Source organism: Planctomycetia bacterium, assembly GCA_034440135.1.
GTDB lineage: Bacteria > Planctomycetota > Planctomycetia > Pirellulales > JALHLM01 > JALHLM01.
In genome coordinates, this window is the sequence record JAWXBP010000223.1 from 1 (window position 1) to 57,030 (window position 57,030).

Consider the following 57,030-nt stretch of genomic DNA (forward strand, 5'->3'; position numbering starts at 1 on the left):
CTCCGCCAGCAATACCACGATCAACCCCTCAAACGCTCCTTCTTCCAAGCCGCCGAGCTAAAGTTGTGACGGCGGACATTGGCAGCGCAGGGGTCAATAATGCGGGCGTGGCAGCGCCAGAAACTTGCACAGTACGCAGCGAAGAGTTCGCACCCTGCGGAGACGCCGTCGCCGAGATCATATATGATGCGCGCACTTGGGGGCAATGTCACGACTTCGTGAATCTCGCCCGTGCCGGACGGTGAGGCGGTTGCGCCGCCTGTCGTCACGCTGGTCCACGTTAAACCGATGAGGTCGTTCGCAGCGACAAGTTCGACAATAGCGTTGTCGGTCGAGTTCTGTGAACGGTTCTCCACGACGAGGGTATAGGTCAATGACGCGCTGCGATACCCCAGGACTTTCGGAAAGCGGCGAACGAGGCACGGCTTTGTCGGCGAGCCATCCTGGTCGGCGACGAAATCCCCTGTAAAGGTGCGATCGACGTCCAATGAACATCCTGCCGCCCATCGAATCCTCCGAGTCAACTAGCGCTATTCCGACATTGAAACCGACGCGGTTGACAATTCTGGACGTGCTCGTGCTCACCGGTTGTTGTGCGTTGGGGATGGGAATTGCGCGATGGTTAGCATCCAGTGAAAGTGACGCGAATCCGTTCGGATCCAGCGTCGAAGCGTTTGTCTTCGGAGTGGCGTTGCCTTGCCTGTTCGGCGGCGTAGTGTTTGGGCATCCAGCGCTGTTGGCGACGCTCACAATCACCGACCGCAGGCCCCATGATCTCACCTTTGGAGAAATCCTGGGACTGATGCCGGCGATCTCCTGCCTCGCGTCCTTGGCTTTCGTCGCGATGTTCCGCTCGTCGTCGAATCCCTTGAGTCCGGAAGAACTCATGGCCAACTTATTCTTTTTCTTCTTCCTGCTGAATTTGTTCGGCGGTTTCGCCGCGGCGGCGCTCATGTGTTATCGTATCACGACGCGAGCAGGCATGCCATGGACGGACTACTTCGGCATTCTGGTGGCGATGATGCCGACCGCGTTGGTGGTGTTGCTGTTATTTGCGTCGGTGCTCGTCGGTTAGTCTTGAAACAAGGCAAGAGCGATGGACGACCTCCCCAACATCCACTGGCGGACCGAGCGCAACGTCGGGCTTAAGCCGATGAGCCCGCGGATGGCGATTGTGGATGTGTTCGTGTTGACGGCGTGCTGCGCCGTGGGGATGGCGTTTTCGCGCTGGAATTTCGGCGAAAATAATCTGAACAACGATTACGAAAGCGATCTCGGCTGGACGTTCTTTGGAATGACGCTGATGTGCCTGTTCAGCGGCCTCCTCCTGGGGTGTCCCATGATCATGGCGCTGCATTTCGTGACCGGTCGACGCAGCGGGCCGCTCACGTTCGGAGAAGTCGCCGGACTCGTTCCGGGCCTCTCGATACTCACACTGGTCGCGTGCGCGTTCGTCGGTGAGGCCGTCGGCGATACGATTTCGCTCGACGCCTTTTTCGTCCTCATTTTCGGCAGCTGCATGTTGCTGAACCTTGGCGCCAGCATTCTGGCCATGCTGTATATCGCGATGCTGATTACCAATCGCGATCTAGTGACGTGGACATCGTGCCTGGGCACAGCAAGTGCTCTCGTACCGGGCGCAATCGTGCTACTGTTTTGCATCGTGCTAATCTTAAATGCATGAGACTTGGCATCCATTTTCGTAGGTCAGGCACCCCGGTCGAAGCCAAGGCGCGTTGCGCCTTGTTGAGGTCAACCAACATCCCCAATTCAGGCTCGCTATTTGCCTGACAGATCGACGCTTGGTCCCGTCAGGCAATTGGCCAGCATCGATTCCGGATGCCGCCGTGGTTGATTTCGATGCCGCCCTTTTTTCTTCAACTGGGGTGCCTGACCTACGGGATCTCATGGAACAAGAAAACGGCACGGAAGCCAGATTGCTTCCGTGCCGTTTTGAGCTTATTCGATTCCTGTCTTCCGCGTCAGTTATAAAACGCGGCCATCTCCGAGCAGCTTTTTGACTTGATCTTCGAGGCGTTCCCGGCCTGCCCGAAGGCCACCATGCGGTCGACGCAGACTTGTTTCATGGCGTCACGGGCGGGCTTCAGGTAATCGCGCGGGTCGAATTTTTCCGGGGATTCGGCGAGGACCTTGCGAATCGCGCCGGTGATCGCCAGGCGGTTGTCGGTGTCGACGTTGATTTTGCGGACGCCCGACTTGATGCCGCGTTGGATTTCTTCGACCGGCACGCCCCAGGTTTGCTTGAGGCTTCCGCCGAACTTGTTGATGATGTCCTGCAACTCTTGCGGGACGCTTGACGAGCCGTGCATCACCAAGTGGCAGTTCGGCAGCCGGCGGTGAATTTCTTCGATGCGGCTCATTGCCAGCACTTCGCCGTCCGGCTTGCGGGTGAACTTATACGCGCCGTGGCTGGTGCCGATTGCAACGGCCAATGCGTCGACGCCGGTTTCCTTGACGAAGCGTTCGGCTTCATCCGGATCGGTGAGCAACTGATCGTGCGAGAGCGTGCCGGTGGCGCCGTGGCCGTCCTCTTGTTCGCCGGAGCCGTGTTCCAGCGAACCGAGGCAACCCAGTTCCCCTTCCACGCTGACGCCGACCTTATGGGCGAGCTTCACCACTTCGCGCGTGACTTGCACGTTGTAGTCGTAATCGGCTGGCGAGGCGCCGTCTTCCTTGAGCGAGCCGTCCATCATCACGCTCGTGAAGTTCATGTCGATCGCGCTCTTGCACGTGGCCGGGCTGTTGCCGTGGTCCTGGTGCATGGCGATGGGGATCTGCGGATAGAGTTCCGCCGCGGCCGTCATCAGGTTGCGCAGGTAGACGTCTTCGGCGTACTTTCGCGCGCCGCGCGAGGCCTGCACGATGACCGGGGAGTTGGTCTCCTTCGCGGCCATCATGATCGACTGGATCTGTTCCATGTTGTTGACGTTGAACGCGGCCAGGCCGTACCCGTTTTCGGCGGCGTGGTCGAGCAACAGACGCAAGGGAACGAGCGGCATGGCGGAAACTCCTCGGCGAAATGTGCTGTTTATGTGACGGGGCGCAATTCTGCCCCGGCGGGAAAGCGCGGATTTCTAGCGGGAAGAAATTCTACCGCGCGCGAATCTGAGGCGTCAGGGGCGGAGTGGCCCGCGAAACACGCAAAAAACGCAAAAACGGGAGGGAGGTTGGTCCACGGAAAACGCGGAAGGACACGGAAAGTGGAGGAGAGCTAGCAGTCACAAACAATGTTTGCGTATGAACCAACCTGTCCTCTGACTTCATCCGTGTCTTCCGTGGACGACCTCCAACTTCCCTTTTCGCGTCATTTCGCGTGTTTCGCGGGCTCTCTCAGCTACCGTCGTTACAGCAGTTTGCCGACGCGGGCGATCAGGTCGACGGTGCGGCAACTGTAGCCCCACTCGTTGTCATACCAGCTGATGACCTTGAGCAGGTTGCCGTCGAGCACTTGGGTCCAATCGGCGGCGAAAATCGAGCTGTGCGGGTTGCCGATGATGTCGCTGGAAACGATCGGATCTTCCGTGTATTCCAGAATTCCCTTCATCGGGCCGTCGGCGGCCTTCTTCATCGCCGCGTTCACTTCTTCCTTGGTGACATTCTTCTTCATGAGCGCCGTCAAGTCCGTGACGCTGCCATCGGGCGTGGGAACTCGGAGGGAGATGCCCGTGAGCTTGCCCTTCAGTTCCGGAATCGCCAGGCCGACCGCGCTCGCGGCGCCGGTCGTGGTGGGGACGATGTTCACGCCAGCGGCCCGAGCGCGATAGAGATTATCGTGCGGCAGGTCCAGCAAACGCTGATCGTTTGTGTAGGAGTGAATGGTCGTCATCAAGCCTTTTTCGATGCCGAAGGTGTCGTGCAACACCTTCGCCAGCGGGGCGAGGCAGTTCGTCGTGCAACTGGCGTTCGAGATGCACTTCATCTCGCGGGTGAGCTTGTCGTCGTTCACGCCCAGCACGCAGGTCAGATCGGCGCCGTCCTTCGCGGGAGCGCTCAGAATCACCTTCTTCGCGCCGGCGGCGAGGTGGGTGTCGTAGCCGGCCTTGCCCTTGGCGGCGTCCGCCCGGGCGGTGAAGAAGCCGGTGCTTTCGACGACGACGTCGACGTTCATCTCGCCCCAGGGGAGCTTGGCCGGGTCGCGCTCGGCGAGGGCCTTGATCTTCTTGCCGTTGACGGTGAGGAAGTTTTCGTCGTGCTCGATTGTGCCCTGGAAGCGGCGATGGGTGCTGTCGTACTTAAGCAGGGTGGCGAGCGTTTTGTTGTCGGTCAGATCGTTGATGGCGACGACCTCGAACTCGGAGGTGCGAGCCGCCAAATTGCGAAACACCAGGCGGCCGATGCGGCCGAAACCATTGATACCAACACGGATAGGCACTTCAAATGCTCCTGAAATTGGGCAAATCCGGACTGGCGAAAGCCGTCCGCTGGGGGTGTATTGGAGGCGCGTGGGTGCCGCGGCGAATCGCAAATTATAGTGGCGGACTTTTCCGCCAACAACCGGGGCGCGACGCCGAGAGGAACCCGGAGTTTAGCCCGCGAAACACGCAAAACACGCGAAATGGGGCGGAGGAACATAGTCCACGGAATACACGGAAGCACACGGAAGAATTGTGTGAGAGGTTTGTTAGAACGCGATGCTTGGTTCCGCTCGCCGCTTTCCGTCCTCCCCTTTCCGTGTGCTTCAGTGTATTCCGTGGACAATGTTCCACTGTTCCCTTTCGCGTCCTTTCGCGTGTTTCGCGGGCAGCCCAACTGCAAAAAAACGATAAGCCGGGACGTCCTTGCGGAGCGGCCCGGCTTTCGTGTGCTTCTCGGTTCCTAACTCTCTCTCGCTCTCTACTCTGCTTCCACTTCTCTGTTCTGCACGCACTACTTGCGGCGACGCGCCACGAGACCCGCCGCGGCAATGCCCAGACCGAGCAGCGCGATCGACGAAGGCTCGGGGACCACCGGTCCAAAGCTGGCCGCTTGCGCGACGCTGCCGTCAATGATCGACGCCACAACCTGCTGATAACCGCGGGCGTTCGTATGTACGATCAACTCGGAGCTCATGTCGCCCGGATTCAGGAAGCCCGTGTGCGGGTCGCCCTGAAAGGTGAAGAAGCTGAAACCCACGATCGCGCCGTTGACGCCACGATCGGCGTAGACCGGCGCGACGGCGTCGTCGTCCACCAGGTAGCTGACGTCCGTCTGCTCGATGCCGATGAAACTATCGATGGCCAACCGGCCGATCGAGTTCGAGCCTTCCTGGCCGTCGTTCAAGATTTGGTAGATGAACGTCAGACCGCCATACGGATTCCGGGAATCGTTCTCGATGACCAGCGTGGTCAGTTCGCCACTGAAGGCGTTGTTCGCGCCGAAGCCGGCGACAATGGAATTGACCGTGTTGCCATCCGAGGGGTTCAACTCTTGCGGGACGGGAAGCAACAGCCCGCTCGCGCTCAGGGGGTCGGCATGGACCGGCGCGGCCAGGACCAAGCCCAGCAGACCGACCATCGCCGCGCCACAAATTCGACGCAGTGACAAACTCATGAAGCAAAATCTCCGGTGAAAATGGCCGTCGCGACCGCCAATAAGTGCGTGCGGTTCTCGCCGCAGAGGCAAACCGCTACAAGATTCCAGCGTAGTTGCGGAGCGCGCTGGTCCAAGTTAGAAGTGCGGCGAGGGTTGCAGAAATGCCGCGCGACTGGCGAGATGTAGCGGCGGTAGGGATTACGCGGCTAGAATCGCACGTGTCTTTCGTCCAAATACCGAAGGATCAAATGCCGCTCGTACCTACGTCACAAAGTCAGCCCCTCTCCAAATCGGAATTCCATACGCGACTTCGCGAATGGATTGAAACCACCAACGAATCGCGGGTCGGAGATCCCGACGACGACAATCGCAAGCCATGCGCGTATATTTCCGACGGCGGCAAAGTGTTTCGCCTGCACTCTGATACGAAGCGCAAGGGCGTCGAGGAGTACCTCACGATCGTTGACGCCCGCGGCGACGACTTGCCTTGGTATATCGTAGAGTCTCGAACAGGCAAAAAAGTTGCAGTCGCTTTCGACTCCGATTCATCACCACTGCACCACTTCTATCTCTACCTTGATAGTTAGCGCCAATCCGTCGCACGACGCTGATCGCTTCGCGAATTCGTCCAACGCGATGCGCTCCGGGCGCTGACGCTTCCGGCTCAAGACTATGCACATGTGCGCGCCGCGGGTGCCTGGGGCTGAGGCAAGCGAACAAAGTGTGCAAGGCCGACAGAGCTGGGGAATCGAGGCGTTCTGTTGACGCACTCAGCGAAGCCCCAGATGTTTGACCATGGTGAGCTCGAACTTTTTTCCCCTGCCCCAGGCACCCGCGCTACAGCACACGCAAGCTACGCTTACCCGCCGAGCTTTTTATCGAGTGCTTTTGCCACTTTCCGGCAGCGGTCCATCGTGGCGGTGAATTGCGGGAAGCTCAGCGATTGATAGCCGTCGCTGAGTGCGTTTTCCGGGTCCGGGTGGACTTCCAGGATCAAGCCATCTGCGCCGGCCGCGACGCTGGCGGCGGCCATGTCCGGCACGAGATACGTGTGTCCGGTGCCGTGGCTGGGATCGACGACAATCGGCAAGTGCGTCTTGGCGCGCAGGTACGGGACGGACGCCAGCGGCAACGTGAATCGCGTGTGCGTCTCGAACGTGCGAATGCCGCGCTCGCAGAGCATCACGTTGGGGTTGCCGGCGTCGAGGATGTATTCCGCGGCGAGCAGCAATTCCTCCATCGTCGCCGACGGCCCGCGCTTGAGCAGCACCGGCACGCCGGACTTGCCGGCGGCTTCGAGCAAGCGGTAGTTCTGCATATTGCGCGCGCCGATTTGCAACACGTCGCTGTATTTGGCGACGAGGTCCACGTCCTCGGTGGCGACGACTTCGGTGACGATCGCCAGGCCCGTGGCATCGCGCGCCGCGGCCAGCAATTTAAGCCCCTGTTCCTTCAGCCCTTGGAAGCTATACGGACTGGTGCGTGGCTTGAACGCGCCGCCGCGAAGCGCCGTTGCGCCGGCCGCTTTGACCGCTTGCGCCGACTTCAGAATCTGCTCCTCGGTCTCCACGGAGCAAGGCCCGGCGATGACGCCGATCTGTCCATTGCCAACGACGAGGCTGCCGGCAGTCACGACGGTCGGCTCTTTCTTCACTTCACGGCTGGCGACCTTATAGGGCGCGAGAATCGGCACCACCTCGGCGACGCCGGGCGAACTCTCCAGCGACAGCTTGTGTTCGGCGCGCTTCTCGCCGATCGCGGCGATCACCGTGCGCTCCGTCCCTTGAATGATGTGCGCCTTGAGACCAAGCGACTCCACGCGCTCAGCCGTATGACGAATCTCCTGCTCCGACGCGCCGGGCTTCATGACAACAATCACGGGACGATCTCCTGGCTTTGGGTGTGGCGATAGTTATTTCGTTGATTCACCACGGAGAGCACGGAGGACACGGAGCAGAGAGTGATTTCGTTTTTCACCGCGGAGGCGCTGAGACGCAGAGGAGAGAGGGAGGGAGGGAATGTCGAAGTTCGAAATCCGAATGTCGAATCAAATCCGAATGACGAATGCTTAAATGTCCCGCTACCGACCAGCGCACTCGAATCGTGATGGCACTTGGCCTTCAGTCCTTCGTCATTCAGACATTCGACATTCATTCGTCATTCGGATTTCGAACTTCGACATTCCCCCCACTCCTTTCTCTCTCCGCGTCTCAGCGCCTCTGCGGTGAAAAATGCCACTCCCCTCTCTCCTCCGTGTCCTCCGTGTTCTCCGTGGTGAACTTCTGCATTGGTCCAACAAAAAAACCCCGCGAGCTGGTTGGCTCGCGGGGTCTGGTGGTTGTTCGGTCAGGCTGCGATTAGCTACAGACCGGCTCCAGACCCGCGCGAGACGCGGTAAAGTGGAACCAAAATCGATAGCCACGGGCAGCGTTCATATCGGTATTCTGCCTCGCGATCGGCGGTCTGGCAAGGGAAAAGTTCTTGTCCCGGCCCACCCTACCGCGAATACACAGGAACGTTCACGTCGGTACCGAAGTCCAGCAAAGGTTCTTCTTCCTGGATGATCATCTGCGGACTGACGCCCCCGAAGGTGACCGTACCGGAGCCGGGCACATACCCCCGACCGGATTCCCGGCCGCCGTAGGCGCTGCTGGCCGTGGCGTTGATTGGCCAGTGCGTTTTGCCGTCCGCGTCGACCAGGCCGATCGCGTCGATTTCATTCCACCCGGGCGCGGCCGGCGAGTCGAGGTAGATCTTCACTTTTCGGGTTTTCCAGATCGTGCTGACCGGGAGTTTCGACAACCCGCCGGCGGCGGGCGGCTGCGTGGGGTCGGCCCCTTCCCAGACGACGACTTCGCGGCCGAAGCTGTCGAAGATGCTGGCCTTCACCAACGCGCCGGGATTGTAGGTTTCGTAGACCTCGATCGACTTCGGTGAAACTTCCTCGGCGTAGTCGACGACGATCCACTCTGCCTGGCCGTCGGTGGTGCCGGGCGCCCAGGCCGTGACTTGGTCGCCGTAGCTTTCCGTATCCGGCTCGCCCAACAATTGTTCGACGCCCCAGCGGGCGTTGGCGCGGTCCCGACGCATCTGCTCGCCGCGTAGCTGGGCGATCTCGGAATGGAGTTCCAGGTGATCGCGCCGCCACGAGAGCAGCACCGCGGCCAGCGCGACGAGCAGCAACAACGTCGCGAAACTAAAGCGGCGCGGCAACGACGGGAGCCGTAGTCGGAAGGTCAGAAATGGCGTCGAGAATCCGAATCGCATGGTCGAGTCGCCTCGCAATGATTCCAGCTCGATTATAGACGATTGAGCTGGCGGAAAGGATTGCTCGGCAAATGGTTTGTCGAATCACGCGCCGTCTCCGACAAGCCCAGGGAAGGCCACCAAAGTCTTAACCAATGGAGAAGACTCCGAGGGCCTTCCCTGGGCTTAACGCGCTCGACGCGGTTTAATTCGAACGGAGTTCCGTTGCGCTTGACAAACGGAATTGCCCCAGTTAGCGTGATGGGCGATGTGTGCTGGTGGTCGGTCGTGAAATCGCTTTCCGATCGACGAACAGGGAACTCCGGTGAGATTCCGGGACGGCCCCGCCGCTGTAAGTGAGCACACGGTCGCCACTCTTAGAAACCATTGCCACCTTGATGACTTGGTCGTCGCGGCGGCGAGAAGGTCTGGCGAACCGGCTCACGAGTCAGAAGACCTACCAGTGCGTTAACGGCGGATTGTTTCGCGAGGGCGAAACCCGCAACGACCGTTCGCTCTAACCCCAGTCGACGGTAGGTCATGCCATTTTCGGATTTGCGCTGCGCGCATCGGCGCGCGCGTGGGATTCGCGCTGCGCGCCGGTCACGGGGCTTCACGCTCGTGGAGTTGCTCGTCGTCATCGCGATCACGAGCGTGGTTGCAGCGCTCGTGTTGCCGGCGCTGACACAGTCGCGCGAAAGCGCTCGCCGCATTGACTGCCAAAGTCGCTTACGGCAACTCGGACTGGCGGTGACGACGCACGAACACGCGCGCCGCGCCTATCCCACGGGGTGCGTCGGTTGTCGATTCGGCGGACCGAACCAGTTGCGATTTCTTTCTTGGAACGTGCAACTACTGCCCTACCTGGAACAGGACGCGCTCTTCCGGCGCTTTGATCTGGAGACCAAATCGTACTCCAGTCCCAATCGTGAAGCGGGCGCGATGACGCTGCCCGTCTTTCTCTGTCCGAGCACCGCTGGCGATACGCTGGTGAATCGGATCGGACTGTGGCGCGGCATGGCGTTCACCGATTTCGCCGGCATCTATGGCGTGGAGGGCGTCGGGCGCACGGATAATCGTGAAAACGCTCCCCACTGGCTCCAGCCGGAGTTCTTGGGCGTGATGCTTTACGAGACGCCGGTGCGGATGCGTGAAATCAAGGATGGCGCATCGAACACGGCCTTGATCGGCGAAGCCCGCGATCGCCGCGCTACGGAAATGGAATGGGCGAACGGTCACAACGTCTTTGCGCAAGAAGGCGCCACGCCGATCAACACCGCATCGGGGCTCGGCAATGAGTTAGGCGGGCCGCACCGCGGCGGCGCTTCGGTCGTGTTTTGCGACGGCCATGTCGCGTTTCTCTCGGACGCCACGGAGCAGGGCGTGCTGAACTCGCTGCTCACCAAGGCGGGTCAAGAGAACGTGCGTTAGCCAAAGTCATACGCGTGGTAACGTTTCGCTGGTTATTTCAACGAGAGTCTGCATCGTGCGTTGTTATCTAAGTTTGTTGTTGCTCGCTTTAACCTCGACGGCCGTCGGTGGGCCGGTCGATAACTTTGACGACATTCAATTCTGGACAGGCGATGGCGCCCATCGCGCGGCGTTGGTTGTCGACTGGGTTGAAGGCTCCGCCGAGGACGAAAGTCGTGTCTGGGGTTATCGCTGGGACGGCGAGGCCAAAGGTTCCGACATGTTCCTGGCGATCCTGGAAGCCGATCCTCGATTCTTTGCCAAAGTGCCAGGAAACAGCGGTACCATCAGCGTTGTCTTCGGCATCGGTTATGACGACGGCGACCTGGATTTCGCGCTCGACGACGGCACGGCGTTCGATGACAAGGGCCTCGCCGACGTCTCGGGATCAGCGGACGGCGCTGTTCCTTTGGATCCTGAAGACGTCTATGAGGAAGGTTGGTTCCTCGGCTTCTGGCATTACGGCGTGGCAGACAGCAGCCCGTTCGGCGGCGGCGCGTGGTCGAGTTCCGGACTTGGCGCATCGAGTCGCGTGCTCACCGACGGCGCCTGGGACAGTTGGGCCTTCACGCCAACGTTCGATTTCAGCGCGTTTGCGGAGAATCCCCATGCTGCGCTGCGTGCAATTAACGCCGTGCTTGGCGACACGGACGGGGACGGCCAGGTGAACGTCGAGGACCTGAACAACGTTCGCAACCATTTCGGCGGCGGCGGATTGGGCGATACGGACGGAGATGGCGCCGTCAACGTGAGTGATCTGAACAACGTGCGTAACAACTTTGGCGCAGGAGTTCCCACCGCCGTCGTGCCGGAGCCCGCTTCCTGGGCGTTATTGTCGATCGGACTAGCGGCGATTAGCTCGCGTCTCTTACGTCGAAATCGCTTCGGCCTGGTCCAGCATTGACACGCGATTCAGAACGTGAATAGCGCTCGCCAATTCGTTCGCAAGTCCCGGAACTACTGAATACTGTTTTCCTAAGTTTTTTACTCTGAGGAATCACCATGAACATGCGCAGTTGGATCGTTCTCTTGACCGTCATGTTGGCAACGAGATCTGAAGTGCGCGCCGCATCATTCGCCGCGCAAGTAAACGAGTTCGTCGTCGGCCAAGGCGCCGCGGCCGGATTCGATAATCCCGCGACCGCGCTCGGTTCGCCCGCGCGTTTCACCGGCGTCGGCGTGTTTCCGGGCGTCGTCAGTGCTTTCAATCCGCCCTACCTGGCGAGCGAAGTCGTGTCGATCGGCGAAGGCGGCGTGCTCGAACTGCAGTTGGCGAACTTCATTCTGCCGTCGGCCCTGGGTCGCGATCTGGGAGTCTTCGTCAACGTCGGGCTGATCGACAACGATTACCCGAACGGCGTCGCCTCGAACCCACTTAGCGCCACCGCCGGGACGTTCAGCGCGGATGCCGTACTGTTGGAAGTCAGCGCCAACGGCCACGATTGGGTCTCGCTCGGCAGCCAACTCTTCGACGTACCCACGATTGGTTATAGCGACGTCGTGAGCCCGTTCGCCGACACGCCCGGCAGTGCGCCGAGCGATTTTGGCCTGCCGTTCGACGGCGCTCTCGCCGATCTCGCCGGACTTACTTACTTCGACGCCGTCGCGCCGGACATCTTGGACCTGTTCGCCGGCTCGGGCGGCGGAACCTGGCTTGATCTCGAATCGACGGGGCTCGAACGCATCGGCTGGGTGCGATTCAGCGTCCTCGATGACGGCAATCCAAGCACCTCGCCCAAGTTCGATTTGGACGCAGTCTCGGTTGCGAACAGCGCCGTCGGGCCCGCGGTGCCCGAGCCGAGTGCGATTGCCTTGGCCCTGATCGGACTGACGGCATTCGCGGCAGCGAATCGCCGGCGACGCTGCTGAATCTACGCGGTCCCGAAGGGGCGACGCAGACTTTGACGCGCACCATGATTGGCGTGTCGCCCCGACGGGACCTGAAAGCAAAATCCGGCCGCAATTTCTGGAGGTGCAGCTTTGCGGAGCTCGTTGCGCGAATGCCCTCTGCTGCCGGGTTCACCACTTTGCAATATGATGGAGACCTTTGCCGATAGCGATTGAGACTTGCCAAATGTCCGACGATCGACCGATTCGCCCCGCCGCCGTCCGGGAACACAATCGCCGGGCCTGGGATGCGCGGGTAGCCGCGCGCGGGCGATTTACAAAGCCCGCCGGCGACGAGGACTTCTTCGATCCGCTGCGCAACGTCGACGGCGTCGGCTGGCTGGGCGACAGCATCGCTGGCAAGCGCTTGCTGTGCCTTGGCGCGGGCGGCGGCAAACATAGCGTGATTTATGCCGCGGCCGGCGCCGAAGTGACCGTCGTCGATATCAGCCCCGCAATGTTGGCGCTCGATCGCGAAGTGGCGACGGAGCGGCGCTTGCAAGTCCGCACCGTCGAAGCCTCGATGGACGACCTCACGTCGTTGGGCGCGGGCGAGTTCGAGATCGTCGTCCATCCGGTGAGCACTTGTTACTTGCCAGACATTCGCGCGGTGTATCGCGAAGTCGCGCGCGTGACGGCGATCGGCGGTGTCTATGTCAGCCAACACAAGCAACCGGTCAGCTTGCAAGCAGACGTGAAGCCCACGGATCAAGGCTACCTGGTGCGCGAGCCGTACTATCGCGCCGGACCGCTCCCTCCGGTGGCGCACAGCCTGCATCGTGAGGAAGGCACGCTGGAGTTTCTACACCGCTGGGAAGACTTGCTCGGCGGACTCTGTCGCGCGGGCTTCATGATCGAAGATCTGCTGGAACCATTCCACGCGAATCCCAAAGCCGAAGCCGGCACGTTCTCACATCGAAGTCAGTTTGTGCCGCCGTATGTGCGGATTAAGGCACGCCGCATGGGAATCGCGCCGGCGGCCACCGGCCGGGTTTGGACGCCAAGCTAACTAAGCGCACGACTTGCTTCGCCTTGTCGAACGTTGCGCACCAGCCGAATGCCGCCGACGCGCATCGATTGCAACGTCAATACGCTCGCGGCGATGTGGGACGTACTGATGAGTATGTTGAGCCCATCGGGCCCGGAAATGGCTGTGCCGCGGACCATGACGCTCGCCACGCTCACCACCGCGAGCAACGCGGCGCGCAACCAGGCGTTGGACTTCGGGCGCAGCCAAGTGTAAGTCAACGCCGCGTCGGTCAGCACCGCTACGGAGATGTAGACCACGAGCTCATTGGCGTATTGCTTCCAGGTCGCGGTGAAATAGCGAGCCAGCGCGCAGCCGATCGCTGCCAGCGTCGTCAAGATGATCAGAAAGAGCAGCGAAAACTGCCGCGTCTCCAGCGAGCCGGCGGGCGCACCTGTCACGGCCGTGTTTTGCAGGCGCTCGAAGCGGTAGCCAAAGAACAACCGCGCGCCGCCCGCGATCAACGCCGTGATCGCGGCCATCGGCGTGCAGAGCGCCAGCCACTGCGTGAGGCCATTCCGCATGTAACCATGAATCCAGGACCAAGCCAGTACCGGGGGCACAATCCACAGCACGCGCCAAAACCATCGCATCGGGGCCAGTACCGGCCAGGCCGCGGCGGAGTTAATCTGGCAGCACGCCACGCCGAACGTGAAGGCGATCAGTCCCTCCATGCCGGTCGCATCAAGGGGCACTGCAAAGCAGGCGACCGCGACGCAAACATGCGCCAATACGAGCAGCCGCAGGATTTTGGATTGCCATTCCATTCGTGCCATTCTGCCTCAGCCCTGCGCGGAGTGCCACGTCAATTGCGTCGTTCGGCGCGCGACCTCGTTGAAGTTCCGCTCCGCAATCGCGAGAATGCCGGTGGCACACTCCTCCTATCGCCACGATCGCAGCGCAAGGGCAGGCGCGCTCGTTATGCAGGATTCATCCCAGGGCGTGATCGCCCTTTTGACGCAACCGGTCGCCGGGAACCCAGCGCAATTCGTCATCGAGCGCGCGCTCGCGGCGTGGGGTTGGGACACGCGTTTCTTGTCGCTGGAAGTCAGCCCGGACAGCCTGGCAGCCGCAATCGCCGGCGCTTGGGCGATGGGCTTCCGCGGCTTGCACCTCGACGACCCACATCGCGAGTCCGTCGTTTCACTGGCCACGACGACGTCAGACTCTGCCGCACGTACGCAAGTCGCCAATTGCCTGGTGCGCGACACCGATGGATGGCGCGCGACAAATACGCTTGGCGCCGGAGTCGTGGCGGCACTGACCAACCTCGGGCCGCTCACCGGCAAGCGTGTCGTACTACTCGGCGCCGGCAAGTTGGCACGGAGCGTCGCCGCCGAACTTGCCACAACGGGCATCGCTCGATTACTGGTCGTCAATCGCACGCAAGAGCGCGGCGAAGCCCTCTCCGCGCTGATGCGGGACGCCTACCACCTCGACTGTACCTATGATCGCTGGGAACAACCGCTCGCCATTCCGGATGATTGCGACGTCTTGGTGAACGCCACTTCGATTGCATCGAATGATCCGCACGCTCGTGTTCCGTTGCGCGTGGAAACTTTGCGACGGGAAACGATTGTCGCCGACGCGACGATGCATCCCACGACGCAACTCTTACGCGACGCCCGCGCCCAAGGTTGCCCGACGGTAGATGGGCTGGCGATCTACGTGCGGCACGTGGCGGCCTCGCTCGCCCTCTGGACCGGCCGAAAACCGGATCTGGCAATCATGCGCGAGGCACTGGAAGAGTTCCTGGAACTCTAATCAGCCTTCACGCGTGGTTTTGATTTGCCCACTACCATGGCGGCGCACGATGCCGCGAGCACGCACGTCAAGTAGATCGACGCCGGCTCAGGCACTTGTCGCAGCGTGAACGACATGCCGGCCTGCCCGTCCGGCGAACCGCCGCCGCCGCTCAAAAAACCGCTGGCCGAAGCGATCGCGGAAATCGAATAGGTGTCGCCCGGTTTCAGCAAGAAGCCTTCGATGCGTGACGACTCGAATGTCGTGTCCCAATAAGTGCTAACGCCGCCCCCCTCTTCCGTGAGAATCAACGACGCCGAGCCGTTGTTGTTCGCGGAACCGGACAGATAGAGCTTGTAGCGGCCCGGAGTGTCGACCGCGAACTCCAAATCAAAATGTGACGAACTGCCGCCATCGGCGCCGTCGTCAATTCCAAACGCGCCGACAAACGCGTCGGCCGATAACGTGGCGTTCACAGCCCCTGGCTTGATCGTGGATTTCTGCGACGCGAAGCCGTCGGACGAGGCCGAACCCGCGCGGGCCGCATGTCCGACCAGGTCGTCGAACAAACCGAAATCGGCAGCCGCCGATTGATCGCCATCGCTGTCGCTTTCCTCCGGCGTCGTGGCGTTGCCAAAGGACAGAACGGTGCGCGACTGTGCCAGCGGAATCATCGCCGCTTGAGTCATGGTCGCGGGCAAACCAATCAACGTCGCCAGCACAAGCCATCGCCGCATCTTTGCCTCGTCTCTATTGTTGTGCATCCAATGGAAGTCCTGACATTCTAGTCAAAGCTTTGTCACCCGCCAGACTGGCGGACACGTCCCCGCGCGCCGCGGCTAGCAGGTCGCAACGGCCTTGGCAAGTATCTGAAAGTGGCGAATTGGGGAAACTTTCGCCCGACAAAAACATCGTGAAAAATTTCGCAAGTCGGCTTGCCTTCCTTCTTGCGAGGGGTTTAGGATGAAGTTGTCGGCCTCACCGAGGAATGCGTGCCTCGATAAGGCGCCGGCAATTTACACCGTCGGGAAAATCTACGGCCATGATTCACTTCTCGTGCGACCTCTGCGGACGCGAAATGGATGCGGAGAACGAGTTGCGGTTTGTCGTGAAGCTCGAAGTCTATGCCGCCTACGATCCGCTCGCTCAAGACGACCTGGACGAGGATCGCGATCACCTGCAGGAAATTCACGAAATCCTGGAACGCTCCGAAGTCGCCGATTGCGCCGATATCGGCGAAGACGTGTACCAGCAGCTCCGCTTCGATCTCTGCCCGGAATGCCGCAAGCGGTTCGTCAAGAACCCGCTGGGCCGCAAGCACACGGAGCAGTTCGACTTCAGCCAGAACTAGCAGTTGGCTCGGCGTGGGTCGCCCATGATGCCTTCGCCATTCAATCGCCGACGTCGCGTGCGACCGCCGCGCGTCGGCTTGGCCGTGCTGGTCATCATCCTCATCGTGCTGCTGGGGCGATACGCTGTCGAAGCGCCGCGGCACGATGCGCCGCCCGTGAAGCTGGACCAGGTTCGCATCGCGCGCGTCGTCGACGGCGATACGCTCCTGTTGGCCGATCGCACGCGTGTGCGATTGATCGGCGTCAACACGCCCGAAACGGTCAAACCGGAGACGCCGCCCGAGCCCTGGGGCGCGGAAGCCTCGCAGTTCACGCGCGATTTTCTCGCCGGCGGCGTCGCGCGCCTGGAGTTCGACGAAGAGCGGCTCGATCAACACGGCCGCACGCTGGCGTTCGTTTGGGTCGGCGACAAACAGCTCAACGAGGAACTACTCCGCGCCGGCCTCGCCCGCGCGGAGTTTCACTTTCGTTACGCCCCCGCGATGAAGGACCGCTTTCGTGCCGCGCAGAACGAGGCGAAACGGGCGAAACGCGGGATGTGGGGGAGGAGAGAGTAGGTGAAGTAGTTAGTAGGTGCAGTAGGCGGAGTAGACGATTGCCCGAAACTCCTGCTACTGCACCTACTCCTCCTACTGCACCTACGACCTACTTCACCTACTTTTTCTCGCTTCCCACGGAACGTCTGCCACGCCCGTCGCTTGATTGACGGCTCGCGCGAGCACGAACAGCCAGTCGCTGAGGCGGTTCACGTAGGTCACCGCCAAAGGTTCGATGTGTTCGCTTTGCTCAGCGGCCAGTGTGACCAGCCGCCGTTCAGCGCGCCGGCAGACCGTGCGAGCTATATGCACGTGAGCTCCGGCCAGCGAGCCGCCGGGCAGAATGAATTGCCGGAGCGGCGGCAGCGTGGCTTCCCAGGCGTCGATCTCTTGTTCCAGCGCGACGATCTCCTGCTCGCCGATGCCTGACACGCGCAGTTTTTCCGGATCGGGCGAAGCCAACTCCGCGCCGAGATCGAAAAGTTGGTGTTGCACGCGCGCCACAGAGGCGTCGAACGCCGCCGGCAACTCGCTCGCGCGGACTACGCCCAACACGGCGTTCAACTCGTCGAGCGTCCCGTAGGCCTCGATCCGCGGCGCATCCTTCGACACCCGCGGGCCGCCGAACAACCCCGTCTCGCCAGCGTCGCCGGTCTTGGTGTAGATCTTCATCGTAGATTCGCCATGAGAATGCCGAGTTGTGGAGCGCAGCGTCACAATGCATCACACTAGCCCGTAGCGCCAGCGAGGGGGAGAGGACGTCGGCGAGAGTATCCGGCTCAAACTCTCAACAGCGCTGCTTCCCCCTCGCTGGCGCGTCAGGCTCGTGTCGGAATGTCGCACTTTCCGCCGGTTGAAACCCCACCCTGACCCGCATATCTTTCATTCATCCGCCATCCCATCGCCATCGAGAACGCCACCGCCATGGACGCCGCCGCTCAAGAAATTGTCACGCTCACGCAGCGCTTGCTCGACAGCATCGCCAAGGCCGATTGGAAGACCTACGCCGAGCTGTGCGATGCGTCGATTTCCTGCTTCGAGCCGGAAGCGCGCGGGCATCTCGTGGAAGGCATGCCGTTTCACGAGTACTACTTCAAACTCGGCGCGGACCCGAATCCGAGGACGACGACGCTGGCTCAGCCGCACGTCCGCCTGCTGGGTGCCGACGCGGCCGTGATCGCCTATTCACGGCTCGTGCAAAAGCTCGATGGCGCCGGAGGCCCCACGGTGGCCTTCAGCCAGGAAACCCGCGTCTGGCAGAAAAAAGACGGCCGCTGGAAGCACGTGCATTTCCATCGGTCGGTGGAGTGAGGTTTAGGAAGTGATGAGTGCGGAGTGATGAGTGATGAATAGCGTTTGGCGAACGAAATCATCGCTCCGCACTCATCACTCTCACAACCGGCAATTCTTGATTTCCGTCTCCAGGATCGCCGAGGCCCCGAGGGTTTCCAGGCGCTCCATGATTTCGATCACTTCCTGGCGCTTGACCATCACACGGACCGCGCACCAAGCCGGGTCTTCGAGGGCGCTGACCGTCGGCGAATTAAAGCCGGGCGTGATTTTTTCCGCTTCCGGCAATTTCGCGCGCAGGACGTTGTATTCTAGCAACGAATAACTGCGGGCGATCACCACGCCTTCCAAGCGGCGCACGACGCGGTCGGCGACGTCGGCGTTGCGGCGATTGTTGTTTTGCACCAAGATCGTTTCGTATTGCCCGATCTGGCCGAGCATCCGCAGGCGATTCGCCGCGAGCGTGCTGCCGGTCTCGACCAGGTCGACGATCGCATCGGCGACGCCGAGCGCAATCATGACTTCCACGGAACCGCTCAGGCAGACCAGGTGCGTGTCTACCTTGTGCCCGGTGAAGAACGTGCGCGTGACATGTGGAAAACTGGTGGCGATCCGCGCGCCGGCCAATTGCTGCGGGGTTGTCACGGGGCTGTCGTCCGGAACGCAGATCGCCAGCCGGCAGTTGCCGACGCCGAGCCGCAGCCGTTCGACCAGCGCGACGTTCGCCTCGGCGACCAGGTCGCTCCCGGTGATGCCCATATCGATGGCCCCTTCGGCCACCAGGACCGGAATGTCCTCGGTGCGCAGGAAGGTGATGTCGACCGGCAATTCACGACAGCGCGCGAACAGGCTCCGCTCCTGACGGCGAAAGCTCAGGCCGGCTTCTTTCAATAACTCGGCGGCGATCTCGGCCAGTCGCCCTTTGCTGGGCACGCCGATTCGCAGTGGCACGTCGTTGCTCATTCGTTCGCGCCCGAGGTATCGCCCCGAGCGGCCTTTTCATCGAGACCCGAGATGCCAAACCGGCGGGCCAACTCCGCCTCGACCTCGCCGAGCGGAATCTCCTTGTGCCCCAGCATCACGAACAAGTGATAGATCAAATCGGCCGCCTCGTAAACGAGATGTTTTCGACCTTCGTCCCCCGTCTCGCCCGCCGCCTCGACCACCTCGGCGGCCTCCTCAACGATCTTCTCGCCGATCTTGGACACGCCGCCGGCAAAAAGGCTCGTCGTGTAAGACTTCGCCGGCGGATTCTTCCGCCGGTCTTCGATGGTGGCCATGAGTTGGGAGAGGATGCTCGTAGCCATATGATTTTGATATGCTTAGCGGGACATTCAGCGCCCAGTTCTCGCGAAAACCGTGCCTGACGAGATAGACGGGCCAAGAATCAGTTTAGCTTGGTTTCAAGGGTTTGCTATCACCCCATCTCATTGAGCGACTTCTGATGCGATCAAGCATGGAATGGTTCATCGCATCCGTCGTGGTCGTTGGGATCCTGATTTTCGTCGCCATCAAATGGCGTAAGTTTCTCGAGCGTCTGGACCGCATTCGCGTCCGAGAGTACCTCGACGTCCGCGGTTGTCGATTCATCGACATGGAGGCGACGGCCGAGTTACCGATTCCGTGCGGCGAATACTACGAGCGAGACTATCGCCTTGTTTACGAAGACCGCGAAGGAAATGCCCATGACGTCTGTTGCCGCACGAGCATGTGGTCCGGCGTCTATTTCACCGACGATCGCCTTCAGCAGCCATCGCAACCGCCATCGCTGTCAACGTCGCCGAGCGACGACTGGACGAACTTGCGCGAAGAAAACCAGCGACTGGGCGAGGAATTGGGGCGATTGCGGCGGCGCGATGCCTGATGTTCGCAAGTTCGTAGGTCAGGCACCGCCGCCGAAGCCGAAATCGCGGCAGCTTTGTATTCGCATCCAGCGTCCAAAATGCATGCGCATGGCGTGCCTGACATGGAAACGGCGCCGTCCATTGTCAGGCACAGATTCCGCATCGTTTCGGACGTCAAGATATCGTCGCAGAGCGCCGCGCGAATCGCTTCGGCTGCGGTGCCTGACCTACTCGATATCGATTTGACGCCCGACGACCGAAATAATTATTTCGCAAGAATGCCTTCGAGAGCATCTCTAAGCCGCTGAGTCTTTTGAGGATCGCTGTCGTTTCCAGGAACTCCAAAGTAGAACCAATGCTCACGCCATTTGCCCGAATCAGAGCCCGCCCCCGGATAAGAGGCACCCTTCGACAGGAATACCCTATTGGGTCCAACTCGATCGCTCGCCACAGCAGGGGTCACATGAACGAGCGCTCTGTCCGCCGTAGAGACCACGGTACTGTGCCATTGCCGCAGCGCGCTGTCATCGTTCACAATCAACACTCCGTTGCTCGGAATATGGAAGCTGTATTCCGCCTTGCCGGGCATCGTAACACCTTGATTAACACGCGCGACGATTACGAATGGGCCATCGAAGTCCGCAGGGAGAGTAAAGTTTACCGTCGCGGCTTTGGAAAATGGCAACCGGATAGAGCCTACCAACGCCAAGCCGGCGACGATCCCCACTAACAGGATGACGCAACCGACAATCGTCGCAGAGGCACTCAGTCCCCGCTCCTTGCTGGCCGATACTTCAACGACATCACCACTTCGGAGTTGTTGCATTGATGATTTTTTCCTTCGTTCCAGAACTCAAGGTGTGCGAGTTCGATCCGATTAGCAAACTCCAAATACCGTCGTTTGTTGCCGACTATTAACTGAGACTCGTACCCGTGATTGCGTTGCCGAGTGACGCGGGGTGTCTGGGGCTGGGGCAAGCGACGAGATTTCGCCGAGCCGAACAAGCTGGGGCATCGTGGCGGTCTGTTGATGAATCCAACGAAGCCCCAATGGTTGGGCCATGGTGACCGCGCATTGAGTGCCGCTGCCCCAGGCACCCGCGTTATCGCAGATCGTTCATTTGACAAGAAAAGTCTGTGCGGATTCGTTCGATCCAAATCCTTCCATATGGATCGGATTCGTGCTGAGGTCCTTTGGCCCTCCTTCGAGGCAGGCAATGAGTCCTAAGCGTTTTGCGGCCGCGTAGAAACTCTCCCGCGCTGATTCATTGGCAACGGTCGGCGCGTGCGAACCATACGAGGCCAACGCGTCGTTGATGACGCTCGGCCAAGGCGCTCCGGCCTCGTCCGCCAACTTGGCGACTAGTTGGCGCTGCTCTTCGCTGAGTTGGATTGCGTTCGGATCGGTGGCCATACCCCAAGTATATCGCGCCCCAGAACAGGAGGCCAACTCGCCCTCTACGGCTCCGCCCCCACCTTAATCGGCGCCCCGACCAGATTCCCCCATTCCGTCCACGAGCCGTCGTAGTTCTTCACCTTGCCGTAGCCCATCAGGTATTTGAGGACGAACCAGGTGTGGCTGCTGCGTTCGCCGATGCGGCAGTAGGCGATGACTTGTTGCGGGCGTTTGATGCCGCATTCTTTTTGATAGATCTTTTCCAGCTCGTGGAGCTTTTTGAACGTGCCGTCCTCGTTCACCGCGCGGGCCCAGGGGACGCTCACCGCGCCGGGGATGTGACCGCCGCGGAGCGCGCCTTCTTGCGGGTAGTCGGGCATGTGGAGCATCTCGCCCGTGTACTCGCCCGTGCTGCGGACGTCGATGAGGGGCTTACCGGATTTCTGGTGCTTGGCCACTTCGTCGCGGAACGCGCGGATCGATTTGTCCGGCTCCTGAGCCTGATAGTTGGTGCGCGGGAATTGCGGCGCGGGACCGCGGGTCCATTCGCGCTTGTCGAGTTCCCAGCGCTTGCGGCCGCCGTCCATCACGCGGCAATCGGCATGGCCGTAAAGTTTGAAGACCCAGAAGGCGTAGCAGGCCCACCAGTTGTTCTTGTCGCCGTAGAAGACCACGGTCGTGTCGTTCGAGATTCCGTGCGCGCGGCAGAGTTCCTCGAACCGCGATTTGTCGATGTAGTCGCGGATCAACTGGTCCTGCAGATCGGTGTGCCAGTCGATTTTCACCGCTTCGGCGAGGTGCCCTTGCTCGTACAGCAACACGTCTTCGTCCGACTCCACGATGCGGACGTTCGGGTCGCGGCGGTGCTCCTCCACCCAAGCGGTGCTGACAAGAACTTCGGGGTGCGCGTAGGCTCTGGCCATCGATCGGGGCTCCTGGGCAAGCTCGTGGGTGACCCTGCAAACTACCCCCGATGGAAGGCCCGGGGAAGGGGTAAGACACTAGCCCGTAGCGCCAACGAGGGAGAGTTGGCGTGGTGAACAAGTTCACAAAACTCTCAACGACGTCGAATCAAGTTACTGACAGCGTCGCCGAGGACTTGATCTTGATCCTGATTGCAACGTCATCTCTCCCTCGTTGGCGCAACGGGCTAGTATTGCGTTTTCGCCTCCGAAACAGACCAAAGCTCCCGAGCGCCACCATCGCCAGGCCGACGGTCCCCGGCTCCGGCACGCGGACGATGTCGAGGGCGTCGAGGTCGCTGCCGGCGATGCCGAGGAACTGGGCCCGAGCATAGAGACTGCCGCCCGCCCCGATGCGGACATTGGGGCGAAACATGCCATCGAAGCGGGTGAAGAAGACGTCGCCGCCGGTCGCGGCTCCGGCCAGCGACGGGCTGCCCGTGGCCAGGCTGAAGAGCGCCGTGTCGCGCGTCAGCGCGCCGGCCGCGCGATCGAGTGCGCCGATCGTGTCGACGTCCGAGAGTACGAGGGCGTCGATGATATCGCCTGCCTGCAGGCCGATCGTTCCGCCTTCGGCAAAGATATTGAAGGCGAATGCGCCGGTGGGCTCTAACTGAAAAGCGTTGCTGGCGTCGCGGATCACGGAAACAAAAATGTCGTCCGTCGTTCGCGCGCCGGTGAGCGATGGCGAACCGTTTCGCAATGTGAAATACGTGGCGAGATTCGGCATCCCGTCGCCGTCAGAATCGACCGCGCGCAATGGTCCGGCGCCGTCCGTATCTTTGAGCGGGCTATCAAGTTCCAGCGCGTCAAGGTCATCGGCGGGCATGACGCCGGCGGCGTCGGCAAGACCCAAACTCGAGGCCGTAGCGTAGAGCGCATTGCCAGCGCTGGCTGGCGTCAGTCGCTCGGAGGCGTAGCGGCCGAAGGCCGGCAACTTACGCGACTTTCGCAACGCTCCGCTTCCGGCGGTGGAGAACACCAGCACGCCCGGCTGCATGCCGGGCGGGCCTTCGTCGTCGAGCGTGCCGTCGTGCCCCCAACTCAACCCCGCCAGGTCGTCGGTCCGCGCCGCGGTGTCGTCGGTCGTCAATCCCAGCACGCCGGGCTGATTGAGCATCACGCCGAGCGACGCAGGCGGCGCGTTGTGCGGACCGACACGGCTGCGCGTGTTGAGCGCGCCGCTCAAGCGTTGCATGTTCTGTCCGGGCGCGTTGTCCGTGCTCGCCGTACCGGAAACGAAGATTTCGCTCTGCGTTTGGAAATTGGCTGGTCCCTCCGTGCCGAGGGAGTTGACGTCGTTGGGGAAAGGATTCGCGCCGTTGAGCGGCTGAAGACCGCGCGACCCAGACCTGACGCTGAACGATAGGCCGTCCGTCGATCCCGCCGAGAAGGCCAAGCCAAACGGCGCGGCGTTGCCGCCGCCATTGCGCACGCGTAGTTCATAGCTGCCTTCGCGCGGCACGTTGAAGTAGAGGTGCTCGACGCTATCCACGGCGCTGTTGCTCGTGGCCACGATCGCTTCAGCGCCGGGCGCCGTACGAACGAGTTCCAGGCTCAAGTTGTCAAAAGCCTGAACCGTGTAGGCGGAGACATTGTCGCGATCGTTCGCCGTGGCGTTGACGACGCGATCCCAGGTGAGCGTCGCCACGACCAGCGACCCGGCATGCAGCGCCCGGCCGCCGAACAGTCCGACGTTTTGCGCTCCACCGGCGGCAACGTTGCCAGCGCGCAAGCCCAGATCGTCGCGCGCCGCCGGCTGCAATTGCCGCAGTGCCGCGATCGCGTTCACCTGGCCGACGCCGATATCGGCGTCCAACGGTTGCGCGAAGTTCGTGGTGACTACGCCTGGCGCGCCGTTGAGGTCGTTGTAGCGGACCGGCCAGGCCACGCCGTTTGCCGCCGCCGGTACGACGGGAAAGGGGACTACTGCGCCGGCGGGAGGAACCGGAATGGCCGCGAAGCCGGCGGGATTCATCGGAATCTTGCTCATCATGTGCTTCGATGCGCTATTCAACAATGCCGCTTTATTTTGCAGATGATCGAGCGCCAAGCCCGCGTTCGTGGCCCGCTGTTGCATCAGGCCGAGCGTGCCGCTGACAATCGGCGCGGCAAAGCTCGTGCCCGCGCTACTTTGCACACCCGTCGAGTCGAAGAAGCCGTCCGGATTGCCGGCCGGTACGTTGTCGATCAATGACGGCATCTGCGGATCGGAAGTCGCGACGACCGCTCTGGGCGCGGCTTGAAAGGTTACCATGCCAGCACCGACGACGAAGGTTTCGGGCAGGAAGACTTCATTCGGTCCCAATACTGGCGGAAAAACATGCACGGCGCGGCGAGTCCGCGTTACGGTGTTGAGAACAGACTCCTGGACGTTCGATCCGCCCGGCGCAACGATGTCAGTCTTGGTGCGGCCATCCACGGTCTGGTTCGACGTATTGAAATTTGTCACCTGATCGAACCGCCCGCCCGCTGCACGCTGCGTCGTCGCGCCAACGACGATGCCGTTGAACGCGTCAACCGGAATCGAGATGGGATTGTTGTTGAACGTATCTTCGTTTCCGGCGATCACGAACAGCATGTCATCCGCGCGCGTCGCGAGGTCGATATAGAGCGAGAGCAAATTGTTGCCGTCAAGTTGCGCCGCGGCCGGCACGGGCGGAGGGCCGCCGGCGGGAAGATATTGAAGGCTGTCGAGCACTTCGCCGTAGCTCATATTGATGATCCGCGTGCCGCCCCCTTGAGTGCGCACCCACTCCGAGGATGTCACTCCGAATGGCTGGCCGCCGAAGGTCGAGGAACTGAATAGCGTGGCATTGGGGGCGACACCGACGCCTACCCCCGCGGCGCCGGCGGCCGTCATGACGCCTGCCACCTGTGTGGCATGGTTGCCGACGCGCGTGTTGGGCGATGGCGGCGCGATATTGAAATCGGCCACGCCCACGGCGCCGCCGCCGGGATTGACCTGCGGGTGGAAGAAGTTGGGGACGGTGTTATCGAGTTGCGGATCGCCCGGCCGTTTCGGCTCAACCTGGCCAAGGTTGACGCCCGCGCCGTTGACGCCGAATTGCGTCTTGGCGCGATTCACCTGAACGCCGTTCACGCCAAGGGCGTTATCAATCGCCCTAGCCGGGTTCACCAGCAATATTCCAATGACGAGCGCGGCGCACTTCCTCATGGCATGAAACTCCCAAGAGATTTCGACACGGTCTGCGATCGGCCGCGCAATGCGAATCCGCCCAGAGGAGGCGATGATGGAGACAGGCGCAGAAATTTCCGCGACGCGCAAGGCGACGAAGTCGATCGCATAGCCGCCCCCGATCGCCGGTCGAAAGTCTGCGCGACGAGTTATCGAATGCAGCGCAATCGGGCCGGCGCGCTCAGCATATCGGCGGCGGCAACGCAGTCAAGGAAAAACGCTGGAATTAAATCCGCTGCGCATTTCGCACTCGATTACTGGCCTTTGGTGTGAGATAGTTGTTTGAGGAGTATGTGATTCCGACGTTTCGATTGACGACGTGCCGCGAGAACCGCATATTCGCCAGACAATCGCTGCGCATTACCCCCCGTTGGCGATCTAACTTCTCCCCGCCGCGATCGCCATTTTGCACCGCCGTTTCGCTAAGGATCACGCCCGATGATTCGCTTCCGTGTCTTGGCCGTTATTGCCCTGCTGCTGTGGATGTCATCGCCCGTCGTGGCGCATGAAGGGCCGGACCCCGTGTCGCATTGGCTCTTCACCAAGACGACCATGCAAGGTGGCAAGGTGAAGGCGCGATTGGGGCTCGACGCGACGATCCACGGCGCGCCCGTGCTCGTCGACGACGACCACGGCTCGGCGCTCCGCTTCGATGGTGCGCAGGACGCGTTGGTGATCGGCGAAGGCTCGCGCGACGTAGGCGACTACTTGCCGAACAAAAATCTCACCGTGTCCGCCTGGGTGACCATCGAAGCACCCCGGCCGCATGGCGGCATTGTCGGCATCTCCGAAGAAGACGGCGAAGGAGAACGCGGCTGGCGACTCGGGTACAACGAGCAATCGTTCACCTTCGCACTCTCGGCCTTCGGCGCGAACGACGGCAACGGTCGCATCACCAAGCTTGTCGGGCAGACCGCCTACGAAGTCGGCAAGTATTACCACGTCGTCGGCACCTATGACGGCGCACGGATGCGCATCTACGTCAATGGTAAGCTCGACGGCGAAAGCGACGAGCAGAGCGGACCCATTTACTATTCCCGCACCGCGCCCTACATCATCGGCGCGGTGGCGGATCGGGACGAGCGGCATTTTCATCAAGGCTCAATTCGCGACGTCGCGGTCTACGATCTCGTGGCCACCCAGAAATGGGTCGACCATGAATTCGAACATGGCAGCGAGCTCGTGACACTCGCCGCGCGGGCCGTGCCAGACGAGTTGACGTTTATCATCAAGCCGTACCTGCAAAACGTGACGCAGGATGGCATCACCGTGATGTGGGAAACGTCACGCCCGGCCGATGGCAAAGTCGAGTTCGGCGAAAACGACAAGTTCGGTCTTTCGGCCTCGGGCACAATCGGCGTCACAGTCCACGAGATTCGCTTGGAAGGGCTGAAGGCGGAGACCGGCTATTACTACAAAGTCACCGCGACCGACGATCGCGGGCGCACGATTCAAAGCGAATTGTCCTCCTTTCAGTCGGCGAACAAGCTGGAAACGCCGTTCGCGTTCGGCGTGATCGCCGACACGCAAGGCAACCCGGGCGTGTGCAAGACGCTCAGCGACATGATGTGGATGCAGCGGCCGAACTTCTTCATCATCCCCGGCGACCTGGTCGACAGCGGCCCAAACAAAAAGCACTGGACCGAGCACTTTTTTCCGGGCCTGGATCCCATCGCCTCGCGCGTGGCGTTTTTCCCGGTCATCGGCAACCACGAGCGGAATCACCGCTTCTACTACGACTACGTCTCCTGCCCCGCGCCGGAGTATTACTACACGTTCACATACGGCAACTCGCAGTTCTTCATGATCGATTCCAACAAGGAATGCGGCCCGGACAGCGAGCAGTACAAATGGCTGGAAGCGGAGTTGGCCAAGTCGACGGCGCTCTGGAAGTTCGTTTCGTACCATCATCCGTCGTATTCATCCGACGAAGACGATTACGGCGATATGTGGCATGGCAAGTCGGAACATGGCGACCTGCGCTTGCGCCCGCTGTCGGTGCTCTATGACAAGTACGGCGTCGACATGGTCTGGAACGGTCACATCCATTCCTACGAGCGCACCTGGCCGCTCAAGGACGACAAACCGGTCGAGCGCACCGGCACGATCTACATGGTCACCGGCGGCGGCGGCGGCGGACTGGAGACCGCGGGGCCGATCAAGCCGTACTTCCAGAACAACGTCAAACACGGCCACCACTACTGCCTGGTCGGCGTGAACGGCCGGACGCTGGAATTCAAAGCCTTCGACCTGGAAGGGCGTTTGTTCGACTACATGAAGATCGACAAGAGCGCAGCGACGGTGGACGCCACACCAACCGAGACTGCGGCCAAGTAAATACGGACGCCGCAAAGTCGAACCGCTCGCGCTCGTTAAGCCCAGGGAAGGCCACCGAAATCGATCCATTGCCAACGATATCTAGGGCCTTCCCTGGGCTTGGTGCGATCGGCGAACTGTCACACGCGTTACCGCTGCCCGCCATAAATCAGCGTCATCACTTCGCTGCGGCTCGAAAGATGTGAACGGAATATCCCGCGCATTGCAGAGGTGACGCACAGACTGCCAGGGCGGCGGATGCCGCGGATCGTCATGCAGGTGTGCGTCGCTTCGACCACTACGGCGACGCCTTTGGCGTCCAACTCGGACACCAAGAGATCCGCGATCGTCTCCGTCATCCGCTCCTGCACTTGCGGGCGGCGTGAAACCACTTCCACGACGCGGGCCAACTTGCTGAGCCCGATCACGCGGCCGTTCGGCAGGTAGCCGATGTGGGCCACGCCCATGAACGGCAACAGGTGGTGCTCGCAGACACTGTTGAAGCTGATGTCTTTCACCAGCACGACTTCGTCGTACTTTTCGATGAAGAATTTTTTCAAGTGTTGCTTGGGGTCTTCGCGCAAACCGGTAAACAGTTCGGCGTACATCCGCGCCACCCGGGCGGGGGTTTCCAGCAGCCCGTCGCGATCGGGATCTTCGCCCACGGCGGCCAGAATCTCGCGCACTGCCTTCTCGATCCGCGGCAAGTCGACCGGCGCCGGCAAGTGGCCGTTTGCGCCTTCGTCCAACTCGCCCAAGAGGCTGCCGTGGTCCCGCTCGCTGGAATTCGTTCCGCTCACTAGCTCGCTCCCGCCATTGGAATAATGGAGATATTATAGCCGGACCGGCGAGTGCCGATGATTGCCCAACCTGGACCCCGCGCGCGATGTCTGAATTCACCACCGTTTGCAAAGTCGGGGCCATTCCCGAAGGCCAGGGCCGAACGTTCACCGTCAACGACCGGCTGGTGGCGGTCTTTTTCGAGCGCGGCGAGTACCAGGCCATCGACGACCTTTGCCCCCATATGGGCGCGTCCCTCGGCGACGGCCCCGTGATCGACGGCATCGTCACCTGCCCCTGGCACGCCTGGCGTTTCCGCACCTCGGACGGCACCTGGTGCGATAACCCGCGGATCAAGATCGACAGCTTTCCTGTCCGCGTCGTCGGCGACGAAGTGCAGGTGAACGTCCCCGCCAAAGCGCTACCAATGGGGCCTGGCTAACTGCAGAAACAGTAGAAATCGACGCTTTCAAAATCCTTGCCCACTCCCCTTTCGCGTCATTTCGCGTGTTTCGCGGGAAAAATCCTGCCCAACGCCGGCCGGCAGTTTTGTGCAATGATTGACTGTAAATTTGTACACAAAATTGTTGTAATTGGCCGCGCGCCGTCTTAGGATGCCGGTCGTGCTGCGGGTTGTTTATCGGTAAACCCGCCGTTTCGCCCTTCTCGCGGAGCCTCCACCATGATCGCCTCCCCAGCTTTTCCGCGCGACGTAATAGTGGACATTTGTACCGTATTCAAGCGGTCGCCTGCTGTCGTTTCGCCTGCCAACACCGCGGAATGGGATGACGAAGACGGCGACGGACACGACGGCGAGGACATCGAGATGCCTTTTCCAGAGGAAGACCCGGACTGGGGATTTGAAGAAGAAGAGGCGCAGCCAGAGCAGGGAGATTTTTGGTTGGACTCCGACGACGACGAGGACGCGCTATGATTCATCCCGCCCCAGTGCAGTTGGTCGAGTTGATGTTAAGCGAACGCAAGCACTCGTTTCGTACCATATCTCGCTTAACCGGCGTGAGCCGCGGCTCGGTCAGCTTAATTGCGGCCGGCCGCAGACCCGACTACGAAGCCACGCGACGCCAGGATCCGGACGACGATTGGCAGCCTACCGGGCCGATCATGCGCTGTCCCAACTGCGGCGGCCGCGTCTTTTCCCCCTGCCGCCTTTGTCACGTCCGCGCTGAAACGGGCCAACCCGATAAGCGGAAACAACGGCTGCCGGGTAAGTAGTCTTTTCAGGTTTTTCACCACGGAGGTCACGGAGAACACGGAGGCGTGTGCCGTTTTGAACCGCGGAGACGCTGAGAGAGTTTGAACTGTTCAGTTTTCAGTTACTGGACGCAAAGTCCTCCCTGAAAACTGAACACTGAAGACTTCAAACTCTCCCTCCCCCTCCGAGTTCTCCGTGCCCACTGTGGTGAATCTCCGAATAGACGCCGCGCGACTTCGTGAAACTTTGCACAAGCCTTGAGTTTTCTTTTCGCGAAGCGCTTTGACGGCTGCGCTGCGCGCGAAGTAAGATAGGCTTGTTGGTCGGGGCAGAGGCGCTAGTTCGATTTCGCGGCGTTCGCCGTTGCGTCAAGCCAGTCTTGGCGCGCCCACACTTTTCGACAGACTCCCTCTTATCACCACTCACGGGAGAGCCACGGCCATGACGTTGTTGGACATTCTGAATCACAAGGGGCACGCGGTCCTGAGCATCGAACCGACCGCGACGTTGGCCGAGGTGGTTCGCACCTTGGTCGAACACAACTGCGGCTCCTTGATCGTCTGCGCTACCTCGGGCGACGGACTCCGCTCGCGCATGGTCGGCATCATCACCGAACGCGATATCCTCCGCGCCTGCGCCGCGGGCAAGGCGCCGCTGGAACGGCAGCACGTGCACGACGTGATGTCCTCCAACCCGGTCACCGGCCGCCCGAACGATTCGGTCGAAGACACGATGGGCGTCATGACCGATCGTCGCATCCGCCACTTGCCCGTGCTCGACGGCGGCATGCTGGCCGGCATCATCTCCATCGGCGACCTGGTCAAGGCGCAACACGACGCCATGACGATGGAGAACCACTACTTGAAGAGCTACCTGCATGGGTAGTGGAAGAGGAATGTCGAGTTTCTAAATCCGAATGTCGAATCAAGTCGGAATGATTGAATGACGAATGGCCCGGCGCCTGATGAGGTTGCCGGGCCATTTCTCATTTGAGTATTCCGTAATTCGACCTTCGTCATTCCGCCGTCCACGTTTTGATCGCGGCGTCGCTGACCTTCTCCAGCTTCGTGTACGCTGGATGCCGCGTCACCTTGTAGGGGCTGTTGCGGGCGGCGTTGTAGCAGCAAATCAGCGACCAGCGCGGGTGATCGGAAAGATTCTGGTCGGAGCGGTGCAGCAGGTTGCCGTCGAAGAAGAGCGCGTCGCCGGGCTGGCACTCGACGTAGCTTAGTTCCATGCGTTCGAGCGCGGCGTTGACGCGTTCCATGTCGGCGCCGGTTTGATCGCCGGTTTTGCCGTGGTCGATGCGGCCCAATTGTTGCGAGCCGCGCAAGACCTGCAGGCAGCCGTTCTCCCGGTTGGAAGGCGTGACGGCGATCAGGCAGCTCGCCAACAACGGAAACAGGCAGCCGTTGTGATACCAGTAGCCGTAGTCCTGATGCCATTCCCAGGCGCCACCGACGCGCGGTTCTTTCAGCATCATCTTCATGTGCCAGTGGTAGACTTCGCCGCCGAGCAATTGCTCCATCCGATCGACAACGCGCGGCGAACGGGCAAACATGCCGTACAAATTCTCGCCCGGTTCGTTCCAAAGCGCGAGCTTCGTCTCCATGCCGGTCGCGTCTTTGCGTCCGTAAGCCGAAGCCGAGAGCGCGGGATCCTGTTGGGCGAACTCCAGGAGTCGCGACATTTCATCGTCGTGGAACAGTTTGCGCACGAGGATGAATCCGTCGCGCTGGTACTGAGCCAGTTCATCGGGCGTGAGCGGACCTGCGGACATAAGAGGGCCTCGCGAATGATGTCGATCGAGAGCGCGATTATATCACAACCGCTCAACGACGAGAGCACGCGCCGCAGTTACTTAAGCGACGCCAAATCCTGAAAAAATTCCGGATAGGTCTTCGCCGTGCAGCCGGGGTCGTTGATGACGACGCCGGGGATGCGCAGGCCGGCCAGGGCGAGGCTCATCGCCATGCGGTGATCGTCATAGGTGTCGATTGCCGCGCCGTGCAACGGCCCGGGAGTAATCTTCATCCCGTCGGCGAATTCTTCGACCGTCGCGCCGAGCTTGCGCAATTCGGTCGCCATCGCCGCGATGCGATCCGTCTCTTTGTGGCGGATGTGGCCGACGCCGGTGATCGTCGTCGGGCCGTCAGCGAAGAGAGCCACCGCGCCGAGCGTTTGCACGGTATCGCTGATCGCGTTCATGTTGACGTCGGTCCCGTGGAGCGCACCGCTGCGCACCGTGGTGCGATTGTGAACATCGTCGAACTCGACGTCGCAGCCCATTTGCGCGAGGACGTCGGCAAAGGCGATGTCTCCTTGGAGGCTTTGTCGCGAGAGCCCGTCCACTGTGGCCTGGCCGCCGGCGATCGCTGCGGCGCCGAAGAAGTAGCTGGCCGCCGAGGCGTCCGGTTCGATGGCGTACTCGCGCGGCTCGTAGCGCCGCGCGCCGCGAATCTTGAAGTGACTCAGATCCGGTGCGATTTCGACGGCGATGCCAAAGGACCGCATCACCGCCAGCGTCATGTGAATGTACGGTTGCGAGACGAGTACGCCGTCGACGGACAACTCGACGTCCGACAACGCGCAGGGCGCCGTCATCAAGAGTCCGCTCAGGAACTGGCTCGAAACATCGCCGCGCACGCGGGACTTACCGCCGGGTAGTCCATTCGCTTCGACGCGGACCGGCGGGCAGCCCGTGCCGAGCTCGCACGTCAGCTTCGCGCCAAGTTGTCGCAAAGCGTCGAGCTGATCCTCGATCGGCCGCTCACGCATTCGCGCGACGCCGTCCAGTCGATACACGCCACGGCCCAGCGTGACGAGCGCCGTGAGGAAGCGGACCGTCGTACCGCTATTGCCGACGAAGAGATCGGCTTCCCTCGCGGAAATGCGCCCGCCGCAACCATCTACCGTCAGCGTTCGCGCCTCGGCGCTGTGATCCACAGCGATGCCGAGCTTGCGGAGGCAATCGACCATCACGCGCGTGTCGTCGCTGTCGAGTGCGCCGGAGAGCGTCGAGCGCCCAGCCGCGAGCGCCGCGCAGACCAGCGCGCGATTCGTGATACTCTTCGACCCCGGCGGGCGAATCGTGGCGTTTAAGGGGCCACGGGGCGTAATCGCGATACTTGGGGACAAGGGAGTTCTGCCGCGAGCCATCGGCAGGATACAAAGAATAATGTTGGTGACGCCTGCCTTGATTGTCGCCTTTCGCTCTGCGAAAGGAAGCCCTTTCGCGGAGCGAAAGGCGACAATGGCCAGCTCGCAATCGCATGATTCGCTGCCTAGCCCGGCCCGATCGGCGTGGTCGGCTCGCTCCCGTCTTCCACCCAGATCCAGCCGTATTGCGTGTTCGTGGGGCTGGGGTTGCGGTCGTATTCTTTGCGGAGTTGACTGAAGCGGTCGTGTTCGATGGCCTTGCGCTGGGCGTTGGGGTCCAGCTCGAACAGCTTCGCCGCGTTGAGGCCGAAGATTTGGTTTTTGATCTCGGGCGTCAGGTCGGAGTAGCCGAACTTGTCGCGGAGTTCGTCGGTCATTTTCAGGCGGCGCAAGCGTTCGATCTGGCTCTGCGGACTGCCGCCCCAGATGGAATCGGTGCCCCAGAGGATGTGATCGGCCCCGGAGACCTGGATCATCTGCCCGAGCATGTGCAAGCACTTTTCCGGTGCGAATGCGGAGAGTTGATTAAACGTGCTGCCGAGCTCGAAGTAGATGTTCTTGATGTTCGGGTTGGCCTTCAAGTCCTTAAGCAGGTCGCTCGTCCAGGGGATGTACTGCGGATCGCCTTCTTTCATCCACTTCGCGTCGCCGCCGAAGCCCACGAACGCGGAGTGATAGACGATGAAGTTCAAATCCGGCCAATCGCGGGCCGCTTTCACGAGGTCTTTCGGCCGGCAGTGTTCTTCGTTGAAGAGGCCGAGCGGCAAACCCTTGTGGACGCAGCAGTTCTTGATGCCGAGGGCCTTGGTTTTTTCCCAGCAGGGATAGGCGACCTTTTCGTCGTCCATCCACCAGGCTTCTTCACCGATTTCGGCGCCGGTGTACATCTTCCAGGCGCGGATGCCGAGCACCTTGACCTGGCGCTCCATTTCGTCCAGTTCGCTGCTGCCGAGATTCGGGCGCACGAGACCGTGGGCGAGCACGCGCTCCGAACCCGCCAGGCGATTCACGTGATCGCGCGTGGCCGCCATCTGATCCGGCGGCAACGGGTTTTTGTTCCATTCGCGCGTCGGCACGCCGGAGATGACGGCCATCACCGTGTCGCTGTCGAAGAAGATCTCTTTGACGTAGTGATCCAGATTGAGCCGGTTGAGACTGTCGTCCAGATCGCCTTCGATGCGGATCAGCTTGAAGAACTCGGCGAATTTCTTGCCGTCGGGCGTGTCGTTGTACCAATTCTTGTTGACGTCGACGTGATGCGTCTGCACGTCGAAAATGAATTGCTCTTTGGGCCAACGCTCGCGGACCTTGCCCATGTCTTCCAGTTCGTCGGCCTGCACTTCGTAGTACGGGCCGTAGACCTGGTTCAGCGCGAGCATGGCGGCGGCCATCCCGCAGCCGGTGCGGAGAAAATCGCGCCGGCTCATGTTCAATCGCGTGGCGGCGCGCTCGGCTAATGCCCAGAGACGCAGTTCGACTTGCTTCTGTTCATCCGACTGCGGCGGCGGCACAAATTCTTCGTTGGACGCGATCCGCATCGGAATCGGCGGACGCTCCTCAACATTCGCGTCCAATTCACACTGTCGAACCCACATGGCCGCCTCGGGATATTGTTGCTGTGAGCCGGAATTCGGTCAGCGGCGGAATGACGAATTTCTAAATCTGAATGTCGAATGAACGACGAATGCCTAAATGTCGAATGAGTTTGGCCATGCTTTGGCTTAGGTCATTCGAGCTTCGTCATTCGGACTTGATTCGACATTCGGATTTAGAAATTCGTCATTCCTCACTACGCCGGTTCTGGAATAAGCGCTCTGTAACTACGGCTTCGGCGTATCCAGCACGTCTTCGCCGGGCGCGGCGACGTCGGCCGCTGCCTTCGGCACGCCGTCGGCCAGCATGTAGTCCATGTAGCCGATCATCATTTCTTCCCAGGTCTGATCGCCCCAGTGGACTTCAATCTTGGGGTCCGGATTCGCCGGGTTGTTGGGCGAGTTGTCGTAGTGCGCCACGCACTGAATCTTCGTGCCCTGGGGGACGAACCGTGGTTCCGGCAGCCGGTAGGTGCTCTGCCAGTTGAAGTCGTACTGGGGCACGGAAAGCAGGACTTCCTGCTTTCCATCCGGGAACGTGGCCTTGTACTCGAAATCTTTGCCGCGCACGTGCATGTGCGGGGAGAAGGAAAGCAGATAGACGTCGGCCGGCACCGTCAACTGCGACTTTACTTCGTGATGCGAGGCCCCCGGCGGAATCTGCAAGCGCACGTTGGCCAAGCCGCGCGTGCGGGCTTCGTACTTGGGCGGCTCGTCTCCCTTGTAAAGAATCAGCCCGATTTGCGAGCGATCTTTCTCTTCCTTGCCGGTGGGCGTGTAATGCATTTGCCAGACGATTTTGGATCCCTTCGGAATCTTGCGCGCCACGCCCGGCGGCAGCACGAGCGGCATATCTCCCGGCGCCGTGGCGACGATCCATTGATCCTCGAAACGGCGCGACGGTTCTTTGCCCGGCTCTTGGTAGAAGGCGATGATGTGATGCACCGCAGCGCGGTTGCCCGGGCGTGCTTCGGCGGCTTGAATCCAAACGTCCTCTTCAAAGTTCGTTTCGGTCGTGAAGTAGCGATACGGCACGGTGCCAGAGGCGGGGACGCTTACGTCTTCCGGCATTTCGAAGATGATGTCCGGCTTGCCGATCGTCCAGCCGTCGGCGTATTCGACGGTCGTCGGCAGATCCTTGTCGTCGCCGCGCGGCATGCCAGCGTCGACCCAGGCGACCAGCGTGTCGATTTCCTGTTCGGTCAGCCGTCGATCATTCGAGAACGTGCCGTAACGCGGGTCGGCGTGCCAAGGCGGCATCTGGCGGCGCTGCACGACTTCCTTGATCATCTCGCCGTGGTTCATCACGTCGTCGAACGAGAGCATCTCAAACGGCGCGGCGGTGCCGGCGTGGTGGCATTTCTGGCAGTTCTCTTGGACGATCCGCGCGACTTCCTTCGAGTATGTCACGTCGGCATTGATTTCTTTCGCGGACGGGAACGAGATCAGGCAGCCGACCGGTTCGGTTTCGGCGATGGTCACTGGCTTGCCGGCCAAATGCTCGTCGATGGCTTCCGCCAAGTCGTGGCGCGTGGCTTCGTTGCGCTTGTAGTCGACGCCGTAGCGATCGTCGATGCGCCCGCGATAGCGCACCGCGGCGCGGTCGTCGAGCAACAACACTTCGGGCGTGCGAGTGACGCCCAATGTCTGGGCGACACGTCCGCCGGCGTCGATCCAGACCGGCAACTTGAGGCCGAACTCTTCGGCGTGTTTGGCGATCTCTTCGGCCGTGTCGGTCGGGTTGGCATTGATCGCAATGAACCGGACCCCTTGGTCGCGATACTTCTCCTGCATGGCGACCAAGTCCGGGACGTACAGATTCGCCACCGGGCATTCGGTCCCCAAGAACACGAGCACGACTGCTTTCTGGTCGCGGAAATCCGCCAGGGCTTGCGTCTGGCCGGCAGCGTCAGCCAGCACGAAGTTGGGCACCCGAGTGCCGACCGGTACATTCGCCCTGGCCTGCGGCCCGAAAGCCGAAATCGCGGTGAGCAGGGTGAGAGCTACCGAACACGCGCCGCGAACCGTCCCGAATTGCCGCATCGCAGCCAACCTCCTCAAAAGTGTCGAGTGTCCCGAGGGCGCGCAGCCAAAGCGCGGTCGGAAGCCCGATTATAACGGAAATACCCGAGCCAAGTGATGGCGGTTTCACGCTTGTTTTTTGTGACAATTCGACCGCTCAAGCGCTTTAATGCTTAAGTGACGCCTTCCACCACGGCGTTGCGCACGCGCTTTGTGTCCAAAAACTGGCCGCCCATGGCTAATTTGTGTACGCTAGAAGGAGGAGCGGCGCACGTCGGGGGAGGGATTCTGACGGAAGTCCGTGCCGACCCTCCTTTCCGACGGAACAGCGGCAATTTTCGGCAGCAGCCACGATGTCCGACCAGGACTCCTCCAGTACGTCGACCGCCGTTGCGGAGCCCGAGAGCGCCGCCACGGCTGCGCCCCGTTCCGAAACGCTGGAGCAGCTCGACCAACTGGAGCAGGCCGGCAAGCTCGACTGGCTGACCACGGCCCCCAGTTGGCTGTTCAGCGCCGTCGTCCATTTACTGGTAATCCTGGCCCTTGGGCTGATGATGCTGCCCGAGATCAAGCAGCAGGTGCGGAACCTGGTCGCCACGACGGTCAGCGACGAAGAGGGCCTGACCGACGTGGCGGCGCTCGATTTGCCGCAGCCGGCCTCGCTCGACGCCACGGAAACCGAACTGTCCGTGCCGACCGAGGTCACCGGGTTGAGCGAGAGCATCGGCGTCTCCGAAATCAGCGATGCGCCCGCCGCGAGTCTGGCGGTGGAACTCGACGCCCCGGGGCTGAATTCCGGCTCGTCGGATCTGATGAGCGAAATCGGCAGCTCCGTCGGGTCAGGGCTTGCGGGACGTGGCGAGGGGATGCGCAAGCGGCTCGTCATCGAACGCGGCGGCACAGGCGAAAGCGAAGCTGCGGTGGCTCGGGCGCTCGCATGGCTGGCCGCCCATCAGAACCAGGACGGCAGTTGGAGCTTCGATCACACACAGGGCGATTGCCAAGGCCGCTGCGGCAATCCTGGCATGCTCGGCAACCGCGCGAATCTTGGCGCAACCGGCATCGCATTGATGCCGTTTCTGGGGGCCGGCAACACGCACCGCGAAGGGAAGTACAAGGAGGTCGTGCAAAGCGGCCTGTACTTCCTGATGAACAACATGCACGCGCACGAAAACGTGCCGGGCGCTCTGAATGACCCGGTCCCGGCTGGCATGTATTCACATGGTATTTGCGCCATCGCGCTGTGCGAAGCCTACGGTATGACCGACGACAAAGGCCTGGAAGGTCCGGCTCAGGCTTCGCTCGATTTCATCACCTACGCGCAAGACCCGGTCGGTGGCGGGTGGCGTTATCTGCCGAGACAACCAGGCGACACGTCGGTGGTCGGTTGGCAGTTGATGGCGCTCAAGAGTGGGCAGCTGTCGTATTTGCGAATTGATCCGCGGACCGTGGCCGGCGCGAGCCATTTTCTCGACACGGTGCAAACCGACAGTGGCGCCGGCTACGGATATCAGAACCCGCCCGCCGGCACGGCGACGACCGCCATTGGTTTGCTGTGCCGCATGTACATGGGCTGGAAGCGGGACCACGCTGCTTTGATGCGCGGCGTGCAAACGCTGAGCGATCGCGGGCCTTCCGATAGCGACATGTATTACAACTACTACGCCACGCAGGTGATGAGCCACTTCGGCGGCGACCCGTGGGAGAAGTGGAATCCCAAAATGCGGGACTTCCTCGTCAAGGAACAGGCCGCTGGCGGACATGAATTGGGCAGCTGGCATTTCAGCGGCGGCGCTCACGGCGACCGAGAAGGAGGCCGGCATTATTCGACCGCCCTGTCGACGATGATCCTCGAAGTCTATTACCGCCACATGCCGATCTACCAGGAACAGGCCGGCGAAGAGAAATTCCAGGATTGACAGCGGCGAAAATCGCCTTCCGCCATCGACTGTGGGAGGCGTCTCCGACGCCGATGAAACGGACGCGGGCGGTGAATTCGCGTCGTTTTGCTAGACCTGCTTTCCCAATCGGCGTCGGAGACGCCTCCCACAGGCACGTGTCGTATCTCGCCGTTGCCGTATAATTCGGTTCGACGCCACTGAACCGGACCCTCTCTCGCCCATGGACGAGCCTCTTCCTCAGCAGGACGCCGAACTTCCGCCCGATGGCGGCGTTGATAGCGTCGGCACCTTTGGGTTCCGCCGCGCCTTGTCGAAGGTGCGCGAGTTTCCCCGCGCGCCAGGCATTTATCTGATGAAGGACTCGGCCGGCCGGGTGATCTACATCGGCAAGGCCAAGAATCTCCGTGCCCGGGCCGGGAGTTACTTTCTCAAGGCGGCGGCCGCGGACCGGCGGACGACCGACCTAGTGCGGGAAATCTGCGACATCGATTTCATTGCCGCCGAGAGCGAGGTGGACGCATTGTTGCTCGAAGCGCGATTGGTGAAGGACGTTCAGCCGAAATACAACAAAGACCTGCGCGACGACAAGTCGTTCCCGTATTTGCAGATCACGACCGGCGAGGATTTCCCCACGGTCGAGTTCACGCGGGAGCCGGCGCAAAAGGGCGTCAAGCTCTACGGCCCGTTCCTGAGCGCCGGCAGTCTGCGCGGCGCGATTCAGGTGTTGCAGAAGATTTTCAAGTTCCGCAACTGCACGCTGGACATCCGCGACGGCGACCCGCGCTGGCGGTGGTATCGCCCCTGTTTGCTGGCGAGCATCAACCAATGCACCGCGCCGTGCAACCTGCGAATCACGAAAGAGGAATATCGCAAGGACATCGATCGGCTGCGGATGTTTCTGGAAGGCAAGAAAGAAGCGCTGTTGAAATCGATGCGCGAAGAAATGGCGTCCGCCTCGAAGGAACTGCGGTTCGAAAAAGCGGCGCGGTTGCGGGATGAAATCCAGATGCTGAAAACCCTCGACCGCCGCGGCAAACTCGACAAGCACGTCCAGCCGGAGGTGTTCTTCATCGACCCGAAGAAGGGACTCGCCGGCTTGAAAAAAGTGCTCAAGCTGGAGAAGAAGCCGCGCGTGATTGAAGGGGTCGATATCGCCCATCTCGGCGGCGGCGAAACGGTGGCCAGCCTAGTGCAGTTCATCGACGGGCTACCGTTCAAGCCCGGCTACAAGCGGTTCCGCATCCGGGGCGTCGAGGGGATCGACGATTTCCAGAGCATCCACGAAGTGGTGCTGCGCCGCTTCACGCGGCTGCGCGACCAGGACGAGTCCTTCCCGGACATCCTGCTAATCGACGGCGGCAAAGGCCAGCTCAACGCCGGCATGGACGCCTTCCGCACGCTCGGCGTGGAACCGCCGACGGTAATCTCGCTGGCGAAAAAGGAAGAAGAAATCTTCCGCCCCGGCGAAAGCGAACCACTCAAGCTCAGCCGCCACGCGTACGCCTTGCGGTTACTACAATACGTCCGCGACGAGGCCCACCGCTTCGCGCAGCATTATCATCACATCTTGCGGAAGAAGTCTCAGTTGGGGGATTGAGAAGTAGGTCAGGCATACCGCGCCCAATGCCCGCGCGTGTTCTTGCACGACAACGTAAGCGGAGGAACGTTCCATCATGCGGGGATTGCCTGACGGGAGCGACGTCGATACTAAGTCAGGCAATCCCAGCTCGGCGCTTCGGTAGTCGCTGCCAACCACCGCCTTGGGCATGCATCACCTATCAGTATGAATTTTACCTGACCTACAATTCTGCATATCACCAAATAATGATGGAGTCAGAGCGGGGATTGCCTCGCAGAATTGGAGCTACTTGATGCGACGAGCCCTAACGCTATTGGAAGTCCTGATTGTCCTATTCATCATTGCCGGCCTACTGGCGTTGCTGACACCGGCGCTCATGCGATCAAGAGAATCCGCGCGGCGGGCGAATTGCGAGAGCAATCTTCGCCAACTCAGCATGGCGATGCGGATGTACATTGACGCTTATCGGCGCGTGCCGGAGCGGCCTGACGGAGTTCAACTGGGCGGATGGTCGGTGGCCTTATTGCAATTCCTGGAGCAGAAGGAGACGGCGGCGGCGATTATGGCCGGCTCGCCGGTGGCGAACGAATTGCCCACGATCTTGCGCTGCCCTTCCGTAGTGCGAGAAACAGAATCTGGAATCCCCCGTGCACATTACGCCTTGGCGACCAACTCCAACCGCGATGTCTGGAGGATTGGCGATGCTCCGTTGGGTTTCGGCGAGCACTGGCTATCCGGTCCAGAAGTTCATTTCGATGACTGGCGGACCAAGCCTGGCCCGCATAGTGGCGGTTCGCTCGTAACGAGTACCGATAGCTCCGTGGAATTTCACTCGCCTTGATTCAATTCGGTAGGTCAGGCATGTCGCGCCCAAAGCCAGCGCGCCGTCTTGCACGATTGTGAAAGCGATTGACAGTTCCATCATGCGGGGATTGCCTGACGGGAGCGACGTCGATACCAAGTCAGGCAATCCCAACTCGGCGCACCGGCAGCCGCTGCTAACTACGGCCTTGGGCACGCAGCGCCTATCAGTATGAATTTTGCCTGACCTACAATTTTTGACCATGAAACCGATTCGGCGTTGGAATCAGTTCACGTTTCGCACGCTGTGGCTGGCGCTGACCGTGCTGTGCGTGGGGCTCGGCCTCGATGCTCATCATGGGCAATGGATTCGGCAGCGCCGCGCGGCCTTGAACATTCCTGGCGTGCAAAGCTTCTCGGCTTCCGGGCACGACCTCTTTGCACGATCGACGGCGCCGGGCGGATTGTGGCTGTTTGGCGATCGCGGCCGCACGATCATCCGAATCACGGTGGAACCATTTCCTGACGACCAGCTCCAACGGCTGCGGCGTCTCTTTCCCGAAGCGAAATTCGACGTGCTGCACAACGGCCGCTATCAACAGCTACCAGCATGGTCAAATAAATGAACCGTCCCTATGCAACCCCTACTTCACCTACCCACTCCTACTTCGCCTACTTCCTCCGCTTCCTTGACAACCGCCGCCTCTAACCGCGACACTTGGTAGCGGTATCTCCCGCTTTCCAAGGACCGTCTCATGTTGCTCGCTCAGGCTCAGGATGAAATCGGGGTTGGCAGCTGGATCATCATCATCGGCTTGCTGATCGCGGCCGTCGTCGGTTTAGTGTTGTTCGCGATGCTGGTGCGGTTTTTCCGCCTGTATATCCAGTCGGTCACCACGGGGGCAGGCATCGGGCTCTTGGACCTGATCACCATGTCGATCCGCAAGGTGCGGCCCGAGGTGATCGTCCGCAGCAAGATCATGGCCGTGCAGGCGGGCATGGGGGATAGCACTGGGATCACCCGGCGAGCGCTGGAGGCCCATTACCTGGCGGGCGGAAACGTGCCGCTGGTCATCAAGGCCATTATCGCCGCCAACAAAGCCAAGATCATCGACCTGGATTTCAAGCTCGCCACGGCCATCGACCTGGCCGGGCGGAATATCCTCGAAGCGGTCCAGACCAGCGTTTATCCGAAGGTCATCGAGTGCCCCGGCAAAAACTCCGGCCGGGAATCGCTCGACGCCGTGGCCAAGAACGGCATCCAATTAAAGGTCAAAGCTCGCGTCACAGTGCGGGCGAATCTCAAGCAATTGATTGGCGGTGCGACCGAAGAGACCATTATCGCCCGCGTCGGCGAAGGTATCGTCAGCGCGATCGGTTCCGCCGAAACGCACCTGATGGTGCTGGAGAACCCGGACCGGATTTCCAAGGCGGTGCTGCACCGCGGGCTGGACAGCCTGACGGCGTTCGCGATCGTTTCGATCGACATCGCCGATATCGACGTGGGGGATAACATCGGCGCGCGCTTGCAGGCCGACCAGGCCGAGGCGGATACACGGGTCGCCCGGGCAGCAGCCGAAAGCCGGCGCGCCATGGCCGTCGCTCAGGAGCAGGAAATGGTCGCCAAGATCGAAGAAAGCCGGGCCAAGCTCGTCGCGGCCGAGGCGGAAGTGCCAAAGGCGATCGCGGAATCGTTCCGCTCCGGGATGTTGGGCATCATGGATTACTACCGGCTGCGCAACGTGCAGGCCGATACGGAAATGCGGAGCTCGATTGCCGGCACCGGCGCTCAGAGCAGGACGCAGCGGACCTCGGCGGGGGCGCCGGTATCATGACGGATTGGGCGATCATACTCGGCTGGGCGCCGCTCCTGGCGGCCGACCTCGAAACGTGGCTCAAGCTCACGTTCGCGGCCGTGGCGGGCTTGATCTGGATCGTCAACCAGTTGGTCAACAACGCCAAAAAGAACCAGGCCCCGCCCGTTCCCCGTCCGGCGCAGCCGCCGGTGCCGCAGCGTCCGCAGCCAGGCTTGGAAGATGTGCAGGATTTTCTGCGCCGCGCCGCCGAGCAACGCCAACGCGAGGCACAGCGTGCCGCACAGCCGCCCAAGCCGAAGCAACAGCGACCGGCGACGCCGAAGAAAGCCCCCGCGCAGACCCCGAAGAAACCGCGACAGCTTGCCAAGCCGCTCTCGGCCGAGGTCGTGGCCGAACCGATGCGCGAACGCAGCGTCGGCGAACACGTGCAAAAACACCTGGATTCGAGCCAGTTCCAGCAGCGCAGCAGTCACCTCTCGCAAGTGGCGGAAGCGCCGTCGCAAATCGGCTCGCACCTGCAGCACGTGTTCGATCACCAGGTCGGCCGGCTCACGACGGGGACCGAGTCCGACGATGATCCTGCTACGGAGGGCGCCGCCGTCCCGGTCACGGCTGCGGCCGCGATTGCCCGGATGTTGTCCCAACCGGAATCGGCCAAACAGGCGTTCATCCTGGGCGAGATCTTCCGCCGTCCGGACAGTACGCGATAGCTGCCCGTTCAAAGCACCACACTAGCCCGACGCGCAAGCGAGGGGGAGTGGACGTCGACCATGAGTACGGCCGGTACTCTCAGTTCACGCCAACTCCCCCTCGCTTGCGCGTCGGGCTAGTTTAGATGGGTCAGGGGCGACAATTCGGGAACTGGACCAGCGCGATCCATCCATGAATGAGTTTGATGGGCAACTCGTGGACGAAGCGTGCTATCCGTGTACCAGGGCTCATCGATGGTTCGCGCGGGCGCAATGCGTTTTGTTGCTAACGATTCTGTACTTGGTTGTTTACCCTCGCGATACAAGGATGTTTTTCGTACTGGCGGGGTTTTTCGTGGTTCTCGGAGCCGGAAGCGAAATGATCTACTGGCATGTGCGCAAAACGTGCTCGGAAGTCCTCGCCCACGGCAAATGGAGCCCTGGCGTCGTGACCGCGAAGCGTTTCACGCGCCGGTGGTCCAATCAGTACATGACGGTCGCTGTCGAAGTAGATGGACAATCGTACGAACGTGAGGCCATCGTCGCTTCAAAAACGTATTATCGATTTCAAGTTGGGCAGGCGGTTCAAGTGCTTCGCGATCGCCAGCCGGGCGGCCGCTGGGTCCTTCTAAAGGACGCCGCCGACGTTCATGCCAAAGTCGATCGCTAAACCCTTCTCAACACTGCATTTGCGACTTGTTCTTCGGCTGCGGCGGCGATTGAGAATTGGCTGGAAATCCGGTAAGATAAGCGGCTCGCAAAGGCGGCTTGCCGGATGCTGGCAAGACGCGCAAGCGATGGGGAAGGAACGCCGGGCTTCAGCGCGCGGTTTTCGGCCTTTGTCTCGCGCTTTCTCCCCCTCGCTGGCGCTGCGGGCTGGTGTGGGCTGCTTGCTCATTCTTGAAAGGATTGATCCTTGGCTGACGACGACGATTCGGATGATGGCTTGCAGCCGGCGCCGCCGGTCGACGATCCGGGTGGCAACGCTCCGGGTACGCGGATTGTCGAGTTGCAGATCGAGGATGAGCTGAAGGACAGCTACCTGACGTACGCGATGAGCGTGATCGTCAGCCGTGCGCTGCCGGACGTGCGCGACGGGCTTAAGCCGTCGCAACGGCGGATTCTGGTCGCCATGAACGACCTGAACCTTACGCCGGGCGCGAGCCGCGTGAAATGCGCGAAGATCTCCGGCGACACCAGCGGCAACTACCACCCGCACGGCGAAAGCGTCATCTACCCGACGCTGGTGCGCATGGCGCAAGAGTGGAACATGCGCCATGTGCTGATCGATAAGCAGGGCAATTTCGGCTCCATCGCCGGTCTCCCCGCGGCCGCCATGCGATACACGGAAGCCCGACTGTCGACCGCCGCGGCGATGATGCTGGAGGACTTGAAGCTCGATACGGTCGACTACATTCCGACCTATGACGAGCGTCACATGGAGCCGGTCGTGTTGCCGGCCAAGTTTCCGAACTTGCTGATCAACGGCGCGATCGGCATCGCCGTCGGCATGACGGCTTCGATCCCGCCGCACAACTTGCGCGAGGTCTGCGCCGCGGTGGTCCGCCTGATCGACGAACCGGCCACGTCGATCGACGAATTGATGGAGATTATCCCCGGCCCCGACTTCCCCACGGGCGGCATCGTCTGCGGGCGCTCGGGCATTCGCCGCGGCTACTACACCGGCCGCAGCACGATCGTGCTCCGCGCGCGGACGCGCGTCGAGGCACACGGCAAGGGACGCACGCGGATCATCGTCAGCGAGATCCCGTATCAGCAGGCGCGCGATCGCGTGGAAGAGCGGATTGCGCAGTTGATCAACGAGGACAAGATCAAGGGCATCTCCGCCCAGCGCAACGAAAGCGATCTGAACGAGCCGGTGCGGTTGGTGCTGGAACTGAAGCGTGACGCCGATCCGGATATCGTGCTGAACCAACTTTACCAGTTCTCGCCGCTGCAGGAATCGTTCTCGTTCATCCTGCTGGCGCTGGTCGACGGCAAGCCGCGGACGCTGAACCTCAAAGAACTGCTGGAAGAGTTCATTCGTCACCGTGTGACGGTGATCCGCCGGCGGACCGAGTTCCTGCTCAACAAGGCGCGGCAGCGGAAGCACACGGTCGAAGGGTTGTTGCTCGCGCACGCCAACATCGACGAGATCATTCGCATCATCCGCTCGTCGAAGACGCAGCCGGAAGCCAAGACGCGCTTGATGGGGGTCGAATGCCCGGCGGCGATGATGAAACGCGCGTTGGGCGACGACGGCTTCGCGGTATTTCAAGCGGAGCGCGGCGTGGCAGGCGTGTATACGCTGACCGCAGTGCAAGCCGACGCGATTCTGCGAATGACGCTCGGGCAGTTGGTCAATTTGGAGCAAGAAAAGCTCGGCGAGGAATATCGCGAGCTGCTGGCGGAGATCACTGAGTATCTGCGGCTCCTCTCGGACGAGCAGCATATTCTGAGGATCATCCGCAACGACATGGAGGAAGCGACCAAGAAACTCGGCGACGATCGGCGGACCGAAATCTCCGGCGAAGAACTCGGCGATATCGACCTGGAAGATCTAATCACCGAAGAGAACATGGTGGTCACGATCAGCCATCAGGGCTACATCAAGCGCACGCCGGCCAGCACTTATCGTGCACAGCGCCGCGGCGGCAAGGGCTTGAAGGGCGCATCGGCCGACGAAGAAGATCCCATCCAGCATCTGTTCGCCGCCAGCACGCACGACTACCTGCTGTTCTTCACGAACCGCGGCCGCGTTTACTGGCAAAAGGTCTACGGACTCCCGCAACTCGCTCGGGAAAGCCGCGGCCGGGCGATTGTCAATTTGCTGAACCTGGCCGAAGGCGAACGGATCGCGGAGTGCATGAATGTCCGCGATTTCGATCAGCCCGATCACTACTTGATCATGGCCACGCGCTTGGGGTTGGTGAAGAAGACCGACCTGTCCGCGTTCCGTCGGCCGCTCAAGGGAGGCATCATCGCTATCAAGCTCCGCGAAGACGACGAGCTGGTGGACGTGGCGATCACCAAGCCCGGCGATGAAATTGTGCTTTCTACTTCGACCGGCATGGCGATTCGTTTCAAGCAGGAAAGCGCCCGATCCATGGGACGCAATTCCAGCGGCGTGAAGGGGATTAAGCTCAGCGCCGGTGACGCGGTGGTCGGCATGGTGGTGGCGGACCCCGACGCGACGCTGCTCACCGTTTGCGAGAACGGCTACGGCAAGCGTACCCCGTTCGGCCCGAACAGCGCGGACGAGATCGCCGATGAAGACGCCGGCGAGGAAGTAACCGCCGTCGAGCCAGCCCCCGCCGAAGAACCAGACGAAGCCGCGGAAGGGAATACGTCGGGCCAGCGCTATCGCACGCAGGGGCGCGGCGGCAAGGGCCTGCGCGACATCAAGGCCACGAAGCGCAACGGCCCCGTGGTGAGCGTGGTGAGCGTGAACGACGAAGACGAACTGCTGATGATCACCGCTCGCGGCAAGCTCCAACGCATGGCGGTGAACGAGATCAGCATCATCGGCCGCAATACGCAAGGCGTACGGATCATGGCGCTCGACGAGGAAGACACCGTGGCCGGCGTGGTCCGCGTTCCACGCGATGAAAGCACGACGGAAGAAGCAAGCTAGTGCGGCCGCCATCTGCCTAAAATAGAGCCGGGAGCGTCAGCGACCGGAGTGAACCAGTTGTGGCACGGTCTCCCGACCGTGCCACCGGGCCGACCGAAGGTCTCCAATTCCGGACGTCGCTGGACCTGCCGTGGCAAGGTCGGGAGACCGTGCCACAACAAAGCGACGCTTCCGGCTCCAAGTATCGTGCTGTTCAACAATGACCAAAACCGCGCTCATTACTGGCATCACGGGGCAGGACGGCTCGTATTTGGCCGAGTTGCTGCTGGAACAGGGCTACGCCGTGCATGGCGTGGTGCGGCGCGCGAGTACGCCAAACTTGGAGCGCATCGCGCACTTGCAGGAGCGCATCACGCTGCACCCAGGCGATTTGCTCGATCAGATGTCGCTGGTGCGAGTTCTGGAATCCGTCCAGCCCACCGAAGTCTATAACCTCGCGGCGCAAAGTTTCGTCCCGGCGAGCTGGGAGCAGCCCCTGCTCACCGGCGACGTCGACGCCTTGGGCGCGGCGCGGATGCTCGAGGCGATTCGCACCGTCGGCGCCGAGGGCGTCCGCTTTTATCAGGCCAGTTCCAGCGAGATGTTCGGCCGCGTGGCCGAGGAACCGCAAAGCGAGCCGACGCCGTTCTATCCGCGCAGCCCGTACGGCGTCGCCAAGCTGTACGCGCATTGGATTACGGTCAATTACCGCGAAAGCTACGGGATGTTCGCCTGTTCGGGCATCCTGTTCAATCACGAATCGCCACGGCGCGGACTGGAATTCGTCACGCGCAAAGTCACCAACGCCGCGGCGCGGATCAAGCTCGGCCAGGCGCAGAGGTTGACGCTCGGCAATCTCGCAGCGCAGCGCGACTGGGGCTTCGCCGGCGATTTTGTCCGCGCGATGTGGCTGATGCTGCAACAGCCCGAGCCCAAGGATTATGTGATCGCCACCGGCCGCAAACATTCGGTGCAGTCGCTGGTCGAACTGGCCTTCGGCCACGTGGGACTCGACTGGCGCAAGCATGTCGAGACCAAGCCGAGTCTGCTGCGACCGGCGGAAGTCGACCATCTGCGCGGCGACGCCGGCCTCGCCAAACAAGAGCTCAATTGGGAGCCGACAGTGACCTTCGAGGAACTCGTGCGGATGATGGTCGAGGCGGATTTGGAAAAAGAAACGACGAGAACTTAAAGCTGGGAATCGGCCCTGCCGCGACCAATTGCCATTTAGCTTCGCTGCCCCACCACTCTCCCTCTTACCTCTGCGTCTCAGCGCCTCCGCGGTGAAGCGGTTTTGCCCGTGAAAGCATTCATTACAGGAATCACGGGTTTCGTCGGCGGACACCTCGCGGAGCATTTGCTCGCGACCGGCGACGAAGTGATGGGGCTATCAACGTCAGGCCGTTGGCCAGAACGGACGCCGGATGAACTGGTTCGCCACGTGCGCCTCGTGCAAGGCGATCTATCGTCGGACGAAATGTTGCAAAGCCTGAATCAGGCGGCTCGCGACTTCGCCCCCGACTGCGTTTATCACCTGGCGGCGATCAGCGTGCCGAGCGAATGCGGCGGCGCGGAGCCGACGCCCCGAGCGATCGCGGCGAACGTCGACGGCACGCGGCGCGTGTTGGAATGGGCGGCGGCGCGATCGATTCGCGTGCTCGTCGTCAGCACCAGCCATGTCTATGCTCAGCCCAGTTCGCGCGACGCGCGAGCCAGCGAGGATGATCCGCCGCGGCCAAAGAACGCGTATGGAACAACCAAGTTGTTGGCGGAGCGAATCGCGCTCGAAGTCGTCCGCGCCGGCCACGTGGATGCCATCGTCGCCCGGGCGTTTCAACATACCGGGCCGCGACAAGGCGGACGTATGATGCTGCCGGAATGGTCGGCGCAGCTTGCCAGCGGGGCAGACAAAATTACGGTGCGCAATCGCGATACCTGGATCGACCTGAGCGACGTCCGCGACGTGGTGCGGGCCTACCGACTATTAGTGGAACATGGTCGAAGGGGCGAGATCTACAACGTGGGAAGCGGCGTTCCGCGGCGCACGGGAGATATTCTTGGCCAGCTTATCCAACTCGCCGGACGAGCGGTCGAAGTTGAAGAAAAGACGCCCGGCGAACGCTTCGACGCGATCGCCGCTATTGGCAAGATACAACAAGTGACCGCCTGGCAGCCAGAAGTGCCCATCGAGCAAACGATTCGCGACGTGTGGGCGTGGCATACCAACCCGAAGCGCTAACGAAGAGGAGTAGACGTCGGTCTCAGCGCAAAGCTCAGCGCAAAAGCAGTGTAATCTCCCCCTCACTGGTGATTCGGGTTGGTGTAGAATTCCTGACGTGAAAATCGCGCTCATGATTACCTGCCTGGGAGACGTGCTGCGGCCCGAGGCTGGGCAGGCGACAGTGCGGCTGTTGCGCCGGCTGGGACATGAGGTCAGCTTTCCCGAGCGGCAAACCTGTTGCGGGCAACCGTTCTACAACAGTGGGTTCAGCGACTACGCCCGGGAGCAAGCAAAGTTCACCATCGAGGTATTTGAACACGCCGAGGTCGTGGTCGCGCCGTCCGGATCGTGCGCGGCGATGGTCAGGGTGGAATACCCGCACTTGCTCGAAGCCGAGCCGGAGTGGCATGCGCGCGCGCAGCGGCTGGCCGAGAAGACCTATGAGCTGAGCGAGTTTCTGGTAAACCGGCTGGGCGTCGTCGACGTCGGCGCGCGATACGAAGGTCGCGTGACGTATCACTACGCCTGCCACCTGCGCGGGTTGGGCATGACGGACGAGGTCGAGCGGTTGATTCGCCACGTGGCTGGCGTGACCTTCGTACCGATTGAGCGCGCCGATCAATGCTGCGGCTTCGGCGGCTCCTTCGCCGTGCGCTATCCGGACATCTCCACGGCCATGGTCGACGGCAAAGTCGAATGCATCACCGCAACCAGCGCCGACGTGGTCGTCTCCACGGACGCCGGCTGCCTGATGAACATCGGGGGGCGACTACGGAGACTCGGCAAGCCGATCGAGGTGCTGCATATCGCGGAGTTGCTGGAGAGAAGGTAGGGGGAAATGACGAATTTCTAAATTCGAATGTCGAATCAAATCCGAATGCCCAAATGACGAAGGATCGCGATGGCGCGCTTCAGTCATTTGAGTTTCGACATTCGTCATTCCTTCAAACTGTCCGTCAGCAGCAGTCCTTCGATTTCGATGACGCTCGCGCGAAGATCGCCGAGCGCGGTGAGGTAGGCCAGATTGACCTGGAAAAATGTGCGCTGCGACGTGAGGCGGGTGAGGTAATCGAACTCGCCCTGTTGCCAGCCCGCGGTGACGAGCCGCAGTGATTCCTCGGCGGCCGGCAGGATGGACTTCTCGTAGCGATCCACTTGCTGCCGCGCGTTGCTGTAGCGCTCGAAGGCGGCGGCTAGGCGTTGTTGCAGATCCAACTCGACGCGGCTGACGTTGGTCTGCGCGGCGGCCACGTCGGCCTGAGCGCGGCGGACGCCTCCTTGATTGCGATTCCAGAGCGGCAGCGGAAACGTCGCCTGCACGCTGATGTTCGCTTCGTCCGTCACCTGGTTTTGCTGAATCAACGTCTGCACGTTGATATTCGGCGTCGGTTCCGCGAGTTCTCGCTGCAGCGTCCAACGCGCGCGGACGACCTGAGCGAGCGAGGCGGCCCGTTCCGGGCTTTCCGCGTAGAGGCGATCGACCATGGAATTGAAGTCGAGCGTCGGGATGGCGCCCTGCAAGCTGCCGGCCAGCGGTTGGGGCGCCAGATACGGCATTCCGACCACTGCCGCCAGTTGTCGCCAGGCGGAAAGGTAACGATTTCCGGCATTGATCGCGGTGATCTGCGCGTTTTGAACTTCAATCTGCGCTTGCAGCAAGTCGATGCGGTTGCCTTCCTCGGCCTTGCGCAACGCCTCGGCCGTGCGAGCACCTTCTTCGGCAACGAATTGCAATCTTCCCGCCAAGTCACGGGACTGCTGCGCGACCAGCACGTCGTAGAAGCGCAGCCGCACGTCGTTGACGACGCGCATTTGCATCCCGCGCAATTGCTGGTCGCGGGTGCGGACCTCGGCCGCGGCGGCGGCGCGATTCAAGCGCAGCTTGCCACCGGTGACAAACTCCTGTTCGACGTATCCGCCTTGCTGGCCGGCCGTGCCGAGATCGCCCATCTGATTACCGGAATAGCCCACGACCGGGTTTGGCGGCAGGCCGGATTGAAGCCAATCGCCCCGAGCCGCCCTGAGCTGCGCCGTCGCACGCCCGAGGCCAGGGTGATTCGACATCGCGAAGTCTTCTAGCTCTGCCAACGTCATGGCCGGCCGCTGCGCCCGTGCGGCGTTTTGAACAACACGGAGATTCGCCACCGTTGCGTCGCGCTCCGGCTGCGCAGCGACGCAAATCGCCGGCGCGATAGCAACCAGGGCGAACAACGGCAGTGTGGCAAACGTGGTGCGCATTCGGGAACAGTCCGATGACTCAGCGGCCGCCGTGAGAGTCGGCAACGGGCAATATCGATCATCGGACCGCGAGAATCGCCAGCCCGAGAGCATTCGGCGCAGCCGCGAAAGCTTGCGCAGCTTGCCACTTTAGAGCCAATCCCAGAACCTAATGGGGTGGCTGGGGTCGAATGTACTCATTCGCCCCAGGCGCTACACGCTGGAGGCGAGCGAGTACGCTCGTCCCCAGCCACTCACGCTTAATTCAGATTCTGGGATTGGCTGTTAACCAAGTGCATTCAAATACGGCCGCGGCCGCTGCAGATGTTCGCGGACATAGTCGCGCACCGAGTCTTCCAGGCTGGGGAAATCGACCGGGCAGCCCGTTGCGCGGAGTTTGCCCATTTCTGCTTGGGTGAAATACTGATAGCGGCCGCGGAGCGCCTCGGGCAGGTCGATGTACTCGATCCGCGCGGGAAGCTCCATCGCGGCGAAAACCGCCCGAACCAGGTCGTTCCAAGTGCGGGCGACGCCGGCGCCGAGATTGAACAGGCCGCCGACTTGGCGATGTTCGATCAGCCAGGCGATGGCGTCGACGCAGCTTTTCACATAGATGAAATCGCGCTGCTGGCCGCCGTCGGGATAGTCGGGCCGCTCGGACTTGAATAACCGCACGACGCCTTGCGCGCGAATCTGGTGGAACGCTTTGAAGACGACACTCGCCATGTCCGCTTTGAGGTACTCGTTCGGCCCGAAGACATTGAAGAACTTGAGGCCGACGATCTTGTCGAACGCGCCGTTGCGTAGCGCCCAAAGATCGAAGAGTTGTTTGGAGTAACCGTATTTGTTGAGCGGCAACAGAGTCGGCGTCGCGCGATCGTCGTCCGAGTAACCACGGTCGCCGTCGCCATAGGTGGCGGCGCTGCTGGCGTAGATGAAGCGGACGTCGCGCGCCAGGCACCACTCGGCCAACGTGCGCGTGTAGCGATAGTTGTTCCGCATCAGGAAATCGGCGTCCCGCTCCGTCGTGCTGGAGCACGCGCCCAGGTGGACGATGGCCTCCGGCCGTGTTTCCCAGCGATCCTCTTCGACGCGACGAAGAAATTCGTCTTTGTGCAGATAGTCGGCGAATCGCAGCGCGGAGATATTTTGCCACTTCTCGTCGCACCCCAATTCGTCGACGACGAGCAAATCCGTGCGGCCGAGTTGATTCAGCTTCCAGACGAGCGCGCTGCCGATAAAACCTGCTCCGCCGGTGACGACAATCATGCTGGTTCGCTCAATCCGTGTCGAGATTCGTTGCGCGGCGGATTATAGCCCGGCGGGGAAGTTGCTTGAAAGCGGAAAACGGGGCACCTATGCTGGAACCCGCGCGGCTTGGCGCGGGTTTCTCCGGATATTCACCACAGAGAGCACGGAGGGTTGGAGTTGTGGCACGGTCTCCCGACCGTGCCGCCGGTCCGACCGAAGGTCTCCAAGACCGGACATTGCCAGGCCCGCCGTGACACGGTCGGGAGACCGTGCCACAACAGTGTTGATGGTGGAAGTGTGAATTGGTTCGGGGTTGGAGCTGAATATGCGTTGCTTGGTGGCATTGGTTCTGGTGGGGTTGATGGTCGAGCCGTTGGCGGCTCAGGATCTTGTCGCGCCGACCGAGGCGTTGTCGGCGGCAGAGCAACTGGCCAAATTTCATTTGCCGCCGGGCTTTGAGATTCAATTGGTGGCCGCGGAACCGGAGATCTTCAAGCCGATCAATTTGGCTTGGGACGCCGCTGGGCGGATGTTGGTCACGCATTCGCTGGAATATCCCTATCCCGCCGGCAAGGATCAGCCGCATCGCGATGCGGTCGAGATCCTGGAAGACACCAACGGCGACGGCCGGGCGGATCGCTTCACACGATTCGCGGACCAGCTCAATATTCCGATTGGCGTCACGGCCCTGCCGGATGCGGTGATGTACTACAGCATCCCGTCGATTCGCCGCGCGGTCGACCGCGACGGCGACGGCAAGGCGGACGAAACGCAGGAGCTATATCGCGAGTTTGGCTACCGAGACACACACGGTATGGGCAGTTCGTTTCGCCCCTGGATCGATGGCTGGATTTATTGCTGTCACGGGTATGCCAATACCTCCACGCTGACCGACCTGAACGGCAACTCGATCACGATGAACTCCGGCAACACGTTCCGGATTCGCGCGGATGGCTCGCGGATCGAGCAATGGACCCACGGCCAGGTGAATCCCTTCGGCCTCGCGTTCGATCCGCTCGGCAATTTGTATTCCTCGGATTGCCACTCGCTGCCGGCGTATATGCTGCTGCGCGGGGCGTACTATCCGAGCTTCGGCAAGCCGCACGACGGGCTTGGATACGGTCCGACGATGATCAATCACGATCATGGCTCGACGGGCATCGCCGGCATCTCCTATTACGCGGCCGATCATTTTCCGCCGAAGTACCGCGATACGCTGTTCATCGGCAATCCGGTCACCGGGCGCGTGAATCACGATCACTTGGAACAGCATGGCTCGACGTACCAGGCGATCGAGCAGCCGGATTTTATCTCTTGCGACGATCCTTGGTTCCGTCCGGTGGACGTGCAAGTCGGCCCCGACGGGGCGCTCTACATTGCCGATTTCTACAACTGCATTATCGGCCACTACGAAGTGCCGCTGACGCATCCGCGCCGCGACCGATTTCGCGGACGGATTTGGCGCGTCGTCTACAAAGGAACGGACGGACAATCGCCGGTGCCGCGCTCCGTGCCAGACTTGCCACGCGCATCGAACGATGAACTGGTCGCTCTGCTAGCTGATCCGAATCTTTGGGTGCGCTGTCAAGCGACGGAGCAATTGGTGAGTCGCAAGCTCGACGAGGATGCGCTGTGGCAGTTCGAATTGTTGAGCCGCGGCAATGCACCCGCGGAGCAGCGCGTGCATGCGATGTGGGTCATCGAGCGGAGTGCGCCGCAGGGTTGCGAGGCGGAATTGTTGGGTTTGCTGGCCAATGACACCGCGCGCGAGGTGCGCGTGCATGTGATGAAGCTGTTGGCCGAGCGGCCGGAATGGGCTAGCCAGGACATGGCCATGCTTGCCCGCGGCGGCCTGGAAGACGACGACGCCTTTGTGCAACGCGCCGCGGCCGATGCCCTGGGGCGGCATCCCGCCAAGGCGAACCTGAAACCGCTCCTGGCGGCTTGGAAACTCGCGGATTCGCAGGACACGCATTTGATCCACGTTGTGCGCATGGCGCTGCGCGATCACCTGCTGGCGCCGGGCATGTACGTCCTCGCGGCCTCGTTAGCGCAGGACCCGGAAGCTGCCGCACGGTTTGCAGAGCTCAGTTTGGGAACGCCAACGGCCGGCGCTGCCGACTACCTGCTGCAATGGTGTGCGCAACAGTATGCCGCTGGACAACTACACGGTGGCACGCACGCCGATTACCTGCACCAGTTAGTGCGCTATGCAGCGGACGAACGACTGGACGCGGCACTGCGGTTGATCGCCGAGTTGGAGGTATCGTCCACCGATTCGCAGCGCGGGGCAATCGCCGCGACCTTTCGCGCTTGTTCCGAGCGTGGGCATGATGTGCCGGAAGCATTCCAGTCCTGGGGCGCGCGGTTGACGCGAACCCTGTTGAGCCAGCCTGACACGGCCGCGCAAGGCGTCGAACTGGCGCGCGAGCTGCGTTCCGCATCCGTGCATGAAGCGTTGAGCCATGTCTGCGGCGACGCGGCACTGGAACCGGCGTTACGCGCCGCGGCCTTGGATGCCTGCGCCGCGATCGACGCCGGAAAGACGCTTGAGTTGGCTAAGCGATTACTCACGAATAGCGACGAACCGATCACCGTGCGGGAGCGCGCCGCGCTGGCCATCGCTGCGGCCAACGACGTCGCGGGACGCGAGTTGCTGGCGACTTCGTTGGCATCGGCGCCGGAGCGACTGTCGAAAGCGATGGCCTTGGCGCTCGTGCTGAGCCCGGAAGGTTCTAAGTTGCTGTTGATGAACATCGCGGCCGGCAAGGCCTCGGCGACGTTGCTGCAGGAGCCGGTGATCGAGAGCCAGTTGCGTAATCATAATTTGCCGGATTTTGCGGCGCGCTTGAGCAAGCTGACCGAAAACATTCCCGCGCGGGACGAGCGCGTGAACCAACTGATCGCGGCGCGGCTGGCGGCGTTCGATCAGCAACCGCACGATGCGGCGCTCGGCAAGCAGTTGTTCACCAAGCATTGCGCCGCGTGCCATCGGTTGGAGGACCAGGGGAACAAGGTCGGGCCGGACCTGGCGGGCGTCGGGTTGCGTGGCGCGGAACGATTGCTCGAAGACACGCTCGATCCGAATCGCAACGTCGACCAGGCCTTCCGCGCCACCATTATCAACACCACGGCTGGGCAACCACTGACCGGACTCGTGCTGCGCGAAGAAGGGCAAGTACTCATCTTCGTCGACAGCCAGGGCAAGGAGCAACGCATCGATGTCGAAGACATCGAAGAGCGCGCCCAGGTCGGCCTTTCCCCAATGCCGGCCAACGTCGCGGAATTGATTCCCGAGACGGAGTTCTATCATTTACTGGCCTATTTGCTGAGCCAGCGGCAATCTCCGCCGTAGGGCCGGAAGCGCAGGTCTACCCCGAAGGGACACTTTCCCCTGGCCCCCGGGCGTCTAGAATGGGTCGTTGCCGGCTGTGGTTCGCTTTGGCCGGTCCCGCCCTGATTCTCCTCGGACGAGAGCGAGGTGTTCCGATGTCGACTCGATTCCTGACCGCGCTCCCCGTCTTTAACGAGGAATCGCACGTCCAGGCCGTGCTGGCCGAAGTCCGGCGTTACGCGCCGAACATCCTGGTGGTGAACGACGGTTCGACCGACGGGACCGCCGCGTTACTTGCGACGGAGCCAGGCATCCAAGTAGTAACGCACGCGAAGAATCGTGGTTACGGCGCCGCGCTCATTACGGCGTTCGACTCCGCGATTCGCGAGGGTTACGACGTGCTGGTCACCATCGACTGCGACGGGCAGCACGAGCCGCAGCGGATCCCGGAATTCGTCGCCGCCTGCACCGACGTGGATATCGTGTCGGGCAGCCGATATCTGCAAGATTTCGAGGGGGACAACGCCGCGCCCGAGGATCGGCGACGGATCAACATGCAAGTCACCCAGGAACTGAACCGGCGGCTCGGTTACCAACTCACCGACTCGTTTTGCGGTTTCAAAGCCTACCGCGCCGAAGGCTTGGCGAAGCTCAAACTAACTGAAGCGGGCTACGCGATGCCGCTGGAGCTTTGGGTTCGCGCGGCGGCAGCAGGATTGAAAGTGAAGGAGCTGCCGGTGCCGCGGATTTACTTGGAGGAGAAACGCTCGTTCGGCGGCGCGCTCGACGACGCGGCGACGCGCGTGCAGTACTATCACCTCGTGCTCGACCGGAGCGTGGCGGCGCTGGAAGACGCGTACGACTGCGCAGGCGTACTCTGTACCGGAGCGAGTGATTGATGGCCGCGGCCGACGAGCCTTCGTTTGGCCGGCGCTGGCGCGCCCCGCGCGCCGACCGCGCATTTCTGGCCGATCCGCCGCTCGCGGACGCGGCCGGCTTGGTCGCAGCAAATCAGGCGTTGCGAGAACAATGGCCCCAACG

At 61.5% G+C, this 57,030-nt stretch carries 53 protein-coding genes and 1 riboswitch (1 of these 54 only partly in view); of the genes, 31 read left to right on the top strand and 22 right to left on the bottom strand.

Annotation, left to right across the window (positions count from 1 at the left end; genetic code table 11):
* Positions 1–20: 20 nt before the first annotated feature.
* On the bottom strand, positions 21–488 hold the full coding sequence (locus SGJ19_12720) for a hypothetical protein (GenBank protein ID MDZ4781109.1): 468 nt from the start codon (positions 486–488) through the stop codon (positions 21–23).
* Between the two features lie 53 nt (positions 489–541).
* Here SGJ19_12720 and SGJ19_12725 point away from each other — a divergent pair, with 53 nt between their 5' ends.
* On the top strand, positions 542–1,075 hold the full coding sequence (locus SGJ19_12725) for a hypothetical protein (GenBank protein MDZ4781110.1): 534 nt from the start codon (positions 542–544) through the stop codon (positions 1,073–1,075).
* Between the two features lie 21 nt (positions 1,076–1,096).
* Positions 1,097–1,684 (top strand): hypothetical protein, encoded by a 588-nt coding sequence (locus SGJ19_12730; GenBank protein ID MDZ4781111.1) that lies wholly within the window; start codon positions 1,097–1,099, stop codon positions 1,682–1,684.
* A 298-nt stretch (positions 1,685–1,982) separates the two neighbouring features.
* Here the strand turns inward: SGJ19_12730 and fba are convergent, their stop codons facing one another.
* The 3 genes from fba to SGJ19_12745 form a co-directional block, all read right to left on the bottom strand.
* A complete protein-coding gene (gene fba / locus SGJ19_12735; protein MDZ4781112.1) occupies positions 1,983–3,020 on the bottom strand; it encodes a class II fructose-bisphosphate aldolase in 1,038 nt (345 codons plus the stop codon).
* Positions 3,021–3,364: 344 nt separating this feature from the next.
* On the bottom strand, positions 3,365–4,393 hold the full coding sequence (gene gap, locus SGJ19_12740) for a type I glyceraldehyde-3-phosphate dehydrogenase (protein MDZ4781113.1): 1,029 nt from the start codon (positions 4,391–4,393) through the stop codon (positions 3,365–3,367).
* Positions 4,394–4,887: 494 nt separating this feature from the next.
* Positions 4,888–5,550, bottom strand: a complete 663-nt coding sequence (locus SGJ19_12745) for a PEP-CTERM sorting domain-containing protein (GenBank protein MDZ4781114.1) — start codon at positions 5,548–5,550, stop codon at positions 4,888–4,890.
* 143 nt (positions 5,551–5,693) lie between these two features.
* On the opposite strand from SGJ19_12745, the gene SGJ19_12750 reads away from it, so the two are divergent.
* Positions 5,694–6,119: a hypothetical protein gene (locus tag SGJ19_12750; protein ID MDZ4781115.1), complete on the top strand. Its 426-nt coding sequence runs from the start codon at positions 5,694–5,696 to the stop codon at positions 6,117–6,119.
* 272 nt (positions 6,120–6,391) lie between these two features.
* Here the strand turns inward: SGJ19_12750 and aroF are convergent, their stop codons facing one another.
* Together aroF and SGJ19_12760 are read right to left on the bottom strand one after the other, a co-directional pair.
* Complete coding sequence (aroF, locus tag SGJ19_12755; protein MDZ4781116.1) at positions 6,392–7,411, bottom strand: 3-deoxy-7-phosphoheptulonate synthase; 1,020 nt, start codon at positions 7,409–7,411, stop codon at positions 6,392–6,394.
* Positions 7,412–8,028: 617 nt separating this feature from the next.
* Positions 8,029–8,799, bottom strand: a complete 771-nt coding sequence (locus tag SGJ19_12760) for a hypothetical protein (GenBank protein ID MDZ4781117.1) — start codon at positions 8,797–8,799, stop codon at positions 8,029–8,031.
* Positions 8,800–9,037: 238 nt separating this feature from the next.
* A riboswitch (cobalamin riboswitch) is annotated at positions 9,038–9,258 on the top strand.
* Positions 9,259–9,318: 60 nt separating this feature from the next.
* On the opposite strand from SGJ19_12760, the gene SGJ19_12765 reads away from it, so the two are divergent.
* From SGJ19_12765 to SGJ19_12780, 4 genes are all read left to right on the top strand, one after another.
* On the top strand, positions 9,319–10,209 hold the full coding sequence (locus SGJ19_12765) for a DUF1559 domain-containing protein (protein ID MDZ4781118.1): 891 nt from the start codon (positions 9,319–9,321) through the stop codon (positions 10,207–10,209).
* A gap of 55 nt (positions 10,210–10,264) precedes the next feature.
* Entirely contained in the window at positions 10,265–11,152 is an 888-nt protein-coding gene (locus SGJ19_12770) for a PEP-CTERM sorting domain-containing protein (protein ID MDZ4781119.1), read from the top strand.
* A gap of 98 nt (positions 11,153–11,250) precedes the next feature.
* Positions 11,251–12,117, top strand: a complete 867-nt coding sequence (locus SGJ19_12775) for a PEP-CTERM sorting domain-containing protein (protein MDZ4781120.1) — start codon at positions 11,251–11,253, stop codon at positions 12,115–12,117.
* 205 nt (positions 12,118–12,322) lie between these two features.
* Positions 12,323–13,144 (top strand): methyltransferase domain-containing protein, encoded by an 822-nt coding sequence (locus tag SGJ19_12780; GenBank protein MDZ4781121.1) that lies wholly within the window; start codon positions 12,323–12,325, stop codon positions 13,142–13,144.
* Here the strand turns inward: SGJ19_12780 and SGJ19_12785 are convergent.
* A complete protein-coding gene (locus SGJ19_12785; protein ID MDZ4781122.1) occupies positions 13,141–13,929 on the bottom strand; it encodes a hypothetical protein in 789 nt (262 codons plus the stop codon). The genes SGJ19_12780 and SGJ19_12785 overlap by 4 nt on opposite strands.
* A 154-nt stretch (positions 13,930–14,083) precedes the next feature.
* Here SGJ19_12785 and SGJ19_12790 point away from each other — a divergent pair, with 154 nt between their 5' ends.
* Entirely contained in the window at positions 14,084–14,926 is an 843-nt protein-coding gene (locus SGJ19_12790; protein ID MDZ4781123.1) for a shikimate dehydrogenase, read from the top strand.
* On the opposite strand, the gene SGJ19_12795 is transcribed toward SGJ19_12790, so the two are convergent.
* Complete coding sequence (locus tag SGJ19_12795; GenBank protein MDZ4781124.1) at positions 14,923–15,642, bottom strand: hypothetical protein; 720 nt, start codon at positions 15,640–15,642, stop codon at positions 14,923–14,925. The genes SGJ19_12790 and SGJ19_12795 overlap by 4 nt on opposite strands.
* Positions 15,643–15,947: 305 nt before the next feature.
* Here SGJ19_12795 and SGJ19_12800 point away from each other — a divergent pair, with 305 nt between their 5' ends.
* The gene (locus tag SGJ19_12800) at positions 15,948–16,256 is read left to right on the top strand and encodes a hypothetical protein (protein MDZ4781125.1); all 309 of its coding nucleotides are present in this window, start codon (positions 15,948–15,950) and stop codon (positions 16,254–16,256) included.
* A gap of 24 nt (positions 16,257–16,280) precedes the next feature.
* Positions 16,281–16,814: a thermonuclease family protein gene (locus SGJ19_12805; protein MDZ4781126.1), complete on the top strand. Its 534-nt coding sequence runs from the start codon at positions 16,281–16,283 to the stop codon at positions 16,812–16,814.
* A gap of 93 nt (positions 16,815–16,907) precedes the next feature.
* Here the strand turns inward: SGJ19_12805 and SGJ19_12810 are convergent, their stop codons facing one another.
* On the bottom strand, positions 16,908–17,465 hold the full coding sequence (locus SGJ19_12810) for a cob(I)yrinic acid a,c-diamide adenosyltransferase (protein ID MDZ4781127.1): 558 nt from the start codon (positions 17,463–17,465) through the stop codon (positions 16,908–16,910).
* Positions 17,466–17,717: 252 nt separating this feature from the next.
* Between SGJ19_12810 and SGJ19_12815 the strand changes: the two genes are divergently transcribed.
* On the top strand, positions 17,718–18,104 hold the full coding sequence (locus tag SGJ19_12815; protein ID MDZ4781128.1) for a DUF4440 domain-containing protein: 387 nt from the start codon (positions 17,718–17,720) through the stop codon (positions 18,102–18,104).
* Positions 18,105–18,185: 81 nt separating this feature from the next.
* Here the strand turns inward: SGJ19_12815 and hisG are convergent, their stop codons facing one another.
* Positions 18,186–19,046 carry an ATP phosphoribosyltransferase gene (gene hisG, locus SGJ19_12820; GenBank protein ID MDZ4781129.1) on the bottom strand — a complete coding sequence of 287 codons (861 nt, stop codon included), beginning with the start codon at positions 19,044–19,046 and terminating at the stop codon, positions 18,186–18,188.
* Positions 19,043–19,390, bottom strand: coding sequence for a phosphoribosyl-ATP diphosphatase (locus SGJ19_12825; protein MDZ4781130.1), 348 nt, complete (start codon positions 19,388–19,390; stop codon positions 19,043–19,045). The genes hisG and SGJ19_12825 overlap by 4 nt, the downstream gene beginning before the upstream one ends.
* A 137-nt stretch (positions 19,391–19,527) precedes the next feature.
* Here SGJ19_12825 and SGJ19_12830 point away from each other — a divergent pair, with 137 nt between their 5' ends.
* Positions 19,528–19,947, top strand: coding sequence for a hypothetical protein (locus tag SGJ19_12830; protein ID MDZ4781131.1), 420 nt, complete (start codon positions 19,528–19,530; stop codon positions 19,945–19,947).
* A gap of 245 nt (positions 19,948–20,192) precedes the next feature.
* On the opposite strand, the gene SGJ19_12835 is transcribed toward SGJ19_12830, so the two are convergent.
* From SGJ19_12835 to SGJ19_12850, 4 genes are all read right to left on the bottom strand, one after another.
* The gene (locus SGJ19_12835) at positions 20,193–20,753 is read right to left on the bottom strand and encodes a hypothetical protein (protein MDZ4781132.1); all 561 of its coding nucleotides are present in this window, start codon (positions 20,751–20,753) and stop codon (positions 20,193–20,195) included.
* Between the two features lie 291 nt (positions 20,754–21,044).
* Positions 21,045–21,341: a hypothetical protein gene (locus tag SGJ19_12840; protein ID MDZ4781133.1), complete on the bottom strand. Its 297-nt coding sequence runs from the start codon at positions 21,339–21,341 to the stop codon at positions 21,045–21,047.
* Positions 21,342–21,385: 44 nt separating this feature from the next.
* Positions 21,386–22,246 carry a sulfurtransferase gene (locus SGJ19_12845; protein ID MDZ4781134.1) on the bottom strand — a complete coding sequence of 287 codons (861 nt, stop codon included), beginning with the start codon at positions 22,244–22,246 and terminating at the stop codon, positions 21,386–21,388.
* 148 nt (positions 22,247–22,394) lie between these two features.
* On the bottom strand, positions 22,395–25,463 hold the full coding sequence (locus tag SGJ19_12850; protein MDZ4781135.1) for a S8 family serine peptidase: 3,069 nt from the start codon (positions 25,461–25,463) through the stop codon (positions 22,395–22,397).
* A gap of 459 nt (positions 25,464–25,922) precedes the next feature.
* Between SGJ19_12850 and SGJ19_12855 the strand changes: the two genes are divergently transcribed.
* Positions 25,923–27,821, top strand: coding sequence for a LamG-like jellyroll fold domain-containing protein (locus tag SGJ19_12855; GenBank protein ID MDZ4781136.1), 1,899 nt, complete (start codon positions 25,923–25,925; stop codon positions 27,819–27,821).
* A 128-nt stretch (positions 27,822–27,949) separates the two neighbouring features.
* Here SGJ19_12855 and folE read toward each other — a convergent pair whose 3' ends face one another.
* On the bottom strand, positions 27,950–28,525 hold the full coding sequence (gene folE / locus SGJ19_12860) for a GTP cyclohydrolase I FolE (protein MDZ4781137.1): 576 nt from the start codon (positions 28,523–28,525) through the stop codon (positions 27,950–27,952).
* A gap of 161 nt (positions 28,526–28,686) precedes the next feature.
* Between folE and SGJ19_12865 the strand changes: the two genes are divergently transcribed.
* From SGJ19_12865 to SGJ19_12880, 4 genes are all read left to right on the top strand, one after another.
* On the top strand, positions 28,687–29,022 hold the full coding sequence (locus SGJ19_12865; protein ID MDZ4781138.1) for a Rieske (2Fe-2S) protein: 336 nt from the start codon (positions 28,687–28,689) through the stop codon (positions 29,020–29,022).
* Between the two features lie 240 nt (positions 29,023–29,262).
* Positions 29,263–29,514: a hypothetical protein gene (locus tag SGJ19_12870; protein ID MDZ4781139.1), complete on the top strand. Its 252-nt coding sequence runs from the start codon at positions 29,263–29,265 to the stop codon at positions 29,512–29,514.
* Complete coding sequence (locus SGJ19_12875; GenBank protein ID MDZ4781140.1) at positions 29,511–29,813, top strand: hypothetical protein; 303 nt, start codon at positions 29,511–29,513, stop codon at positions 29,811–29,813. The genes SGJ19_12870 and SGJ19_12875 overlap by 4 nt, the downstream gene beginning before the upstream one ends.
* Positions 29,814–30,234: 421 nt before the next feature.
* Entirely contained in the window at positions 30,235–30,678 is a 444-nt protein-coding gene (locus tag SGJ19_12880) for a CBS domain-containing protein (GenBank protein ID MDZ4781141.1), read from the top strand.
* Between the two features lie 130 nt (positions 30,679–30,808).
* Here SGJ19_12880 and SGJ19_12885 read toward each other — a convergent pair whose 3' ends face one another.
* The 4 genes from SGJ19_12885 to SGJ19_12900 form a co-directional block, all read right to left on the bottom strand.
* Positions 30,809–31,573, bottom strand: a complete 765-nt coding sequence (locus SGJ19_12885; GenBank protein MDZ4781142.1) for a phytanoyl-CoA dioxygenase family protein — start codon at positions 31,571–31,573, stop codon at positions 30,809–30,811.
* Between the two features lie 77 nt (positions 31,574–31,650).
* On the bottom strand, positions 31,651–32,952 hold the full coding sequence (aroA, locus tag SGJ19_12890; GenBank protein ID MDZ4781143.1) for a 3-phosphoshikimate 1-carboxyvinyltransferase: 1,302 nt from the start codon (positions 32,950–32,952) through the stop codon (positions 31,651–31,653).
* A 125-nt stretch (positions 32,953–33,077) separates the two neighbouring features.
* Positions 33,078–34,547, bottom strand: coding sequence for an amidohydrolase family protein (locus SGJ19_12895; GenBank protein MDZ4781144.1), 1,470 nt, complete (start codon positions 34,545–34,547; stop codon positions 33,078–33,080).
* 225 nt (positions 34,548–34,772) lie between these two features.
* A complete protein-coding gene (locus SGJ19_12900) occupies positions 34,773–36,587 on the bottom strand; it encodes a redoxin family protein (protein MDZ4781145.1) in 1,815 nt (604 codons plus the stop codon).
* A 332-nt stretch (positions 36,588–36,919) separates the two neighbouring features.
* Here SGJ19_12900 and SGJ19_12905 point away from each other — a divergent pair, with 332 nt between their 5' ends.
* The 11 genes from SGJ19_12905 (at position 36,920) to SGJ19_12955 (ending at position 50,019) form a co-directional block, all read left to right on the top strand.
* Positions 36,920–38,485: a prenyltransferase/squalene oxidase repeat-containing protein gene (locus tag SGJ19_12905; protein ID MDZ4781146.1), complete on the top strand. Its 1,566-nt coding sequence runs from the start codon at positions 36,920–36,922 to the stop codon at positions 38,483–38,485.
* Positions 38,486–38,687: 202 nt separating this feature from the next.
* Entirely contained in the window at positions 38,688–40,064 is a 1,377-nt protein-coding gene (locus tag SGJ19_12910; GenBank protein ID MDZ4781147.1) for an excinuclease ABC subunit UvrC, read from the top strand.
* 274 nt (positions 40,065–40,338) lie between these two features.
* Positions 40,339–40,887 carry a DUF1559 domain-containing protein gene (locus tag SGJ19_12915; protein MDZ4781148.1) on the top strand — a complete coding sequence of 183 codons (549 nt, stop codon included), beginning with the start codon at positions 40,339–40,341 and terminating at the stop codon, positions 40,885–40,887.
* Between the two features lie 223 nt (positions 40,888–41,110).
* Positions 41,111–41,473 carry a hypothetical protein gene (locus SGJ19_12920; protein ID MDZ4781149.1) on the top strand — a complete coding sequence of 121 codons (363 nt, stop codon included), beginning with the start codon at positions 41,111–41,113 and terminating at the stop codon, positions 41,471–41,473.
* Positions 41,474–41,602: 129 nt separating this feature from the next.
* Complete coding sequence (gene floA, locus SGJ19_12925) at positions 41,603–42,682, top strand: flotillin-like protein FloA (GenBank protein ID MDZ4781150.1); 1,080 nt, start codon at positions 41,603–41,605, stop codon at positions 42,680–42,682.
* Entirely contained in the window at positions 42,679–43,374 is a 696-nt protein-coding gene (locus tag SGJ19_12930) for a hypothetical protein (GenBank protein ID MDZ4781151.1), read from the top strand. The genes floA and SGJ19_12930 overlap by 4 nt, the downstream gene beginning before the upstream one ends.
* Positions 43,375–43,732: 358 nt before the next feature.
* The gene (locus SGJ19_12935; protein MDZ4781152.1) at positions 43,733–44,023 is read left to right on the top strand and encodes a hypothetical protein; all 291 of its coding nucleotides are present in this window, start codon (positions 43,733–43,735) and stop codon (positions 44,021–44,023) included.
* Positions 44,024–44,362: 339 nt separating this feature from the next.
* Positions 44,363–46,987 carry a DNA gyrase subunit A gene (gyrA, locus tag SGJ19_12940; GenBank protein MDZ4781153.1) on the top strand — a complete coding sequence of 875 codons (2,625 nt, stop codon included), beginning with the start codon at positions 44,363–44,365 and terminating at the stop codon, positions 46,985–46,987.
* A 199-nt stretch (positions 46,988–47,186) separates the two neighbouring features.
* Positions 47,187–48,158, top strand: a complete 972-nt coding sequence (gene gmd, locus SGJ19_12945) for a GDP-mannose 4,6-dehydratase (GenBank protein MDZ4781154.1) — start codon at positions 47,187–47,189, stop codon at positions 48,156–48,158.
* A gap of 108 nt (positions 48,159–48,266) precedes the next feature.
* The gene (locus SGJ19_12950; GenBank protein ID MDZ4781155.1) at positions 48,267–49,205 is read left to right on the top strand and encodes an NAD-dependent epimerase/dehydratase family protein; all 939 of its coding nucleotides are present in this window, start codon (positions 48,267–48,269) and stop codon (positions 49,203–49,205) included.
* Positions 49,206–49,302: 97 nt separating this feature from the next.
* Positions 49,303–50,019, top strand: a complete 717-nt coding sequence (locus SGJ19_12955; GenBank protein ID MDZ4781156.1) for a (Fe-S)-binding protein — start codon at positions 49,303–49,305, stop codon at positions 50,017–50,019.
* 104 nt (positions 50,020–50,123) lie between these two features.
* Here SGJ19_12955 and SGJ19_12960 read toward each other — a convergent pair whose 3' ends face one another.
* Positions 50,124–51,425, bottom strand: coding sequence for a TolC family protein (locus tag SGJ19_12960; GenBank protein MDZ4781157.1), 1,302 nt, complete (start codon positions 51,423–51,425; stop codon positions 50,124–50,126).
* A gap of 264 nt (positions 51,426–51,689) precedes the next feature.
* Positions 51,690–52,673: an ADP-glyceromanno-heptose 6-epimerase gene (gene rfaD / locus SGJ19_12965; GenBank protein ID MDZ4781158.1), complete on the bottom strand. Its 984-nt coding sequence runs from the start codon at positions 52,671–52,673 to the stop codon at positions 51,690–51,692.
* 307 nt (positions 52,674–52,980) lie between these two features.
* Here rfaD and SGJ19_12970 point away from each other — a divergent pair, with 307 nt between their 5' ends.
* From SGJ19_12970 to SGJ19_12980, 3 genes are all read left to right on the top strand, one after another.
* A complete protein-coding gene (locus SGJ19_12970) occupies positions 52,981–56,010 on the top strand; it encodes a PVC-type heme-binding CxxCH protein (GenBank protein ID MDZ4781159.1) in 3,030 nt (1,009 codons plus the stop codon).
* A 134-nt stretch (positions 56,011–56,144) separates the two neighbouring features.
* Positions 56,145–56,888, top strand: a complete 744-nt coding sequence (locus SGJ19_12975) for a glycosyltransferase family 2 protein (protein ID MDZ4781160.1) — start codon at positions 56,145–56,147, stop codon at positions 56,886–56,888.
* Positions 56,888–57,030, top strand: the 5' portion of a protein-coding gene (locus SGJ19_12980) for a hypothetical protein (GenBank protein ID MDZ4781161.1). Its footprint extends 1,462 nt past the window's final position; 143 of the gene's 1,605 nt are visible here — the first part of the coding sequence; the start codon lies at positions 56,888–56,890; its stop codon lies off the right edge, out of view. The genes SGJ19_12975 and SGJ19_12980 overlap by 1 nt, the downstream gene beginning before the upstream one ends.

Excerpts from the sequence above, each read along its gene's own strand:
- SGJ19_12865 (MDZ4781138.1), top strand. The coding sequence starts at position 28,687 with ATGTCTGAATTCACCACCGTTTGCAAAGTCGGGGCCATTCCCGAAGGC.
- SGJ19_12850 (MDZ4781135.1), bottom strand. The coding sequence starts at position 25,463 with ATGAGGAAGTGCGCCGCGCTCGTCATTGGAATATTGCTGGTGAACCCG.
- SGJ19_12750 (MDZ4781115.1), top strand. The coding sequence starts at position 5,694 with ATGCCGCGCGACTGGCGAGATGTAGCGGCGGTAGGGATTACGCGGCTA.
- SGJ19_12775 (MDZ4781120.1), top strand. The coding sequence starts at position 11,251 with ATGAACATGCGCAGTTGGATCGTTCTCTTGACCGTCATGTTGGCAACG.
- floA (MDZ4781150.1), top strand. The coding sequence starts at position 41,603 with ATGTTGCTCGCTCAGGCTCAGGATGAAATCGGGGTTGGCAGCTGGATC.
- SGJ19_12800 (MDZ4781125.1), top strand. The coding sequence starts at position 15,948 with ATGATTCACTTCTCGTGCGACCTCTGCGGACGCGAAATGGATGCGGAG.
- SGJ19_12935 (MDZ4781152.1), top strand. The coding sequence starts at position 43,733 with ATGATCTACTGGCATGTGCGCAAAACGTGCTCGGAAGTCCTCGCCCAC.
- SGJ19_12900 (MDZ4781145.1), bottom strand. The coding sequence starts at position 36,587 with ATGCGGCAATTCGGGACGGTTCGCGGCGCGTGTTCGGTAGCTCTCACC.
- SGJ19_12855 (MDZ4781136.1), top strand. The coding sequence starts at position 25,923 with ATGATTCGCTTCCGTGTCTTGGCCGTTATTGCCCTGCTGCTGTGGATG.
- SGJ19_12730 (MDZ4781111.1), top strand. The coding sequence starts at position 1,097 with ATGGACGACCTCCCCAACATCCACTGGCGGACCGAGCGCAACGTCGGG.
- SGJ19_12810 (MDZ4781127.1), bottom strand. The coding sequence starts at position 17,465 with ATGAAGATCTACACCAAGACCGGCGACGCTGGCGAGACGGGGTTGTTC.
- SGJ19_12765 (MDZ4781118.1), top strand. The coding sequence starts at position 9,319 with ATGCCATTTTCGGATTTGCGCTGCGCGCATCGGCGCGCGCGTGGGATT.
- fba (MDZ4781112.1), bottom strand. The coding sequence starts at position 3,020 with ATGCCGCTCGTTCCCTTGCGTCTGTTGCTCGACCACGCCGCCGAAAAC.
- rfaD (MDZ4781158.1), bottom strand. The coding sequence starts at position 52,673 with ATGATTGTCGTCACCGGCGGAGCAGGTTTTATCGGCAGCGCGCTCGTC.
- SGJ19_12880 (MDZ4781141.1), top strand. The coding sequence starts at position 30,235 with ATGACGTTGTTGGACATTCTGAATCACAAGGGGCACGCGGTCCTGAGC.
- SGJ19_12780 (MDZ4781121.1), top strand. The coding sequence starts at position 12,323 with ATGTCCGACGATCGACCGATTCGCCCCGCCGCCGTCCGGGAACACAAT.
- SGJ19_12875 (MDZ4781140.1), top strand. The coding sequence starts at position 29,511 with ATGATTCATCCCGCCCCAGTGCAGTTGGTCGAGTTGATGTTAAGCGAA.
- SGJ19_12885 (MDZ4781142.1), bottom strand. The coding sequence starts at position 31,573 with ATGTCCGCAGGTCCGCTCACGCCCGATGAACTGGCTCAGTACCAGCGC.
- SGJ19_12845 (MDZ4781134.1), bottom strand. The coding sequence starts at position 22,246 with ATGGCCAGAGCCTACGCGCACCCCGAAGTTCTTGTCAGCACCGCTTGG.
- SGJ19_12745 (MDZ4781114.1), bottom strand. The coding sequence starts at position 5,550 with ATGAGTTTGTCACTGCGTCGAATTTGTGGCGCGGCGATGGTCGGTCTG.
- SGJ19_12795 (MDZ4781124.1), bottom strand. The coding sequence starts at position 15,642 with ATGCGGCGATGGCTTGTGCTGGCGACGTTGATTGGTTTGCCCGCGACC.
- SGJ19_12905 (MDZ4781146.1), top strand. The coding sequence starts at position 36,920 with ATGTCCGACCAGGACTCCTCCAGTACGTCGACCGCCGTTGCGGAGCCC.
- SGJ19_12835 (MDZ4781132.1), bottom strand. The coding sequence starts at position 20,753 with ATGCAACAACTCCGAAGTGGTGATGTCGTTGAAGTATCGGCCAGCAAG.
- SGJ19_12790 (MDZ4781123.1), top strand. The coding sequence starts at position 14,084 with ATGCAGGATTCATCCCAGGGCGTGATCGCCCTTTTGACGCAACCGGTC.
- SGJ19_12930 (MDZ4781151.1), top strand. The coding sequence starts at position 42,679 with ATGACGGATTGGGCGATCATACTCGGCTGGGCGCCGCTCCTGGCGGCC.
- hisG (MDZ4781129.1), bottom strand. The coding sequence starts at position 19,046 with ATGAGCAACGACGTGCCACTGCGAATCGGCGTGCCCAGCAAAGGGCGA.
- SGJ19_12815 (MDZ4781128.1), top strand. The coding sequence starts at position 17,718 with ATGGACGCCGCCGCTCAAGAAATTGTCACGCTCACGCAGCGCTTGCTC.
- SGJ19_12760 (MDZ4781117.1), bottom strand. The coding sequence starts at position 8,799 with ATGCGATTCGGATTCTCGACGCCATTTCTGACCTTCCGACTACGGCTC.
- SGJ19_12785 (MDZ4781122.1), bottom strand. The coding sequence starts at position 13,929 with ATGGAATGGCAATCCAAAATCCTGCGGCTGCTCGTATTGGCGCATGTT.
- SGJ19_12870 (MDZ4781139.1), top strand. The coding sequence starts at position 29,263 with ATGATCGCCTCCCCAGCTTTTCCGCGCGACGTAATAGTGGACATTTGT.
- SGJ19_12895 (MDZ4781144.1), bottom strand. The coding sequence starts at position 34,547 with ATGTGGGTTCGACAGTGTGAATTGGACGCGAATGTTGAGGAGCGTCCG.
- SGJ19_12960 (MDZ4781157.1), bottom strand. The coding sequence starts at position 51,425 with ATGCGCACCACGTTTGCCACACTGCCGTTGTTCGCCCTGGTTGCTATC.
- SGJ19_12825 (MDZ4781130.1), bottom strand. The coding sequence starts at position 19,390 with ATGGCTACGAGCATCCTCTCCCAACTCATGGCCACCATCGAAGACCGG.
- SGJ19_12975 (MDZ4781160.1), top strand. The coding sequence starts at position 56,145 with ATGTCGACTCGATTCCTGACCGCGCTCCCCGTCTTTAACGAGGAATCG.
- SGJ19_12970 (MDZ4781159.1), top strand. The coding sequence starts at position 52,981 with ATGCGTTGCTTGGTGGCATTGGTTCTGGTGGGGTTGATGGTCGAGCCG.
- SGJ19_12915 (MDZ4781148.1), top strand. The coding sequence starts at position 40,339 with ATGCGACGAGCCCTAACGCTATTGGAAGTCCTGATTGTCCTATTCATC.
- SGJ19_12840 (MDZ4781133.1), bottom strand. The coding sequence starts at position 21,341 with ATGGCCACCGATCCGAACGCAATCCAACTCAGCGAAGAGCAGCGCCAA.
- SGJ19_12805 (MDZ4781126.1), top strand. The coding sequence starts at position 16,281 with ATGATGCCTTCGCCATTCAATCGCCGACGTCGCGTGCGACCGCCGCGC.
- gmd (MDZ4781154.1), top strand. The coding sequence starts at position 47,187 with ATGACCAAAACCGCGCTCATTACTGGCATCACGGGGCAGGACGGCTCG.
- aroA (MDZ4781143.1), bottom strand. The coding sequence starts at position 32,952 with ATGGCTCGCGGCAGAACTCCCTTGTCCCCAAGTATCGCGATTACGCCC.
- SGJ19_12920 (MDZ4781149.1), top strand. The coding sequence starts at position 41,111 with ATGAAACCGATTCGGCGTTGGAATCAGTTCACGTTTCGCACGCTGTGG.
- SGJ19_12910 (MDZ4781147.1), top strand. The coding sequence starts at position 38,688 with ATGGACGAGCCTCTTCCTCAGCAGGACGCCGAACTTCCGCCCGATGGC.
- SGJ19_12830 (MDZ4781131.1), top strand. The coding sequence starts at position 19,528 with ATGCGATCAAGCATGGAATGGTTCATCGCATCCGTCGTGGTCGTTGGG.